This is a genomic window from Streptomyces sp. NPDC048751 (assembly GCF_043198595.1).
In the GTDB taxonomy this organism is placed as follows: Bacteria; Actinomycetota; Actinomycetes; order Streptomycetales; family Streptomycetaceae; genus Streptomyces.
The window spans coordinates 897,021-952,561 of sequence record NZ_JBICUX010000002.1 but is presented as its reverse complement, the minus strand read 5'-3'; the positions used below and the strand labels follow the sequence as shown (position 1 = coordinate 952,561).

Genomic DNA, 55,541 nt, shown 5'->3' with positions numbered 1-55,541 from the left:
CTACCAGATCCCGGCCCTGGTCAGACCCGGTACGGGCGTGGTCGTCTCCCCGCTCATCGCGCTGATGCAGGACCAGGTGGACGCGCTGCGGGCGCTCGGTGTGCGCGCCGGGTACATGAACTCCACGCAGGACTTCGACGAGCGGCGGGTGGTGGAGGCCGAGTTCCTGGCGGGCGAGCTGGACCTGCTCTACCTGGCCCCGGAGCGGCTGCGCCTGGAATCCACTCTGGACCTCCTGTCACGCGGCAAGATCTCGGTCTTCGCCATCGACGAGGCGCACTGCGTGTCCCAGTGGGGCCATGACTTCCGCCCCGACTATCTCGCCCTGTCCCTGCTCGGCGAGCGCTGGCCGGACGTGCCGAGGATCGCGCTCACGGCGACGGCCACGCGCGCGACGCACCAGGAGATCACCCAGCGGCTGAACATGCCGACGGCCCGCCACTTCGAGGCGAGCTTCGACCGGCCCAACATCCAGTACCGGATCGTGCCGAAGGCCGACCCGAAGAAGCAGCTGCTGAGCTTCCTGCGCGAGGAGCACCCGGGTGACGCGGGCATCGTGTACTGCCTCTCGCGCAACTCGGTGGACAAGACGGCCGAGTTCCTGTCCGGCAACGGCATCGAGGCGGTGCCGTACCACGCCGGTCTGGACGCGGGCACGCGCGCGGCGCACCAGTCCCGGTTCCTGCGCGAGGAGGGCCTGGTCGTCGTCGCGACCATCGCCTTCGGGATGGGCATCGACAAGCCGGACGTCCGTTTCGTGGCCCACCTCGACCTGCCCAAGTCCGTCGAGGGCTACTACCAGGAGACGGGCCGGGCGGGCCGTGACGGACTGCCGTCCACGGCCTGGATGGCGTACGGCCTCAACGACGTCATACAGCAGCGCAAGCTGATCCAGTCCGGGGAGGGCGACGAGGCGTTCCGTCGCCGGGCGGCATCCCACCTGGACGCGATGCTGGCGCTGTGCGAGACGGCCCAGTGCCGTCGCGGTCAGCTACTCGCCTACTTCGGCCAGAACCCCGACGCGCCGGCCTGCGGCAACTGCGACACCTGCCTCACCCCGCCGGAGACCTGGGACGGCACGGTCGCGGCCCAGAAGGTGCTGTCCACGGTGGTGCGGCTGCAGCGGGAGCGGGGGCAGAAGTTCGGTGCGGTGCAGATCGTCGACATCCTGCTGGGCAAGCGGACCGGCAAGGTCATCCAGTTCGACCACGACCAGCTGTCCGTCTTCGGCATCGGCCAGGACCTCGCCGAGGGCGAATGGCGCGGCGTCGTACGGCAGTTGCTCGCGCAGGGACTGCTGGCGGTCGAGGGGGACTACGGCACGCTGGTGCTGACCGAGGACAGCGGGGCGGTGCTGCGGCGGGAACGTGAGGTGCCGCTGCGCAAGGAGCCGAAGAAGCCGGTGACTTCGAAGGCGTCGGGCTCGTCGTCCGGCGGCTCCTCCGGCAAGGGCAAGGCCAAGGCGGCCGCCGCCGAACTGCCCGAGGAGTTGCTCCCCGCCTTCGAGGCCCTGCGCGCCTGGCGCGCCGAGCAGGCCCGCGAGCAAGGCGTCCCGGCGTACGTCATCTTCCACGACGCGACGCTGCGGGAGATCGTCACGGCCTGGCCGACATCGGTGCGAGGACTCGGCGGCATCAGCGGGGTCGGTGAGAAGAAGCTCGCCACGTACGGGGAGGGCGTCGTAGCGGTGCTGGCCGGCCTGGGCGCGGCACCCGGCTCGACTCCGGCCGGCGGAGGCGAACCGAGTGCCGCCGCTGACGACGACTGGCCCGAGCCGGAGGCGGAACCGGAGCCGGAGGACTGGATATAGACCCGAGGCCTCGGCGCGGGGGCACCGTCACAGGGCCCGTGCCGCGTACGCCCTGACGTCGGCGTCCGAGTCCGTCGTCGCCGTGGCGAGGGCCGCGCGGGCCTCCTCGGCGGAGGTGTGCCGGGTCAGGGCCAGGACCGCCGCCTTTCGGACGTCGGCGTTCGGGTCGGCGAGCGCCTTGGCGAGGGCCGGGACGGCGACCTCGGGTACGGCGGCCGACAGAGCGGTGGCCGCACCGGCACGGACCTGCCAGGCCGGGTCAGTCAGCGCGGCCACGGCCCGTTCGGCCAGCGGGGCCGGGCAGCCGGCGGAGGCCAACGCCTCGTAGGCGGCGCCGCGTACGAGGGCGTCGGAGTCGTGGGTGAGGGCGGTGAGGGCGGACCGGAGGGCGTCTGTGTCGGGTACCGCTGGGGGGTGGACCAAGGCTCCGGCCGTTGCGGAAGCCTGACCTGAGTCATCGTCCCCCGCCGGAGCCTCGTCCGACGCCCCGGCCGCCAGTGTCCCCAGCGCCTTGGCGAAGGTGACCCGGACTTCGCGGGACGGATCCTTGGTGGCCGCCTGGGCCAAGGGCACGACCGCGTCGACCGAGACGAGGGCGCGGACGGCCTCGATGCGGACGGATGGGTCGGAGTCGGCGAGGGCGGTGGTGAAGAGGGGGGCGTCGCCGAGGCGCAGGGCGCGCAGGACGTCCAGGGCCGTGGCGCGGACGACCGGGTCGGCGCCGCCGGACACCGCGGCGGCGAGACGGCCGCGCAGGGCGGGCTCGGGCGGCAGCGTCTCGACGAGTTCGCGCAGTGAGGCCGCCGCTGCGGCGCGGACGCCGGCGTCGGTGTCCGCGAGCGCCGCGGCGAGCGCCGGGCCGGTCCCGGGCGGCACCGTCTCGGTCAGAACCGTGACGGCCGTGCGGCGGACGGCGGGCTCCGCGTCGGTCAAGTAGCAGTCGAGAGCGGAGAGTTCGGGCTCCTCCTCGGCGAGGGCGAGGAGAGCGACAAGGCGGGGCGAGGTCGGCACCTCCCCGTCGGCCTCGGGGTGAGCGGCTCCCGCGGACGTGGCGGGCTCCTGACCGGGCGGTACCGGAGCCACCGGCGCCACCTCACGCGCACCGGCCGTGGCCACCTGCTCGGGGTGGACCTCGCCGAGATGACGGGAGGCACCGCCGACCGGGGTGAACTCGTCGATCGGAACCAGATACGGAGCCACGGGACGGGCCGTGAACTCCATCGCACCGGAGGGGGACTTGTGCAGGTCGAGGTGGTGGAACCAGGACGTGTCGTCGCGCTGGGGGTGGTCGAGCCGGTCGTGGTAGAGACCCCAGCGGGACTCCGTACGGGCCAGGGAGGCGCGCGCCGCCATCTCCGCGCAGTCACGGATGAAGGTGACCTCCGCGCACCGCATCAACTCGTGCGGGGTGCCCGCGCCCATCGCGGCGATGTCGTCCCGCATCCGTTCGAAGGCCTCCAGGGCCAGGGAGAGACGGGCGCCGGACTTCGGCGGGGCCACGTAGTCGTTCACGAAGCGGCGCAGCTTGTACTCGACCTGGGGCTGCGGCGGCCCGTCCGGGTTGCGCAGCGGGCGGTAGATCAGCTCGTGCGCCTCCCGAAGCTGGTCAGGAGGCAGCTCCCCGTCGTACGCCGCGTACTGGGAGGCGTCCGCGCCCGCCAGGTCCCCGAACACGAACGCGCCGATCATGTAGTTGTGCGGGACGCAGGCGAGGTCGCCGGCGGCGTACAGGCGGGGGACGGTCGTACGGGCGTGGTCGTCGACGCGTACGCCGGAGGCCGAGTGGCCGCCGCACAGGCCGATCTCGGAGATGTGCATCTCGACGTCGTGGGTGCGGTAGTCGTGGCCCCGTCCGGAGTGGAACGTGCCGCGGGTGGGGCGCTCGGTGGAGTGCAGGATCGACTCCAGGGCCGACACCGACTCCTCCGGCAGGTGGCTCAGCTTCAGGTAGACCGGGCCGCGGTCCGAGGCGACCTCCGCCGCGAATTCGGCCATCATCTGGCCCGACCAGTAGTCGGAGTCGACGAAGCGTTCGCCGTGCCGGTTGACCTGGTAGCCGCCGAAGGGGTTGGCGACGTAGGCGCAGGCGGGACCGTTGTAGTCCTTGATCAGCGGGTTGATCTGGAAGCACTCGATGCCGGTCAGCTCGGCGCCCGCGTGGTACGCCATCGCGTAACCGTCGCCCGCGTTGGTCGGGTTCTCGTAGGTGCCGTACAGGTAGCCGGAGGCGGGCAGGCCCAGGCGGCCGCAGGCACCGGTGGCCAGGATCACCGCGCCCGCGCGGACGGTCACGAACTGGCCGGTGCGGGTGTTGAAGCCCGCGGCCCCCACCGCACGCCGGTCCGCGCCCTCGCCCGCCGTCAGCACGCGCACCGGCATCACCCGGTTCTCGATCCGGATCCGCTCCCGCATCTCGCGCCGCCGCAGCTGCCGGTACAGGACCTTCTTGACGTCCTTGCCCTCCGGCATCGGCAGCACGTAGGAGCCGGAGCGGTGGACCTGGCGGACCGCGTACTCGCCGTGCTCGTCCTTCTCGAACTTCACGCCGTACGACTCCAGCCGCTGCACCATGGCGAAGCCACGGGTGGCGGTCTGGCGGACGGTGGACTGGTCGACGATGCCGTCGTTGGCGCGGGTGATCTCGGCGACGTAGTCGTCGGGCTCGGCGCGGCCGGGGATGACCGCGTTGTTGACGCCGTCCATGCCCATGGCGAGCGCGCCGGAGTGACGGACGTGGGCCTTCTCGAGGAGCAGCACGTTCGCGCCGTGCTCGGCGGCGGTGAGGGCCGCCATGGTGCCTGCGGTGCCGCCGCCGATGACGAGGACGTCGCAGGTCAGTTCCTCGGCGTCGGCGAGCGCGGGGATCTGCAGAGGGGTGTCCGGGGTAGCCACCAGGATGCCTTTCACGTGCTGTGTCACGTACTGAAGGAAGTCAGGACGTCGCGTCGCAACGCCACCCGCGCGGGGTCGTCGTGCGCCGTGCGCTCCCGCGGGCGCGGTACGTCCCGTACGGCGTGGAGGCCGCCCGCGCCGAGGAGGGCCACGCGGTCGCCCAGGAACAGCGCCTCGTCCACGTCGTGGGTGACGAAGACGACGGTCGCGCCGGTGCCGTGCAACACCTCCACCAGCAGGTCCTGCATGCCGGCGCGGGTCTGCGCGTCGAGCGCGCCGAACGGTTCGTCCATGAGGACGGCGCGCGGCTGTCCGGCCAGGGCGCGGGCCAGTTGGGCGCGCTGGCGCTGGCCGCCGGAGACGCGGTGCGGCAACTGGCGGGCGGACTCGGCGAGTCCGACCCGGGCCAGCCACGCCTCGGCCTGGGCGCGTCGCTCGGAGCGAGCCACCCCCCGGATGGCCAGCGGGAGTTCCACATTGGCGCGCAGGGTGCGCCAGGGGAGGAGGGCGTCCTCCTGGAAGATCAGGGCGCGGTCGCCGGAGGGGCCGGGCAGCGGGCGCCCGTCCTGGGTGATCTCCCCGGCCAGTGGGGACAGCAGGCCCGCCAGGGTGCGCAGCAGGGTGGACTTTCCGCAGCCCGAGGGGCCTACGACGGTGAGGATCTCGCCGGGGGCGACGTCCAGGTCGACGCCGGCCAGGGCGGGGGCGTCCGGGCGGCCCAGGGTGGCGGCGTGGAGCGTGAGGCGGGTGCCGCGCGCGGGGGCCTCCGAGGCACTCGCCGCCTTGGCGGGCGCCGTCCGCGTCTCAGACGAGGTGCTCATCGCGTGCCTCCTCGGCCTCGCGTGCGGGGGTGGGAGTGGGCTGCGGCCGAGTGGGCGCGACGGTTCGGGCTCGGGCGCCGGGCACGTACGAGGTGCGCGGCAGCCAGCGGGTGAGGCGGCGGCCCAGGAGTTCCACGGCCGTGGAGGTCAGCCAGCCGAGCACGCCGATGGTGACCATGCCGACGAACACGCCCGGGTAGTTGACGATCGTGTAGTCCTGCCAGGTGCGGTAGCCGACGCCGTACTGGCCGGAGATCATCTCGGCGGAGATCACACAGATCCACGAGACGCCGATGCCGACCGACAGACCGCCGAAGATGCCGGGCAGGGCGCCCGGCAGGATCACCGAGCCCAGAATCCGCCACCGGCCGCCGCCCATGGTGCGCACCGCCTCCTCCCACACGGGGATCAGCGCGCGGACCGCGTGCCGGGTGGAGACCAGTACCGGAAAGAAGGCGGCGGTGAAGGTGATGAAGACGATGCCCTGTTCGTTGGAGGGGAAGAGGAGGATCGCGACGGGGACCAGGGCGATCGCCGGGATGGGGCGGACTACCTCCAGGACCGGGCCGAGCAGGTCCTCGGCGAGCCGCGAGCGCGCCACGAGCACGCCCGTCGCCACGCCCAGCACGGCGGCGAGCAGGAAGCCGGTGACGATGCGGGTGAGGCTGTCGGTGAGGTCCGTCCAGTAGTCGGGCCCGGACAGGCGGTCGGCGAAGGCACGGGCGACGTCGGTGACCGTGGGGAACTGCGAGAAGCGCAGCCAGAGGTCGACGTCCAGGCTGGTCAGGAGCTGCCAGAGGCCGAGGGCCGCGGCGAGGGCGGTCACCCGCAGCGCGTACCGGCCGATCGGCCGCCGGTACAGGGGGGTGCCGGTCATGAGGCACGCCCCAGAGCGTCGTCGTACGTGATGACACGTGCCCCGCCGTGGCCGGCGACGTACGCCTGGGCGGTCGCCGGGGCGACGAAGGGCAGCAGTCGGTCGCCGTCGGCCACCCACACCGCCTTGTCGGCGAACCAGAGGGTGCCGGTGGTGGCGTCGGGGACGTAGGCCGCGCGGATGCCGTCACGGTGCTCGGCGACGTAGCCGAGCAGTTCGGCGGGGGTCTTGAAGGTCTGCGTCTGTGTGGCGCCCTTCGGCCAGACCTCGCTCGTGGCGGGCGGCGGCGAGGAGGCGAGCTGCTTGGTGTACGACGAGCCGAGGGCCTTCTTGACGTACTGGTCGTCGACGAAGGAGTCCACGTCCACGTCACCGGTCAGCTTGGCCGCCTTCAGGACGGACACGTCCTCCTTCAGGGCGGAGACGAGCTGCGGCTTGACGGCCGGGTCGAAGGTGGAGATGCCGTGGGCGCCGTTGTACAGGTAGACGACCTCGGCGGGCAGGCCGGTGGCCTTGGCGACCTTTCCGGCGGCGTCCACGGGATGGCCGTCGAGGTAGTCGGTCGCCTCCGCCTGGGCCTTCAGGAACGCCTCGAGGACGGCCGGGCGCTTCTTCGCGAAGTCCTCGCGGGCGGTGACGCCGTGGAAGGTCGGCAGGTCGAGCTGGGCACCGTCGTAGAGAGCCTTCGCCTTGCCTTGGAAGGCGAGCAGGCCGGGCCAGGCGACGAACTGGGAGAGCGCGTCCACGCTGCCTCCCACGAGGGCCGAGGCGCCCACCGCGGGCTGCTGGTTGAGCTTCTCGATGCCCTTCTCCGGGTCGATGCCGGCGCGCTGCAGGGCTCGCACGAGAGTGCCGTCGGCGGCTGAGCCGACGCTCGTCGAGACCTTCTTGCCCTTGAGGTCCTTGAGGGAGGTGAGCTGGGAGCCGGGCGCGGTGACGATGGTGTTGAGGCCGCCGCGGAGGTTGTAGCCGGTGACCGAGACCAGGTGGGTGGGGCGGCCGAGCTGCTTGCCCCGGGCCGCGTTGATGAGCAGCGGGAAGTCACCCATCGACCCGATGTCGATCTTCCCGGCGGTCATCTGGGCGGTGATGGGGGCGCCGGTGGCGTAGTCCTGCCAGTCGACCTTGTAGGTGTGGCCGTCGTGCAGGGCGTTGAGCTGCTTCTCGAAGTAGCCCAGCGAGCGCAGCAGGGTGCCCGCGGTGACGGTGTTGATGGTCTTGGACTGGTAGCCGACGGTCACCGTGACCGTGGAGCCGTCGTCCCCGGCCGCCGCGTTGCCGCCGCAGGCGGTGAGGGGCAGGACCAGGAGGGAGGCAGCGAGGAGTGCTTTGTGCTTCATGGGGTGGGGGCCTCTCACCGGAGCAGATAGGGCATGTTGACCGTGACGGCTCCGGTGGGACAGCGGGCCGCGCACGGGCCGCAGTACCAGCACTCGTCGACGTGCATGTACGCCTTGCCGTTGTTCTCGTCGATGGCGAGGGAGTCCAGCGGACACATGTCCACGCAGAGCGTGCAGCCGTCGATGCACTTCGACTCGTCGATGGTCACGGGCACGTCGGCCCGCTGGGGCACCAAGGGCATGGCTGTCTCCAGAGATTTCCTGAGATTTCCCGCGCGGCAGTGAACCGGTGAGGTCCTGCCGAACGATGAAGGGGTGAAGGCGGGACGAGAGGAAGGCGAAGGGGGTGTCAGCAGGAGCGGTGCAGCAGACCGCTCATCGTGATGCGGTCGCCGCGGAAGCGGATGAACTCCAGGTCGACGGGGCGGCCGTCGGCGAGGTGGGTGAGGCGTTCCAGCATCAGGACCGCCGCTCCGCGCGGGGCCTCCAGTACGGCGGCGGAGTTGGCGTCCGCGTTCACCGCCTCGAGGGTGATCTCGGCGTGGCCGAGGGGTCGGCCGGTGATGGATTCCAGGAGGCGGAAGACATCGGTGTTCTCGAGGTCGCAGTCGAGGAGGGCGGTGCCGATGTCAAGGGGGATGTAGGTGAGGTCGAGCGAGAGGGGGAGACCGTTCAGGCGGCGCAGACGTTCGATGTAGAGGACGTCGGCACCGGCCGGGACACGGAGGCGGTCGGCCACCGGTGCGGGTGCGGGGACGGGGCCCATGGTGCGGACCTCGTTGGTGACGTTGCCGTGCTCGCGCAGGGTTTCCGCGAGGCCCATGAGGCGGTCGAGGCCATGGGGGTACTTCTGGGCCACGACCACCGTGCCGACGCCGGGTTGGCGTTCCACGAGCCCCTCCGCGCGGAGGAGGTCGAGGGCCTGGCGGACGGTGTTGCGGGAGGCGCGGTAGTCGGTGGCGAGGATGGTCTCGTGCGGCAGGGTGCCGGCCGTGAAGCCGCCGGTGAGGATCTGGTGGCGGAGAAGGTCGGCGAGTTGCCGTGCCTGATCGGCGCGCAGCCGACGCCGCGCACGGTGGGCGGCGACGGTGGTCGCGCCCTGGCCGGCGTGGTCTCGGATGCGGTCGGTGGGCGGCATGGCGGAACCATATCTACCCGGTAGGGATAGTGGTGTTGCGGAAGTGTTGCGCCAGTCTTCGAGGCGTCAGATAACGAGCTGACCTGGTGTTTCTCTGGCTGGGCAGCAAGATCTGCCACTTGCCGTCCCACCGTGCCCGCCACCACCGTTCCCGTCACCGCCGTGCCCGCCACCACCATGCCGGTCACCGCCGTGCCCGCCAACGCGCGCCGCCGCCGACCGCGCTATCCCAGTGCTGTCAGCCCGGGGGCGAAGGTGATGAGCAGGGGCAGCAACGGCACCAGCGCCGCCACCGTGGTCGTCAGGGCCCTGTGCCTGCGGCCCAGGCGCGGGGGCGGTTCGAGGAGGCGGTCGACGCGTTCGCCGAGGAGGCGGTGGCTGGAGGCGCAGGACAGGACGCCGCGGTGCTGGTTCAGCTCGATCAGGGCCAGGGCCGTCGTCAGGTGGCCGCAGCGGCGGGAGGCTGTGTCGTCGGCGGCGAGTTCGACCAGGCGGTGGGTCTGGTCGCAGAAATGGGCGAAGAGAGGGATACGGGGGAAGCCGGTGGCAAGGGCCGTGGAGAGGTGCAGGAGCCAGTCGTGGTGGGCGCGGGCGTGGCCGCGCTCATGGGTGAGGACCGCGTCGAGCTGGTGGGCGGTGAGGCGGTGCAGGGCGCCGGTGGTGACGATCAGCTGGGGCGGGTGGCCGGGCAGCCACCATGCGTCGGGGTACTCGTCCTCCAGCACCAGCAGCGGACCACGGGCCGACCCCAGCCCTGCGGGCAGGTCGGGGGCGCGTTCACGCAGGTGGGCGCGGGCCCTGCCGCGGCGCCTGCGGGCCTCGACCAGTTCACGGGCGAGCATGGCGGTGGTCCACGCGGCACCGCAGGCCAGCAGCAGGGTCAGGGCGGCCGCCCAGGGCGGCGTGGTCGAGAGGTCGTACGCCTCGGTCACCGCCTCCGGCGCGGGCGCGAAGACATGGGCGCGGACGGTGTGGAAGACGGCGGCCGCGCCCAGCATCAGGGCGGTCAGGCAGCACAGCAGCACGGTGGCGACCAGGCACTGCCACACCCAGAGCGCCACCACGGGTTCCCGCTCCGGCCACACCGCCCGGGTCAGCGCACGCGGGACCGGCACGGCGGCCGTCAGAGCGACGACGCTCAGCAGGAGCAGGCAGACGGTCATGCCACGGGCTCCGGATCCTGGTCGGAAGGCGGGAGGAGTGGGGCACTGCGGGGTACGGGGGTGTGGCTCGGGTGCGCGGGGAGCGCGGTTCATCGCACGGTGGGCGGCCTCGTCCAGGGGCGCCCGCCGCCAGTATGACGGTGGGCGCCCCCGGAGTCAGCCCGATGCGTGCGGGGCCGGGTCACCCCGGCAGGATCCGTCCCGTCACCTCGCCCAGGCCCACCCGGACGCCGCCCGGGCCGGGGGCCCAGGCCGACAGGGTCACCACGTCGTCGTCCTCCAGGAAGGTGCGCTTGCCGTCGGGGAGTTCGAGGGGGTCACGGCCGTTCCACGTCAGTTCCAGCAAGGAGCCGCGCTCGCGTTCGGTGGGGCCGCTGACCGTGCCCGAGCCGTAGAGGTCGCCGGTGCGCAAGGAGGCGCCGTTCACGGTCATGTGGGCGAGTTGCTGGGCGGCCGTCCAGTACATGGTGGAGAAGGGGGGCTCGGAGACGACATGACCGTTGACGGCGACCGAGATCCGCAGGTCGTAACCACCGGGCTCCTCCTGCGCGTCGTCCAGATACGGCAGCAGAGAGTGGGTGCGCTCCGGGGGTGCCACCCGTGCCTCCTCCAGCGCGTCGAGCGGGGTGATCCACGCGGACACCGACGTGGCGAAGGACTTGCCGAGGAACGGGCCGAGGGGGACGTACTCCCAGGCCTGGACGTCCCGAGCGGACCAGTCGTTGAGGAGGCACAGCCCGAAGACGTGCTCGCGGAAGGCGGACAGCCCCACCGGCTTCCCCCGCTCCGAGGGCACCCCGACCACGAAACCGACCTCGGCCTCGATGTCCAGGCGGACCGACGGGCCGAAGACCGGCTCCGGGTCCGAGGGGGCCTTGCGCTGGCCCGACGGCCTGACGACGTCCGTGCCGGAGACGATCACCGTGCCGGAGCGGCCGTGGTAACCGATGGGCAGATGCTTCCAGTTCGGGGTCAGGGAGTCCGCAGCGTCCGGGCGGAAGATGTGGCCCACGTTCCGGGCGTGGTTCTCGGAGGCGTAGAAGTCGACGTAGTCGGCGACGTCGAAGGGCAGGTGCAGGGTCACCGAGGACAGGGGGTGGAAGAGGGGCTCGATGACGTCCCGGTGGGAGGGCACCGTGACCCAGGCCGTCAGCGCGCGCCGTACGTCCGACCAAGCGGTGCGGCCTGCGGCCAGGAGCGGGTTCAGCGAGGGCTGGGCGAGGAGGGAGGCGTACGGCGAGCCGAGCGCGCGTGCGGCAGCGCCCGCGTCGAGGACGTGGTCGCCGAGGCGGACGCCGACCCTGCGGTGGGCCGGGTCGGAGCCGGCGGGGGAGGAGGGAGAAGAGGGGGAGAAGACGCCGTAGGGAAGGTTGTGCGGGCCGAAGGGGTCGCCCTCGGGGACGTCGAAGGGGGGCATGGGGTGGCTGCCTCACTCTCATCCGGGCCATGCGTGCGATGGGTCCCACGAGGTCTCCGGAAGGGTTCCGGAGGGATTTCACGTGGTCGCGCCACACGTTACGGCCGAGGTGCCGACCTTGGGCAGGGCCTAAAGGGTTTGCAATGTCCGGATAGCTCTTGTCGGACGGTGCAATTCCGGCTTAGCCCCCTTTGGGGGTACACGGACGGTTTGGGTCCGGCCCGTGGGGAGACGTGGGGGCCCGTGGCCAGTCATGCCGTCAGCGTGCCGTTCGAACCCGACCGGGAAGTGCCGGGCTTGATCGTCAAGTTCGGCGACTACCCGCTCCACCATGGCGGCGTCGGTGCCATCCGCACCCTGGGCCGGCTGGGGAGCCCGATGTATGCGATCGCGGAGGACCGCTGCACACCGGCTGCTGTCTCCCGGTACCTGGAACGCGCGTTCGTGTGGCCGACGACGGGCACCGAGGAACCGGACCGTCTGGTGGACGGGCTGCCATGGTGAGCCGGCGCGACCACATGCCCGCGGGCATGCTCCTGGGCGAGCCGCGGCACACCCGAGCTGGGCGCGGGATACGTGTCGTCGGTGCCCGGGCTGTACTTCACGGGGCTGCCGGCCGCGGCGTCGTACGGCCCAGTGATGCGGTTCGTGTGCGGCACGGAGTTCGCCTCACCGAGGCTGGCGTGGCATCTTGCGGCGGCGCACGGCTGAGCCGGAGGGAGGCGGGCACCCCCTGGGGGTGAAAAGCCGATCGTCGCAGGGGAGTTGAAAGTGGTGGCTGGGCGGCGGTGGGGGCTGCCGCCGTCCGGTTCGCACTGAGTGAAGGGGGGTGTCCTGTCCGTATTCTCTGATCATGGCCGCACCCACCGCATCTGACGAGCGCACCGCGTACTCACTCATCGCCACCGACCTGGACGGAACGCTGCTGCGCGGCGACGACACCGTCTCCGACCGGTCCTTCGCCGCGCTCGCGCGGGTGGCACGGGCGGGTGCCCAGCACCTCGTCGTCACGGGGCGGCCGGCGCCCCGGGTGCGCCCGCTCCTCGACGACCTCGGCAGCGGGGGGCTCGCGGTGTGCGGGCAGGGCGCACAGGTCTACGACGCCGGCGCGGACCGGCTGTTGTGGTCGGTCACCCTGGACCGGGAGCTGGCGGAGACGGCGCTGGAGAAGGTGGAGGCCGAGGTGGGGCAGGTGTACGCCGCGGTCGATCAGGACGGCGTCGGAGGGCTCACGCTCATCGAGCCCGGGTATCTGATGCCCCACCCGACCCTGCCCGCCGTACGGGTCGGCCGACGCGCGGACCTGTGGTGCGCGCCGATCAGCAAGGTCCTGCTGCGCCATCCCGACCTGTCCGACGACGAGTTGGCGGCGACGGCGCGCGGAGTGGTCGGCTCCCTCGCGACGGTCACCATGTCGGGCCCGGGAACGGTCGAACTCCAGCCGTGCGGCATCACCAAGGCCACCGGCCTGGCGCTGGCCGCCGAACACCTGGGCCTGAGCCCGGCGGACACGATCGCCTTCGGTGACATGCCCAACGACATCCCCATGTTCGACTGGGCGGCCCGAGGCGTCGCGATGGCCAACGCCCACCCCGAACTCAAGGCCATGGCCGACGAGATCACCGAGTCGAACGAGGACGACGGCGTCGCCGTCGTCCTCGACAGACTGTTTCCCGAAGGCTGAGGGGCAGGCCCTAGTACGCGCCGAAGACGTTGTCGATCGAGCCGTAGCGCGCCGCCGCGTAGTTGCAGGCCGCGGTGATGTTCGCGATCGGGTCGTAGGGGTCGAACGACGTGCCGGGCACGTGGTAGGCCCGGAACGTCGGGTCGATGACCTGGAGCAGGCCCTTGGACGGGGTTCCGGCGGCCGCGTTGGAGTCCCACAGGTTGATGGCGTTGGGGTTGCCGGAGGACTCGCGCATGACGTTGCGGTAGATCCCGTCGTAGGAACCGGGGATGCCCCGCTCGGCCATGATGGCGAGCGACGCCCGGATCCAGCCGTCGAGGTTGTTGGGGTAGCCGGTGACGGCAGCGGTCGTCAGGGCCGCCGGGGTGGCGGCCGAGGCACTGGTCGCGCCGATGAGCGGCAGCGCGAGCACGGCGGCGCCGGTGCCGGCGACGGCGAGGGTGCGAACGAGTCGGGACGTGCGGGTGCGGCGGGGCAGGCCGGCAGTGGGCATGGCGAATTCCTCTCCGGCGCCTGCGAGGTGAGCTGTCGGGTTCGGGCTGGGAGGTGCCCGGCCGGGCCGCCGTTGGGCGACGCGGCTTCACCCCTAGCCGGTCCGGTGCGATGTCCGGCCCGGCGACTTACCTGGGTCCCCCGCTCCTGCCGTATGCGAGTGTTCGTCGATGGGTGGCTGCGGGCGGCGGCAGGATGAGGCGTCCGCCCGACAGGCCGGGAACGTATGCGAGAGCACATGTCGGGAACAAGTGGTGGATTGACGTCTCGCCCCATTGACCTTGGTCTGAGGCGTATGGGGTGCTTGATCCTTTGCGGTTGCCAAGGCTCAACTCGGGGATGGGCAAAGGGGAGAGTCGGTGCACTGCGCCGTGTCCGAACAGGCCCGAACGTGACCCAATTCACTGCTCGCATATCCTCAGCTCATTTGCCGCCAAGGGGAATTGGGAAATCAATTGCGGCAAATCGGGCAGCGTGCGTCTGTGGCCGGATGGTGACCGCCGGGTGGGGCATGAATCACTGCTCGCGGGTAAGGCGATGGATGTCCTGTCATATCGGATGATCAAAGACATAACGCCTGATTCCGTACCGTCCGGACGGTACGGAATGTGGGAGGGCGGGGGGCATCAGTGATCGAAAGGTGACCGGATACGCTGACTTGAGTGATGGCAGCGACCTATCGACAAACCATGTAAGCGCCGGTAGACACCAGCAGACAGGAGACCCCTCGTGACCGTCGTCGGGCCGTTCGGGCTGAGCGTGCGGGACCAGGCTCTGGAAGCCGATGTCCAGGCCGGAATGGCGGCCGTCGAGGAAGGTTTGCTCGAAGCCACCAAGAGCGAGGTCCCGTTCATCACGGAGGCCGCGCAGCACCTCGTACGAGCGGGCGGGAAGCGTTTTCGGCCACTTCTCGTGATGCTCGCGGCGCAATTCGGTGACCCTTACGCGCCGGGGATCGTGCCGTCGGCGGTGGTGGTGGAGCTGACCCACCTCGCCACGCTGTACCACGACGACGTGATGGACGAGGCCGAGGTGCGACGCGGGGTGGACAGCGCGAACACGCGCTGGGGCAACTCCGTCGCGGTCCTCACCGGCGACTTCCTGTTCGCGCGGGCCTCGCACATCCTGGCCGACCTGGGACCGGAGGCGGTCCGGGTCCAGGCGGAGGCGTTCGAGCGGCTGGTCACGGGCCAGATCCTGGAGACGGCGGGTCCCACGGACGGGCGCGACCCGGTCGAGCACTATCTGGACGTGCTGGGTGGCAAGACCGGCTCGCTGGTCGCGGTCTCGTGCCGCTTCGGGGCGATGATGTCCGGCGCCGACGAGACCGTGGTCGACGTCCTGACGCAGTACGGCGAGCGGCTGGGAGTCGCCTTCCAGCTCGCGGACGACGTGCTGGACATCGCCTCCGACTCGCACGAGTCGGGCAAGACGCCGGGGACGGACCTGCGCGAGGGCATCCCGACCCTGCCGGTGCTGCGGCTGCGCGAGCGGGCGGCCCGGCTCGGGCTGGCCGAGGACATCGCCCTGTGCGAACTGCTGGACTCCGACCTGACCGACGACGCCCGGCACGCCGAGGCGCTGGCGGCCCTGCGCGCGCATCCCGCACTGGAGCAGGCGCGGCAGGACACGATCCGGTACGCGAAGGAGGCCCGGGCCGCGCTGGCACCGCTGAAGGAGTGCGACGCGAAGATCGCACTGATGGAGCTGTGCGACGCGGTGGTGCACCGGGCCGGCTAGGCCCCCTGCGTTCCCTGCCCCCGCCCTCGCCCTGCCCCCGCCCTCGCCCCGCGCCCGGCGCATCCCCTACGTCCCCTGTGTCCCAGTGTGTCCTCCGGAGTCGCTCGCCCTCTCGGAGTATCTGACGCCTTGTGGCGTATGTCACAGCGCTGGGCAAGGTTCGGTGCGCGTGGCGGCGTCAGCCCGTCCGACCCCTAGGGGTCGGGAGGAGGCGCCTCCACCCCATGTCATACCGCAGGCGTACGCGGAGTTGAGTCCGAGGGTTGACGAATCCCCTTGGCGGATTTGGTCAGATGGACACCACGGAAAACACCACTCCTCACCGATTCGGGTGAGAATGGCTGCTCGGGGTGGAACACGGACACGCGGGACGAGCAGCCGCCGCCGACGACGGAGGTAAGGCAGACATGGCACCGTACGCATCCGACGACAGCACGACCGCCGGGGAGGGCGACGACCTGCGCGCCGGACGGCGCAAGGCCGCGCGGTACGTGGTCCCGGTCGCGGTCATGGGAGTGGCGGCGGCGACCATCGGGCTCGTCCCGGCGCTCGCCGACTCCGGTGACCCCGACCTGCCGAAGATCAGCGCACAGCAACTCATAGAGAAAATCGCCAAGTCGGACGTACAGCAGCTGTCCGGCACCGTGAAGATCAGCACGGACCTGGGGCTGCCCGACCTGGGCGGACTGGAGAACGGCCTCCTCTCCGGTGCCACACGCTCGGGCGGCGACGGCGGATCGTCCGCGGATCCGTCCGCCAAGCTCACCGAACTGGCCTCCGGCACGCACACCGTGCGCGTCGCCGCCGACGGCCCGGACAAGCAGAAGCTCTCGCTGCTCGAGAACGCCGCCGAATACAGCCTGATCCACAACGGCAACGACGTCTGGGGCTACGACAGCAAGTCCAACGAGGTCTACCACGGCACGTCCTCGGACGCTGCCGACAAGGGTGACAAGGGCGACAAGAGCGGCAAGAGCCGGGAAGACGTCCCCGCCACCCCCAAGGACCTCACCGAGGAAGCCCTGAAGTCGGTCGACGACACCACGTCCGTCACCGTCGACGGCACCGTCCAGGTCGCCGGCCGGGACGCCTACAAGCTGCTCGTCAAGCCGAAGCAGTCCGGTACCACGGTCGGCGCGATCAGCGTGGCCGTGGACGCGAAGACGGGGCTGCCACTGAAGTTCACGCTGACCCCGGCGCGCGGCGGCGCGGCCGTGGTCGACGCCGGCTTCACGCAGGTCAGCTTCGACAAGCCGGCCGCCTCCACCTTCGACTTCACCCCGCCGAAGGGCGCGAAGGTCACCGAGGACGAGAACGCGGGCCACGAGAGCGCCGACCGCGGGCAGCGCGGCCCGAAGTCCGAGGAGGACCTCGGCAAGGAGCTCGACGGGATGAAGACCATCGGCGAGGGCTGGAACTCCATCGCCACCTTCGACACCGGCGGCGAGGGCGTGCCCTCGGGCACCGAAGCCGGCGGTGACCTCGGCGGGTTCCTCGGCTCCCTCGGCGACCAGGTCAGCGGGAAGTTCGGCAAGGGCACCGTGTTCTCCACCCGTCTGGTCAACGCCCTGATCACCGACGACGGCAAGGTCTACGTCGGCGCGGTCACCAAGGACGCCCTGGTGAAGGCGGCGAACACCGCCAAGTAGGCACCGTGCGCCCGGAGTACGGGCGTACGACGAATCGAGGGAGCACATGGACGAACCGTCCGCCACGGAGCCGGAAGAGGCGGGTGCGCGGGACGGCGTGATCGCCACCCGCGCGCTCACCAAGCGCTACCGCGGCGGACAGCTCGCCGTCGACGGGCTGAACCTGTCCGTCCCGGAGGGCAGCGTCTTCGGCTTCCTCGGTCCGAACGGCTCGGGGAAGACGACCACCATCCGCATGCTGATGGGGCTCATCGCACCCACGTCCGGCTCGGCCCGCGTCCTGGGGCACCCCATGCCGCGGGCCACCCGGGCCGTCCTGCCGCACGTCGGCGCGCTCATCGAGGGGCCAGCGCTGTACGGCTTCCTCTCCGGCCGCGACAACCTGCTGCGCTACGACGCCGCCGACCCGGTCGCCGATCCGCGCACCCGGCGTACGCGCGTCGCCGCGGCGCTGGACCGGGTGGGCCTGACGGCGGCCGCGGGCAAGAAGGCGAAGGCGTACTCCCTCGGTATGAAGCAGCGGCTGGGGCTCGCCGCCGCCCTTCTCCAGCCCCGCCGGCTGCTCGTCCTGGACGAGCCGACCAACGGCCTCGATCCGCAGGGCATGCGGGAGATCCGTTCCCTGGTACGGGAGCTGGCCTCCGACGGCACGACCGTCTTCCTCTCCTCCCACCTCCTCGACGAGATCGAGCAGGTGTGCACCCATGCGGCGGTGATGGCCCAGGGCCGGCTCATCACCCAGGGGCCGGTGGCCGAGCTGGCGGCGGGTGCGCGGGGCAAGCTGGTCGTGACCACACCGGACACGGGAGAGGCGGCCCGGGTGCTGAAGGAACAGGGCGTCGGGGACGTCGTGATCGCCGAGGACCGGGTGACCGGCGAGCCTCCGGAGCGCGACCTCGCCGACGTGAACGCCGCGTTGGTGACGGCGGGCGTCCGCGTCCGCGGCTTCGGCGTCGAAAGGGCCTCCTTGGAGGACGCGTTCGTGGCGCTCACGGGGGAGGGGTTCGATGTCGCGGGCTGAGGTCATGTCGCGGGGCGACGCCGTGCGCAGGCCCAGTCCCCTGTGGACCCTCGGACTGCTGCGCAGCGAGCTGCTGACCACCCTGAGGCGCTGGCGCACGCTCGCGCTGCTGGGCGTGCTGGCGGCCGTGCCGGTCCTCGTCGGGATCGCGGTGAAGATCGAGACGGGTGACGGCTCGTCGGCCGGTTCCGGCGGAGGCGGCGGTGGGGGCGGAGGCCCGGCCTTCATCGCGCAGATCACCAACAACGGCCTGTTCCTCGTCTTCACGGCACTGGCCGCGACCCTGCCGTTCTTCCTGCCGATGGCGGTCGGCGTCATCGCGGGCGACGCGATCGCCGGTGAGGCCAACGCGGGCACCCTGCGCTACCTCCTGGTCGCACCCGCCGGCCGTACCCGCCTCCTGCTCACCAAGTACGCGACCACGATGGCGTTCTGCCTGCTGGCCACTCTCGTGGTCGCGCTCTCGGCGCTGGCGGTCGGTGCGGTGCTCTTCCCGCTGGGCGACCTGACGACGATCTCCGGCACCCGGATCTCCTTCGCCGACGGCCTGGGCCGGGCCCTGCTGATCGCCTTGGTCGTCGCCGCGTCCCTGATCGGGGTCGCGGCCCTCGGGCTGTTCGTCTCGACGCTCACCAACAGCGGTGTCGCGGCGATGGCGACGACCGTGGGCCTGCTGATCACGGTCCAGATCCTCGACCAGATCCCCCAGCTCCACGCGATCCAGCCGTACTTCTTCTCCCACTACTGGCTGTCCTTCGCCGACCTGATGCGCGACCCGGTCTACTACGACGACCTGCTGAAGAACCTCGGCCTCCAGGGCCTGTACGCGGCGGTGTTCGGTTCGGCGGCCTGGGCACGGTTCACGGCGAAGGACATCACCGCGTAGAAGTCAGGCCGTCTGGTGCGGGAACCTCGCGAGCGGTGTCTCGCCCGCGAAGAACGTCTTCGCCCGGGCCAGCGCGCCCTCGTCGTCCAGTACGTCACCGCGCCGGCTGCCGTTGCCCAGCAGGACCCCGCCGAAGTGCATGCCCATGTACGCGGCCGAGTTGTTCAGCGTGCCGATGAGCGGGTCGGCGACGGAGAACTCGGTGTCGGCGAGCGCGGCGACGCCCCAGAGGGTCCGCCCGGCCAGCGTCGCCTTGAAGTCCAGGCCCGGGGTGCGCAGCCAGCCCGACCAGTGGTCGAGGTAGCGCTTGGTCTGCGCGGACACTGAGTACCAGTACAGCGGGGACGCGATCACGATGTCCGTCGCCGCGAGCGTGGCGTCGAGCAGCAGCGCCGGGGCGCCTTCGGTGGGACGGACGTGGTCGCTGTCGCGCCGCAGGTCCACGAAGTCCGGCAGCGGGTCCTCGGTCAGGTCGATCCACTGCTGTTCGACGTCCGAGGGGAGTTGCTCGGCCGCCCGGCGTGCCAGCAGTTCGGTGTTGCCCTCGTCGCGGCTGCTGCCCAGTACGAACAGGAAGCGGCGGGTCGTCATGGAGCCCCCAAATGGTCGGCGTGCATCAATTGCACGCCTCTACATTAAATGCGCATGCATTCATTCGTCCAGGTGTACCCCACTCCCGTCTCCGCCGCCCGCGCCACGCCGAGCAACAACGCCTCCCGCCCGTGCCGCGCCACCACCTGCAACCCCACCGGGCAACCGTCAGCGCCCAGACCCGCAGGGATGCTCAACGCCGGATGCCCGCTCAGGTTGAACGCCCAGGTGAGCGCGGTGGAGTACCGCTCGCCCGGCCCGTCGTGGCCGTGCGGGTCGTTCGGCGTCGTAGGCGTCAGCAGCAACTCCGCGTCGGCGAAAAGGGCGTCGAGCCGCCGGTCGTTCCCGGCCCGGAGCCGGTGAACCGCGTCGAGGTCCGGGGCGCCGGGGGAGCGCAGGGCGAGCCAGGCGGACGCGGGATCCTCGAGGCGCGGGGGCGTGCGCGGCCGTAGAAGCCGTACGACACCGGCGTCCGCGAGCCGCAGAGCCGCGGCATGCGCGAGCGCCACGGGCTCCGGGTCGGGGTCGGCGAAGCCGAGGTCGGGCGACCAGACGGCGGTGGGGACGGTGGACGGACGACACAAGTCCCCCCGCACGTCCTCCCGCAAGTCCCCCCGCATGTCCTCCCCCGACATCACCCGCCAGTACGCCGCCACGTCCGACGCGTGCCGGGCGAGCACTCCGGGCGCGGCCAGCCCCGTGCGGTCCGGGGTCGGCAGGTGGCCGTTCGTCGTCTTCAGGCCAACGACCCCGCACCAGGCCGCCGGTATCCGCACCGACCCCGCCCCGTCGCTGCCGGTCGCCAGCGGCACCAGACCGGCGGCCACCGCGGCCGCCGAACCGGCCGATGAGCCGCCCGGTGTACGGTCGGCGCGCCAGGGGTTGACGGTACGGCCGTGGCGCCCGAGTCCCCAGGTCTGCCAGACGGTTCCGGGCCCGGGCACGGAGGTCGCGCCCACCGGCACGCACCCGGCCGCGAGGAGCGGTTCCGCCGTGCGCAGCCCGTGCCGCCCCTTGACGCCGATCGGCACCCCGGCCAGTGGCGGCCGCTCGCCCGCGGCGACCCGCGCGTCCACCTCGCGGGCCCGCCGCAGCGCCGTCTCCTCCCACACCTCGGCGAACGCGCACAGTTCGGGATCGGTGCGCCCGATCCGCTCCAGCGCCGCGGCCACCACGTCGACGGCCGACAGCCGCCGGGACCGTACGGCCGCGGCGATCTCCCCGGCCGACGCCCGTCCACCGGCCATGCTCAGCGCGCCCGGGCCCCTGTGAGACGGGCCAGGGCCGCCGTCTCCCGTGGTGGTTCCCCGCTCAGATCGCCGAGGCGCCAGGCGGGCACCCACGGCACGCGGTACACGTCGATGACCGACTCCACCAGCCGGACATGGCGGACGAGCGGGCGCGGCAGCCGGCCCGGCGCGTCCGCGACGAGCACGACCGAGTCGAGGTCGAGCCCGTACGGTGCCTGTCCGCGCCGGAACACCTCGACGGTACGCAGGGCGGCCTCGAGTCCGGAGAAGTGGGTACGGGCCACGAGCAGGACCGACGCGGGGGCGCCGGGGCCGGGCCAGTCACGTCCGCAGTCGTGGCCGCCGTAGACGGTCGCGAGGGTGGAGACACCGGCCCCGCCGTGCGTGGCGACCCAGGAGAAGCGCCGGTCGGTGAGTGACGGGTCGGGTGGTTGCTCCTCCGGTGCGGGCACGGGGCCGCGCAGCCAGATCTCGGGACCCTGCCGTGCGTCCGTCGCCGTCGTCGCCATCCCCGCGTTCCTCCTTCGTCACCCCGGCCACTCCGTCCGACCAGCCCGATCCTCAGGGCTCGGGGACGGTTCTGTGATGAAGGGTAGGTTCCTGGTGCGAGGCTGTGACGCCGTGGTGACGCGCGGACCGGGGGCGACCGGAGAGACTCGACAGTACGTGGACGACGGGGCCGTGGCGCCGAGAAGTACAGGTGAGTGAGGAAGCGATGTCTCGACTCAGTCGCGAGAAGAAGCGGGAAGAGCAGCGGGCCGTGCCGACGGCGGCGCCCGTGGTGGCACCGCTCGACGTCCGCGTCCCCGGCGACGGTCCGGGAGCGGGTGGCGCGTCGATCGGTGGCGTACCGGTCGCCCCCGCCCCCGGCCAGGAGATCCAGCACGCCGTCCTGGCCCACCTCCACCGCATCGCCCTCGCCTCCGGCCACCCCGTCCTCGCCCACGTCCACGACGAGCGCATCGGTTACGTCGTCCCCCTCCGCATGGACCCGGACGGCTCCACCCACTTCACGGCGGAACCCGCGCGGATGCGTCCGGCGGAGGAGCACGGAGTACCGGGTGAGCAGGGGGACGTGGGGCTGGGCGGGGGCGAGGCGCCGACCGAGCTGTTGCCGACCGTGGCCGGCGCGCAGCCGGATGCGGCGGAGGCTCAGCCGCCGGCGGGCTTCGGGAACACCGCGCCGCCCGCGCCTCCCATGCCGGCGCCTTCCACGCCGCCCGCGCCCGCCGAGCCGCGTGATCTGCCGACGCACCTGTTGCGGGCGACGCCGGAGCCGGTCAGGGATGCCACGCCGACCTTCCCCCTGCGGTCCTTGGCCGACACCGAGAAGGGCGTACGGCCCGATCCCACGACGTTCCCGTTGCGAGCGGTGCCCGAGTCGGCGGAGCGTACGGACGGTCCCGGCACACCCACCGCTCCCGGTACCGTCTCCGCCCCCACGGGCACCTTCGGGCCGCCGCCCGCCATGGACGTACAACCGGAGCCCGCGCCCGAACCCGAGCCCGCTCCCTCGGCCGACGTGCCCCCGCGGCCCGAGCCCGCCGCGTTCGTGGACGTGACCCCGCCGACCGGCCCCGCCGCGTTCGTCGACGTGACCCCGCAACCCGAGCCGGCTCAGTTCCTCGACGTGACCCCGCAACCCGCGCCCACACCCGCGCCCGAGCGCAAGCCCGCGCCCGCGCCCCTCATCGACGTGACCGCCGAACCCGAGCCCGACCCCAAGCCCACCCCCGCGCGCGGGTTCGACGCGGTCGCCGAGGCCGTACTCGGCGACGATCCTCGTACCGCACCCGGCGACGGCTCCACCCCGGCCCTCCTCGCCGAACCCGTCGCGCGGATCAACGAGGCGGTGAAGGCGGGCCGGACGGACACGGCGGCGCAACTCGCGGAGCACACCGTCGCCGAGGCGTCGGTGTCGCTGGGACCGGAGCACCCCGAAGTGCTGCGGCTGCGCGAACTCACCGCGTACATCGCCTACCTGGCGGGCGACGCGCTCCGCTCCTTCCACCTCTCCCTCGACCTGGCCCGCATCCACCGCCACGCGAGGGACACCGAGGCCGCGTACGGCAACATCCAGAGCGCGGCTTCCGCCTGGCGTGCCGTACGCAACCCGGTGCAGGGCCTGTCGCTGGGTTACGACCTCATCGGCCTGTGGACCGAGCTCGTCGCCGAGGGCGGACCCGCCGCCGACGACCTCGGCCAACTGGAGTCGGCCCGCACCCGCATGGGCCGCCTCGAGGTACGCGCCCGCGACGCGGGCGTCCGATGAGTCCCCACGTGACCTACGCGGCTCACCAGGCCCACCGGCCTACGACGCCAGGTTCCACACCGCGTACGCCACCGCGTCACTGTTGCGGTCCAGCGCGGTGTCGTTGATGTTGGACGCGCTGTCGCAGGACGAGTGGTAGCAGCGGTCGAAGGCCTGTCCCGCCGTACCGCCCCACTTGGCCGCCTGCGCGGACGTCTTGCGGTAGTCGGCGCCGCTGAACAGTCCGCCGACGGGTACGCCCGCGTTCTTGAACGGCGCGTGGTCGGAGCGGCCGTCGCCCTCGGTCTCGATCTCGGTCGGGATGCCGAGGCCCGCGTAGTAGTCCTTGAAGGTCTTCTCGATCGTGGGGTCGTCGTCGTAGACGAAGTAGCCCGGGTTGGGCGAGCCGATCATGTCGAAGTTCAGGTATCCGCTGATCTTCGCGCGGTTGGCGGAGGAGAGGTTGTTGACGTAGTAGCGCGAGCCGACCATGCCGAGCTCCTCCGCTCCCCACCAGGCGAACCGCAGGTGCTTGGTGGGGTGGTAGTCGGCCCGTGCGACCGCCAGCGCGGTCTCGAGGATCGCGGCGGAGCCGGATCCGTTGTCGTTGATGCCGGCTCCCGCGGTCACGCTGTCCAGGTGTGACCCGGCCATGACAACCTGATTGCTGTCGCCGCCGGGCCAGTCCGCGATCAGGTTGTAGCCGGTGCGGCCGGAGGAGGTGAACTGCTGGATCGCGGTGGTGAATCCGGCGGCGTCCAGCTTGGCCTTGACGTAGTCCAGCGAGGCCTTGTAGCCGGCCCGGCCGTGCGCGCGGTTGCCGCCGTTGGCGGTGGCGATGGACTGGAGCTGGGCGAGGTGTGCCTTGACGTTGGCCACGGGGATGTCGGGCGCGGCTGCCGCCGCGGCCGACTCGTGGACGGGCGCGGCGCCGGCGATGGATCCGCCGGCCAGCAGCGAGGCGGCCGCGACGACGGCGGTGGCCGTCGCCCGCCCGGAAACGGAGAGCTTCATGTGGGGGCTCCGAATTACCGAGGGACACCCATGGGATGGCACAGGTAATCCACACTGAATGGGGTGCATGGATCGTGAAGCTCTGGCCAACTCTCCGTCAAGAGCGGTATTCAGTCAGGGGGTTGGAGGTTCGGGGGTTCGGGGGTTCCCAGGTTCGGGAGTCCGGCGCCCTTACGCGTCCACGCGCGGCGAAGCCGGCACCGCTGCCGTGCCCGCCGCTCCGGACGCCGCGAGCGCCGCCGCCGCCCGTGTCCGCCGTGCGGTGCGCCACGCGTCCCCCGTCAGCAGGGTCAGCGCCAGCCAGACCAGGGCGAACCCGGCCCATCGCTCGGGCGGCATGGCCTCGTGGAAGTACAGGATGCCGAGCAGGAACTGGAAGACGGGCGCGAGGTACTGCATCAGCCCCAGCGTGGACAGCGGCACCCGGATGGCGGCGGCGCCGAAGCAGACCAGCGGCAGCGCGGTGACGAGGCCGGTCGAGGCGAGCAGCGCGGCATGGCCGACGCCTTCGGTCGCGAAGGTGAGGCCCCCGTGCCCGCCGAGCCACAGCAGGTAGCCGAGCGCGGGCAGGAACTGGACGGCGGTCTCGGCGGTCAGCGACTCGACGCCGCCGAGGTTGACCTTCTTCTTCACCAGACCGTAGGTGGCGAAGGAGAAGGCGAGGCAGAGCGAGATCCACGGCGGCCGGCCGTAGCCGATGGTGAGGACGAGGACGGCGGCGAACCCGACACCCACCGCGGCCCACTGCACGGGCCGCAGCCGTTCCTTCAGCAGCAGCACGCCCATCGCGATGGTGACCAGGGGGTTGATGAAGTACCCGAGTGAGGCTTCGACGACGTGCCCGCTGTTCACGGCCCAGATGTAGACGCCCCAGTTGACGGTGATGACGGCCGCCGCGACCACGACGAGCCCCAGCCTGCGCGGCTGCCGCAGCAGCTCGCCGGCCCAGGCCCAGCGCCGTACGACGAGGAGCGCGACGGCGACGAAGGCGAGGGACCACACCATCCGGTGGGCGAGGATCTCCACCGCCCCGGCGGGCTTGAGCAGCGGCCAGAAGAGGGGGACGAGCCCCCACATGCCGTAGGCCGCGAGACCGTTCAGCAGTCCTATCCGCCGCTCGCCCTTCGACGTCCCGCTCATGGGCCCCTCCCTCGTCACGACCTGCGCAGAGCATGACGGTAGCGCCGAGCGCCCCCGCCTGTCATGTCCGTATCGCCATACGGTCATGACAGGCGGGGCCGGTCGCCCCAGGGCCTTCGAGAGGGGAAGCTCAGCCCTTGAGCGCGACGGCGATGGATTCGGAGATCGGCGTGGTCGGGCGGCCGATCAGGCGGGTCAGGTCGCCGGTGGTGACGACCAGCTCGCCCTTCTCGATGGACGCGTCCACGCCCGCGAAGGTGGCGGCGAGCGGACCGGGCAGGCCCGCGCCGGTCAGGATGCCGGTGAACGCCTCGACGGAGACGGGGCTGTAGCCGATCTCCTTGCCGGTCTGCCGGCTCAGCTCGGCCGCGTACTCGGCGAAGCTCCACGCCTCGTCGCCGCCCAGCTCGTACGTCTTGTTCTCGTGGCCCTCGCCGGTCAGCACCGCGACCGCGGCGGCCGCGTAGTCGGCGCGGGAGGCGGAGGAGACCCGGCCGTCACCGGCGGCCTGCACGACCGCGTTGTGCTCCAGGACCGGGCCGAGGTTGCCGGTGTAGTTCTCGTTGTACCAGCCGTTGCGCAGCAGGACGAAGGGGACGCCGGAGGCGAGGAGGGTCTCCTCTGTGGCCCGGTGGTCGTCGGCGAGGGAGGCCGTCAGGGTGCCGGGCGCGCTGGTGTAGGCGAGCAGGGCCACTCCGGCCGCCTTGGCGGCGTCGATGACGACCTTGTGCTGCTGCGGGCGGCCCTTGTCGAACTCGTTGCCGGAGATCAGCAGCACCTTGTCGCCGGCCGCGAAGAGGCCGTCGAACGTCTCGGGCGCGTTGTAGTCGGCGACCGCGAGCTTCACGCCCCGGGCCGCGAAGTCGGCGCCCTTCGCCTCGTCGCGTACGACGGCGGTGATCTGCTCGGCCGGGACCTTCTCCAGCAGCTGCTCCACGACGAGGCGGCCGAGGCTTCCGGTGGAGCCGGTGACGACGATGCTCATGGTTCAGAACTCCTAGTGGGGTGCGGGACTGGCACTAACCATAGGAGGTGCGCTAACTCTGCGAAAGTACCCACTTTGAAGTAAGGTACTGGCATGGCCGTAAGTGACCGCTTTCCCCAAGCCGAGGGCATGTGCCCCCACCGTCTCGTCATGGAGCACGTGACCAGCCGCTGGGGCGTGCTGGTCCTCATCCAGCTCCTGGAGCGCCCCTACCGCTTCAGCGAGTTGCGGCGCGCCATCGGGCGGGTGAGCGAGAAGATGCTCACCCAAACCCTGCAGACCCTGGAGCGCGACGGACTGGTCCACCGCGACGCCAAGCCCGTGATCCCGCCGCGCGTCGACTACTCCCTGACCGACCTCGGCCGCGAGGCCGCGGAGCAGGTGCAGGCCCTCGCGCTCTGGACCGCCCGGCGCATGGGCGACGTGGAGAAGGCCCGCCAGGCGTACGACGAGGCCCGGGACCAGCAGTCCCGGGCCTCGTGAGCCTGCACGACCTGCGTCGGCTCAGCCGACCACCGTCCAGGTGTCGCCGCCGGCCAGCAGCGACGCCAGGTCGCCCTTGCCGTTCTGTTCGATCGCGGCGTCGAGCTGGTCGGCCATCTGCGTGTCGTACACCGGCCGCTCCACCGACCGGAACACGCCGATCGGGGTGTGGTGCAGGGTGTCGGGGTCGGCCAGCCGGGAGAGCGCGAAGGCGTTCGTCGGGGACGCGGAGCGGGCGTCGTGGACGAGGATCTGCGACTCGTTCTCCGGCGTCACGGTGACCACCTTCAGATCACCCGTGGCCTGGTCCCGGACGACCCCCCGCGCGCCGTCCGTCCCGAAGCGGACCGGCTGCCCGTGCTCCAGGCGGATCACCGCCTCCTCGGCCGACTGCTTGTCCTTCAGCACCTCGAAGGCGCCGTCGTTGAAGATGTTGCAGTTCTGGTAGATCTCGACCAGGGCGGTTCCGGGGTGGGCGGCGGCCTGCCGCAGCACCTCGGTGAGGTGCTTGCGGTCGGAGTCCACCGTCCGGGCGACGAAGGACGCCTCCGCGCCGATGGCCAGCGACACCGGATTGAAGGGCGCGTCCAGGGAGCCCATCGGCGTCGACTTGGTGATCTTGCCGACCTCGGAGGTCGGGGAGTACTGGCCCTTGGTCAGCCCGTAGATCCGGTTGTTGAACAGCAGGATCTTGAGGTTGACGTTGCGGCGCAGGGCGTGGATCAGGTGGTTGCCGCCGATCGAGAGCGCGTCGCCGTCGCCCGTGACCACCCACACGCTCAGGTCCCGCCGGCTGGAGGCGAGCCCCGTCGCGATGGCCGGGGCGCGGCCGTGGATGGAGTGCATCCCGTATGTGTTCATGTAGTACGGGAAGCGCGACGAGCAGCCGATGCCCGAGACGAAGACGATGTTCTCCTTGGCCAGGCCGAGCTCGGGCATGAAGCCCTGCACGGCTGCCAGAATCGCGTAGTCACCGCAGCCGGGGCACCAGCGCACTTCCTGATCGGACTTGAAGTCCTTCATGGACTGCCTGGCCTCGGCCTTGGGGACGAGCGAGAGCGCCTCGATCGTGTCCGTGCCTTCCGTGGTCGTCTCAGCCATCGATGGCCTCCTTGAGAGCCTTGGCGAGCTGTTCGGCCTTGAACGGCATGCCGTTGACCTGGTTGTACGAGTGCGCGTCGACCAGGTACCGCGCCCGGACCAGGGTGGCGAGCTGGCCGAGGTTCATCTCGGGGATCACGACCTTGTCGTAGCGCGCCAGGACCGTACCGAGGTTCTTCGGGAAGGGGTTGAGGTGGCGCAGATGGGCCTGCGCGATGGACTCGCCGGCCGTCCGCAGCCGTCGTACCGCCGCGGTGATGGGCCCGTAGGTCGAGCCCCAGCCCAGCACCAGGGTGCGCGCCTCGTGCGGGTCGTCGACCTCGAGGTCGGGGACGTCGATGCCGTCGATCTTGGCCTGGCGGGTGCGGACCATGAAGTCGTGGTTGGCCGGGTCGTAGGAGATGTTGCCCGTGCCGTCCTGCTTCTCGATCCCGCCGATCCGGTGCTCGAGACCCGGCGTGCCCGGGATCGCCCACGGCCGGGCCAGGGTGTGCGGGTCACGCTTGTAGGGCCAGAACACCTCGCTGCCGTCGTCGAGGGTGTGGTTGGGCCCCTGCGTGAACTGCACCCGCAGATCGGGCAGCTCGTCGATCTCGGGGATGCGCCAGGGCTCGGAGCCGTTGGCGAGGTAGCCGTCCGACAGCAGGAACACCGGCGTGCGGTACGTCAGCGCGACCCGGGCCGCCTCCAGGGCGGCGTCGAAGCAGTCCGCGGGCGTACGGGCGGCGATCACCGGCACCGGCGCCTCGCCGTTGCGCCCGTACATCGCCTGCAGCAGGTCCGCCTGCTCGGTCTTGGTCGGCAGACCCGTCGAGGGCCCGCCGCGCTGGATGTCGACGACCAGCAGCGGCAGCTCCATCGACACCGCGAGCCCGATGGTCTCGCTCTTGAGCGCCACACCGGGTCCGGAGGTCGTCGTCACCGCGAGGGACCCGCCGAACGCGGCCCCCAGTGCCGCGCCGATCCCGGCGATCTCGTCCTCCGCCTGGAAGGTCCGCACACCGAAGTTCTTGTGCTTGCTCAGCTCGTGCAGGATGTCCGAGGCCGGCGTGATCGGGTACGAGCCCAGGAACAGCGGCAGATCCGCCTGACGGGAGGCCGCGACCAGGCCGTAGGACAGCGCCAGGTTGCCGGAGATGTTGCGGTAGGTACCCACCGGGAAGGCCTTCGCCGCCGGGGCCACCTCGTAGCTGACCGCGAAGTCCTCCGTCGTCTCGCCGAAGTTCCAGCCCGCGCGGAACGCGGCGATGTTCGCCTCCGCGATGTCGGGCTTCTTGGCGAACTTGGTTCTGAGGAACTTCTCCGTGCCCTCGGTCGGCCGGTGGTACATCCACGACAGCAGACCCAGCGCGAACATGTTCTTGCTGCGCTCGGCCTCCTTGCGGGAGAGCTCGAACTCCTTCAGCGCCTCCACCGTCAGCGTGGTCAGCGGCACCGGATGGAGCTGGTAGCCGTCGAGCGAGCCGTCCTCCAGCGGCGAGGTGGCGTAGCCGACCTTCGTCATCGCCCGCTTGGTGAACTCGTCCGTGTTGACGATGATCTCCGCGCCGCGCGGCAGGTCACCGATGTTCGCCTTCAGGGCGGCCGGGTTCATCGCCACGAGCACGTTCGGCGCGTCGCCGGGCGTCAGGATGTCGTGATCGGCGAAGTGCAGCTGGAACGAGGACACCCCGGGCAGGGTTCCGGCCGGTGCCCGGATCTCGGCGGGGAAGTTCGGCAGGGTCGACAGATCGTTGCCGAAGGACGCCGTCTCCGACGTGAAACGGTCTCCGGTGAGCTGCATACCGTCACCCGAGTCACCCGCGAACCTGATGATCACACGATCGAGGCGACGGACATCCTTCACCCCGTTCGCTTTGCGCTGCTCTCCCACGACGGTTCCGTCGGCCTGCTCCGCTGCGCTGCTGACCTGGCTGGTCACTGAACTGGACCTCCTTCGAGGCGGCTGTCGGGGAGCGGCCTTCCCGGAGGCCCTCCCAGGATCAACCCTACGTCTGTGAGGGTTGCCTGACCTCGGACATCCACATGATGGTCGTCGCTTCGAGGCGCCTCGGCGCCCCGCCACGCCGTGCTCCCGATGACCTGACTTGCCACGATTCACTCGCCCCCGACGCTTCCCTTGAAGACGCACCTTGTCCGTTGCCCGGTTCTCGGGTTCTACGGCCCGCGAGTCGACCGACGCTGGATTACCGGCACAGCGAGCGCCTCTCCCATCAGGAGTTCAGGTACGTCAGCACCGCGAGCACCCGCCGATGGTCCCCGTCGCTCGGGGAGAGCCCGAGCTTCAGGAAGATGTTGCTGACGTGCTTCTCCACCGCCCCGTCGCTGACCACCAGCTGCCGGGCGACCGCGGAGTTCGTACGGCCCTCCGCCATCAGCCCCAGCACCTCCCGCTCCCTCGGCGTCAGCCCCGCGAGCACGTCCTGCTTGCGGCTGCGCCCCAGCAGCTGCGCGACCACCTCGGGGTCCAGCGCCGTACCGCCCTCGGCGACCCGCACCACCGCGTCCACGAACTCGCGCACCTCGGCCACCCGGTCCTTCAGCAGATAGCCGACCCCCCGGCTGGAACCGGCCAGCAGTTCGGTGGCGTAGCGCTCCTCCACGTACTGCGACAGCACCAGCACCCCGAGCCCGGGATGCGCCTTGCGCAGCTGTACGGCCGCCCGCACCCCTTCGTCGGTGTGCGTCGGCGGCATCCGTACGTCCGCCACGACCACGTCGGGCAGCAGGCCCTCGGCGTCCAGCTCCGTGATCGTCTTGACCAGCGCCTCCGCGTCCCCCACCCCGGCGACGACCTCGTGCCCGCGGTCGGTCAGCAACCGGGTCAGGCCCTCCCGCAGCAACACCGAATCCTCGGCGATGACCACCCGCACCCTGTCCTCCACGTCCTCCGGCCCCCCACAGCCCGACTCACCCACCCCGGCCCGCACGTCCGCGCGGCGCCCGTCCGATGGAACAAGTCCAGCATTCCAGCATCGGGAGCCCGGTGCGCCCGAGCAAGGGGAAGAGGGCGGCGACACGCCGGGTTTCGGCCTTCACGTGACGCGTTGTCGATCGTCGGGAGGGGTGGAAATTCAGCCCGTCCGGCGTTTGAGGACGAGGCCGTTCAGGCCGACGGGGGTCCAGGGGGCAGAGCCCCCTGGCGGGGTCGAAGGGGCGGAGCCCCTGGGGGAGGGAACGGGTAAGGGCGGCGGGGGCGAAACCCCACCGCCGCGCACCCCGGCTCACCCACCCCGGGCCCCTCGGCTCACCCACCCCGGGCCCCTCGGCTCACCCACCCCGGGCCCCTCGGCTCACCCACCCCGGGCCCCTCGGCTCACCCACCCGGGCCCCTCGGCGCCCCCCGGCAGGGAATCTCACCGCCGCCAGGGCAACTCCGCCGTCACCCGCGTGGGCCCACCCACCGGCGAGTCCACCACCAGAATCCCGTCCACCGCGTCCAACCGCCCCGCCAGCCCGGCCAACCCCGACCCGCCGGAGGCATCCGCACCGCCCACCCCGTTGTCCACCACCTGCAACATCAACCGGTTCTCCACCCGCCACACATCGACCGCCGCCCACGTGGCCCCCGAGTGCTTGCTGATGTTCTGCAGCAACTCCGACACCGTGAAGTACGCGATCCCCTCGATCGCCGGCGCCGGCCGCTCCGCCAGATCCACCTCCACCTTCACCGGCACCGCGCACCGCGACGACACCGCCGACAGCGCCGCGTCCAGTCCCCGGTCCGTCAGCACCGCCGGGTGGATCCCGCGGGCCAGGTCCCGCAGCTCCTGCAGCGCCGTCTTCACCTCACCGTGCGCCTCGTCCACCATCCGCGCCGCCGCACGCGGGTCCTCCGCCAGCTTCTCCTTCGCCAGCCCGAGATCCATCGCCAGCGCCACCAGCCGCGCCTGCGCCCCGTCGTGCAGATCCCGCTCGATGCGCCGCAGGTCGGCCGCCGCCGTGTCCACCACGACCCCCCGGTCGGACTCCAGCTCCACCACCCGCTTCGCCAGCAGCGACGGCCCGAGCAGCCCGTGCACCATCAGCCGGTCCACCATCGTCAGCGCCCGCACGATCCACGGCGTGGCCATCGTGAACAGCAGCCCCACCAGCGCGGTGACGGTGATCTCGAACGGGTTGTCGAGGTAGATCCGGTGCGTCTCGTCCCCGTACAGCTGGAGGCCGCCCTGGTCGCCGTACATCGGGAACAACCAGAACCACAGCGGATACGTCAGCAGCGTCCACCCGCACGAGAAGAAGGTCACCGAGACGGCGAAGGAGAACACCGACCACGGCAGCTGGAGCACGGAGTACAGCATGTGCCGCCACGACGTGCCGCTCTTGAGGACGGCGCCCATCCACCCCATGGGGCCGTGCTTGCGTACCCGCAGCGGCTCCGGGTCGGCGACCTCCAGGCCGAGCAGTGCCCGCGCCCGCGCCCGCTCCAGCGCGCCGATGCCCCGGCCGCCGGCCAGCGCCCCCGCCAGCACCGGAATGCCGAGGAACGTCACCAGCAGGCCCGCGCCCAGCGACACCATCGTCACGGCGTACGTGAAGAGCACGATGCTGATCGGCAGGCTCAGCAGGACGTAGGCGAGCTCGCCCCAGTGGCGTCCCTCGATCGGCGCCCGCAGCGCGGTGGGCAGCCGGTGCTGCCGACCGGTCTCCTGGAAGCCGTACCCCTGTCCGTACTCCCCGTACTGCGTGGCCATCGGTCCCGTCCGTTCTGTTCGTCGTGCGCCTCGGCTTGTCGTACCTCCACCCTCCCGGGCGGCGGCCCCGCGGACCATGGAGTCCGTCGGCGTCTCGGAAGGGGGGTTTTCCCTACCCCTTCCACACACGCTGTTCAGGACCGGTCCCGCCAGGGCAGTTCCGCCGTCACGGTCGTGGGCCCGCCGGGCGGTGAGTCGACGACGAACAGCCCGTCGACGGCGCCGAGGCGCTCCGCCAGCCCCCTGATCCCCGTACCGCCGTCGAGGCTCGCGCCCCCGCGGCCGTCGTCCCAGACCTGGATCAGCAGCCGGTCGTCCGTCCGCCACACGTCCACCGCCGCGGACCTCGCCCCGCTGTGCTTGCTGATGTTCTGCAGCAGTTCCGACACCGTGAAGTAGGCGATGCCCTCGATGGCCGGCGCCGGTCTCGACGGCAGGTCGGCCGTCACCTTCACCGGCACGGTGCAGCGGGAGGCGACCGACGACAGCGCCGCGTCCAGGCCGCGGTCGGTGAGGACGGCGGGATGGATGCCCCGGGCGAGGTCGCGCAGTTCCTGTAGCGCGAGCTTCACCTCGCCGTGCGCCTCCTCGACCATCGAGGCGGCCGTGTCCGGGTCCTCCAGCAGCTTCTCCTTCGCCAGACCCAGCCCCATCGCCAGATTGACCAGGCGCGCCTGCGCCCCGTCGTGCAGATCCCGCTCGATGCGCCGCAGATCGGCGGCGGCCGTGTCGACCACCACCCCCCGGTCGGACTCCAGTTCGGCGATACGGCGCTCCAGCTCGTCCGAGGGGGAGAGCAGCCCGCGCACCATGGCCCGGTCCACGTTGGTGAGCCCGCGCGCCAGGAACGGCAGCACCGGCCACAGCACGAACAGCGAGGTCAGGGTCAGGGCGAAGGTGAGGATGCCCCACGGCAGCCGGATCAGCTCGTACAGCCCGGCCCGCCAGCCCACCGGATCCTTCAGCGCCTCCCACATCCGCTGGAGGAAGCCCCGCCCACGCCGGGGCAGCGGGCTCGGCTCGTCGATCCGCACCCCGAGCAGCACCCGCGCCCGGGCCCGCTCGAACCGGCCCAGCTGCCGGGCACCCGCCAGCCCCACCGCGAGCACCGGCAGCCCGATCACGGTGATGCTCAGCCCGGCGCCGGTGAACATCACCGTCATCACATAGCTGAAGCCGAGCAGCGACATCGGCAGGTTCGCCAGGAGATGCGCGATCTCCTTCCATGTCTGAGAGTCGAGGGCGAACCGGGCGGGGGGCAGCACGGTCTCGCCCTGAGCGTCTCCCGGTCGGGAGGCGGAGTGGGATGCGGTCATACGGGTTAGCGTGCCGCGCCGTGCGCCCCCGCGCCATGAGGTCGGCCGCCCTCAGCCCACGGGGGAAAACCCCACCCCGGCCCCACCCCGGCCCCACCACGGCCCCGCTCCGCCCCCGCCCCCGCTGCTCAAGGCGTGACGGGCTGCTTACGCTCTCTTTAGCAGGCCCTAGACTCGCGTGCGTACAGATCGTCGAACACTGTCGAGCAACACTGTCGAGGCAGGGAGCGAGGGGCAGACGTTGTCGGAGACGCTGCGCGAAACGGTGAGCGACCCGACGGTCGTCGTCGCGGCGGACTACTTCCAGTCGTACTCGGTCGTCGGACTGCTCGCGCTCGTCGGTGTGCTGTTCGTCGCCGTCGCGTTCGGCGCCGGCCGCCTGCTGCGCCCGGTCGTGCCCACCCCCGAGAAGCTCCTGACGTACGAGTGCGGTGTGGACCCCGTGGGCGAGGGCTGGGCGCACACCCAGGTCCGCTACTACGTCTACGCGTTCCTGTACGTGATCTTCGCCGTCGACTCGATCTTCCTCTTCCCCTGGGCCACGGTCTTCGCCGCGCCCGGCTACGGCGCGACGACCCTCGTGGAGATGTTCATCTTCCTGGGCTTCCTGGCCGTGGGCCTGCTCTACGCGTACAAGAAGGGGGTCCTGACATGGACGTGACCCCGGACCTGACCCCGTCCACCCCTGAGCCCGTGCTGCTTCCCGAGCCGAAGCGGCTGGGCGCGCTCGCCCGGCTGGCCCCCGAGCCGATGAAGGTGGTCCTCAACTGGGGCCGCCGGTACTCCCTGTGGGTCTTCAACTTCGGCCTCGCCTGCTGCGCGATCGAGTTCATCGCCGCGTCGATGGCCCGCCACGACTTCATCCGCCTCGGCGTGATCCCCTTCGCCCCGGGCCCCCGCCAGGCCGACCTGATGGTCGTCTCCGGCACGGTCACGGACAAGATGGCCCCGGCGGTCAAGCGCCTGTACGAGCAGATGCCGGAGCCGAAGTACGTCATCTCGTTCGGCGCCTGCTCCAACTGCGGCGGCCCCTACTGGGACTCCTACTCCGTCACCAAGGGCGTCGACCAGATCATCCCCGTCGACGTCTACGTCCCCGGCTGCCCGCCCCGCCCCGAGGCCCTCCTCCAGGGCATCCTCAAGCTCCAGGAGAAGATCGCCCGCGAATCCCTCCACGAGCGGTACGGCACGCCGCCGCGCCCGTCCACGGCGGCACTCCAGAGCGGGTTGGTACGTCCACCGGCCGACGGAGCCGCTTCGGGGACCGGTGCCGGGGCCGAGACCGGGGCTGGGTCTGCCTCGGGAGCCGAGTCCGCTTCGGGAGACGCGCGATGACCGCCGTGGGCTGGCTGCCCGCCCCCGCCGAGGACCTCTTCGGTACGGAGGCCACGGCCGAGGAGTCCTACGACGTCCTGACCGTGGACGTGCCGCCGACCGCCTGGATCACGGCACTGGAGACGGCCCGGGACCGCCTCGGCTGCACCTACTTCGACTGGCTGAGCGCGGTCGACGAGCCGGGCACGGGCTTCCGCGTCGCCGCGCACGTGGCGGCGCTGTCCCCGGTGCGCCGCCTGCTGCTGCGTACCACCGTCCCCCACGAGGCACCGGTCCTGGCCTCCGCCGTCGACGTCTACGCCGGCGCGGCCTGGCACGAACGCGAGACGCACGAAATGTTCGGCGTCGCCTTCGAGGGCCACCCGGCCCTCGACCACCTCCTCCTCCCCGAGACCTTCGAGGGCCACCCCCTCCGCAAGGACTTCGTCCTCGCCGCCCGCGTCGCCAAGGCCTGGCCCGGCGCGAAGGAACCGGGCGAGTCCGACCACGGCGGCCCCAAGCGCCGCCAGATGCTTCCCCCCGGCGTCCCGGACCCGAACGAATGGGGCCCCCTGAAGGGCCAACTGCCCCCTGCCCCCACCCGTCCAGCCCGCGGAGCGGGCCGCACCGCGGGGGAGCGCCCGGCACGGGCCGCCGGCGAACGCCCCGCGCGGGCCGCCGGCGAGCGTCCGGTACGGCGGACCCGTACGGCAGCGGAGGGCTCGGCCAGCCAGTCCACCGAGGTTCCCCGGACCCAGACGCCGGCGGGCGAAGCTCCCACCCCTGAGCCGCCGACGAGCCAGGCTCCGACGGCCGGCCCCGCAGCATCGCAACAGGCCCAGGCCGGGGAAACGCCGTCCACCCCGCCCGCGAGCCCCCGTCGTTCGCGGAGCGTCTCCGAGGGGTCGGCTTCGCAGCGGCCGCAGGACACGGGAGCGTCCGGCGCCCGCCGCTCCCGCAGCGCGAGCGAGGGCTCGTCCTCCCAGCGAGCGGCCCCCACCGAGCCCGCCGAGGCCCCGGGCCCGAAGACCCCCACCGCCCCCCGTAGCGCCGACGCCCCCTGGCACCACGCCCGCCCGGCCTTCAACGAACCAGAACCCAAGCCGAAGCGACAGTCTGAGCCGGAGCAGACCGCGGAGCCGGAGCAGACCGCGGAGGCCAGCCAGGCACGTGGTCCGCGGCCCGACGCCGAGTTGGCGTCCGAGGCCGAGGCCGAGGCCGAGGCGAAGCCCGAAGCCGGGCCGCTGCCCGACGCCGAGGCGACGCCTGAAGCTGAGGCGACGCCTGACGTCGAGCCGATGCCGGAAGCCGAGCCGATGCCGGAAGCCGGGCCGAAGCCCGACGCCGAGCCGAAGCCCGCCCCCGAGCCGACCCCCGAATCCGCTTCACCCCCCGCGCCCGCCTCGCCACCCACCCCCGAAGCCGGCCCGCAGGCACCCCCCGCCCCCGAAGCCCCAGCACCCCCCGGAACCCCCGAAGAACCGGGCCCTGCCCAGGATTCCGCCCCCGGCGGCAACACCCGCACCCCCGAGAACCCCCCAGGAGGCCGGCAGTGAACGACGCTCTCGACGTCGCTCTGCGACTCCTGATCGTCTTCGGCGTGTTCCTCACCTTTCCGCTGATCGTCGGTCAGACCGAGCACAAGGTGATGGCGCACATGCAGGGCCGCCTCGGCCCGATGTACGCGGGCGGCTTCCACGGCTGGGCCCAGCTCATCGCGGACGGCGTGAAGTTCGCGCAGAAGGAGGACGTGGTCCCGACCGGCGCGGACCGCCGTATCTTCCAGCTCGCCCCGGCCGTTGCCCTGCTGCCGTACCTCCTGGTCCTCCTCGCCATCCCCATCGGCCCGGGCGAGGGCGCGGTCGGCCAGGTCGTGGACGCCGGCGTCTTCTTCGTGCTCGCCGTGATGGGCGTCGGCGTCCTCGGCTCGCTCATGGCCGGCTGGGCCTCCGCCAACAAGTTCTCCCTCCTCGGCGGCCTGCGCACCGCCGCCCAGCTCCTCGCCTACGAACTCCCGATGCTGCTGACCGCCGCCTCGGTGGCGATGGCGGCCGGCACCGTCTCCCTCCCCGGCATCCTCGACGCCTTCGAGTGGTGGTGGCTGCCCTGGCAGATCGTCGGCGCGATCGTCTTCTTCGTCGCCGGCCTCGCCGAACTCCAGCGCCCGCCCTTCGACATGCCCGTCGCCGACACGGAGATCATCTTCGGCGCGTACACCGAGTACACCGGCCTCCGCTTCGCTCTCTTCCTCCTCGCCGAGTACGCCGGAATCGTCGTCCTGTGCGGCCTGACCACCGTCCTCTTCCTGGGCGGATGGCACGGCCCCTGGGGCGCCGACGGCCTCGGCTGGGTCTGGACCCTGCTGAAGGCGGCGGTGCTGGCCTTCATCGTCATCTGGCTGCGGGTCACCTACCCGCGCCTGCGCGAGGACCAGCTCCAGAAGCTGTCCTGGACCCTCCTCGTCCCCCTCTCCCTCGCCCAGATCGCCCTCACCGGCATCGTCAAGGTGGTGATCCAGTAGCCATGGCTCCCTTCCCCGGCTCCGGCCTCGCCAAAGGCCTGGCCGTCACCCTCCGCACGATGACGAGGAAGACCGTCACCGAGCAGTACCCGGACACCCAGCCCGACCTCCCGCCCCGCACCCGAGGCGTGATCGGCCTGTTCGAGGAGAACTGCACGGTCTGCATGCTGTGCGCCCGTGAGTGCCCCGACTGGTGCATCTACATCGACTCCCACAAGGAGACGGTCCCGGCGGCGACCCCGGGCGGCCGCGAACGCAGCCGCAACGTCCTCGACCGCTTCGCCATCGACTTCTCCCTGTGCATGTACTGCGGTATCTGCATCGAGGTCTGTCCTTTCGACGCCCTGTTCTGGTCCCCGGAGTTCGAGTACGCCGAGACCGACATCCGCGACCTCACCCACGAACGCGACAAGCTCCGCGAGTGGATGTGGACCGTCCCGGCCCCGCCCGCCCTCGATCCCGCCGCGGAGGAACCGAAGGAGATCGCCGCGGCCCGCAAGACGGCCGAGAAGCTGGCGGCCGCGCAGGCGGAGCCGACCGACCCGGCCGGAGGTGAATCGTGACCCTCGCTCAGGCACCGCACCTGGCCGTCGCCCAGGCACAGCACGCTGCCCTCGCCCAGGCACAGCACGGCTTCCTCTCCCCGACCGGCGTCGAGATCGCCTTCCTCCTCGTCGGCCTCGTCACCTTCGGCGCCGCGCTCGTCACCGTCACCACCAAACAGCTGGTGCACGCCGCCCTGTGGCTGGTGGTGACCCTCGGCGGCCTCGCCGTCGAATACCTCCTGCTCACCGCGGAGTTCATCGCCTGGGTGCAGGTCCTCATCTACGTCGGTTCCGTCGTCGTCCTCCTCCTGTTCGGTCTGATGCTCACCCGGGCTCCCATCGGCCGCTCCCCGGACGCCGACTCCGGCAACCGCTGGGCCGCCCTCACCGTGGCCGTCGCCGCGGCGGCGGCCCTTGTCTGGGTGGTCGTCGACGCCTTCCGCACCACCTGGATCGACCTCGACGGCCCGGCAGCCGGCTCCACCGAGGCCACCGGCGCGAGCCTTTTCCAGAACTGGGTCCTCCCCTTCGAGGCCCTCTCCGTCCTCCTCCTCGCGGCCCTGGTCGGCGCGATCGTCCTGTCCCGCAAGGCGAAGGCCGAGTCGAGCTCTCCTCCTGTGAACGCCCGGGCAGTCACCAAGAGTTCCCGGTCGGTCACAGAGGGTTCCGAGCAGGAAGGTGCCCGCTGATGCACCTCGCCTATCCCGCCGTCCTCTCCGCCCTCCTCTTCTGCACGGGCCTGTACGGCGTCCTCGCCCGTCGCAACGCGATCCTGGTCCTGATGTCGGTCGAGCTGATGCTCAACGCCGTCAACCTCAACCTCGTCGCCTTCGACGTCTGGCTCAGCCGCGCCGCCGAGGAGACCCTGCACTCCGGCCAGGCCCTCACCCTGTTCACCATCGCCATCGCTGCCGCCGAGATCGGCATCGGCCTGGCGATCGTCCTCGCCGTCCACCGCAACCGCGGCACCGCCGACATCGACAAGCTGCGCGACACCGCCGAGGGCCACGAGACCGACACCCCCGAGACCGAGCCGGGCACCGAGAAGGCTGAGGCCACCGCGTGACCACGACCACTCTCGCCGCCCTTGTCCCCCTCCTCCCCTTCCTGGGCGCGGTCGCGGGTCTGCTCCTGGGCCGCACGGCGCCCGGCTTCGTCCGCCCGCTCGCCGTCCTGCCGACGCTCACCTCCCTCGTCCTGGCCGCGATCGTCGCCGTACGCCAGGGCGGCGACCAGGCGGTGAACGCCGCCACCGAGCTCACGCCCACCGGCTCCGTCCCCATCGAACTCGCCCTGTACATCGACGGCTTCGCCGCCCTCGTCGCCGTCCTGGTCGGTGTCGTAGCCACCTGCGTGCAGATCTACTCGACGGGCTATCTGCGCGACGACCCGCGCTACCCCTCGTACGCAGCCCTCGTCTCCCTGTTCACCTCCGCGATGTTCCTGGTCGTCTACTCCGGCGACCTGATCGTGCTGCTGGTCGGCTGGGAAGTCATGGGCATCTGCTCCTACTTCCTGGTCGGCCACTACTGGGAGACCCCGGAGGCCCGCGCCGCTTCCATCAAGGCCTTCCTGGTCACCAAGCTCGGCGACGTCCCCTTCCTCATCGGCCTGTTCGCCCTCGCCACCCAGGTCGGCTCCTTCCGCATCACGAGGGTCCTCGGCGCGGTCGCGCACGGCGGACTCGACCACCCGACCGTCATCGCCCTGCTGCTTCTCGCGGGCGTGGCGGGCAAGTCGGCGCAGTTCCCGCTGCACACCTGGCTCCCCGACGCGATGGCGGGCCCCACACCCGTCTCCGCGCTGATCCACGCCGCGACGATGGTCGCCGCCGGTGTCTACTTCGTCGCCCGGCTCCTCCCCGTCTTCCAGGCCTCCCAGGCCGCTCTGGTCGTCCTCGCCGTCATGGCCGCCGTGACGATGGCCGGTTCCGGCCTCGCCGCGCTCGCCCAGGACGACATCAAACGCGTCCTCGCCTACTCGACGATCGGCCAGCTCGGTTACATGACCGGCGCCCTCGCCGTCGGTGATCGCGGTGCCGCCGTCTTCCACCTCCTCTCGCACGGCGCATTCAAGGCGCTGCTGTTCCTCGCGGCCGGCGTGATCATCCACGCCGCCGGCACCAACTCGCTGGCCGCCATGTCCCGCATGAGTCATCTGCGCGACCGCATCCCCGACGCCTACTGGACGATGACCGTGGCGCTCCTCGCGCTCGCCGCGATCCCGCCCTTCAGCGGCTTCTTCTCCAAGGAGTCCGTCCTCGGCGCCGCCGAACACGTCGCCACCGGCCACACCGAGCACGCCCCCGCCGCCGTCGGCTGGATCGTCCTGGTCGCCGGCCTGGTCACGGCCCTGCTCACCGCCGCCTACGCGACCCGCCTGTGGCTGCTCGCCTTCCGCGGCCGGGGCGCCGAGGCCCCCGACCACGGCAGGCAGCCCCTGACCATGACCGTGGTGCTGTGGGTGCTCGCCGTACCGTCCCTCGCGCTCGGCGCGTTCGCCTACCGTGTGCTCCCCGACTGGTTCGACGGCCGTGACCTGACCCCGGCCCTGACCACCTCCGTGCTCGGCACGGGCATCGCCCTGGTCGGCGGCATCGTCACCTACGGCGCCTGGCGGCACACCACCGCCGTGGCGGCCCGTGTACCCCTGGGCGCGGTCGCGGCCCACCCCGAGGGTGACGCCGCCCTGGTCGAGGCCGAGGCCATCGCGAGCCACGCGCCCGCCTACGGAGACGTGGCCTCCGCCCCAGACCCGGCGGACCCGGGACGGCTGCTGCTCGGCCCGCTGCACCGCCACGCGGCCGTCGGCTTCCACCTCGACGCCGTGTACCGGGCGCTGTTCGTCCGCCCGGTCCAGGCCGGAGCGAGTCTCGTCCGGTTCCTCGACCGCGAGGTCGTCGACACCTACGTGAGCGGCGCGGGCGCCCTGCCCCGCCTCCTCGGCGCCGCCGTACGGCGCGCCCAGACCGGCAACGTCCAGACCTACGTGAGCGCGCTGCTCGCCGGCACCGTCGTCCTGGCGGTCGCCGCCCTTCTCGTCGCCACGGGAGCGTGAGCAGGCGTGATCGATATCAACGAGTCCGTGATGCAGTTCCTTCTGGCGTTGATCGTCGTCGGCCCGCTCCTCGGTGCCGCCGCCGCTCTCCTGCCCGCCCCTCCCGGGCTGAAGGGGAAGTCACCCGAGCAGGCCGTGCTGCGGCACGGCGTGACCGTGACCGGCGCGATCCTCATCGCCGCGATCGTCCTGGCGCTCGGCTTCGACCACGACCATCCGTCGAAGATGCAGGCCACGACCGACATCAGCTGGATCCCCGCACTGGACGTGCGGATCCACCTCGGCATCGACGGCATCTCCCTCCCCCTTCTGGTCCTGACCGCGCTGCTGACCTTCCTCTGCGCGCTCTACTCCTACTTCAAGCCGCCCGCGGGCCCGTCCCCGAAGGCCTTCGTCGCGCTCCTGCTCGTCCTGGAGACCGGCACCCTCGCCACCTTCGCCGTCCTCGACCTCGTGCTGTTCTTCCTCGCCTTCGAGACGGTCCTCATCCCGATGTACTTCCTCATCGCCCGCTGGGGCGGTGCGCAACGGACCCAGGCCGCCTGGAAGTTCATCCTCTTCACGCTGCTGGGCTCCGTCGTCATGCTGCTCGGCCTGCTCCTGATCGGAATCAAGGCGGGCACGTTCGACATGGTGGCACTCGCCACTGACAACGGCCGGTCGCTGACCACATCGGTGCAGGTCATCGCGGTTCTGGCGATCGGTGTCGGGCTCGCGGTCAAGACCCCGATGTGGCCGCTGCACAGCTGGCTGCCCGACGCCCACACCGCGGCGCCGACCGTCGGCTCGGTCCTGCTGGCCGGTGTCCTGCTGAAGATGGGTACGTACGGGTTCGTCCGTATCCTCCTGCCGGTCGCGCCCGACGGGTTCCACACCTTCGCGCCCTACCTCGCCGCCTTCGCCGTCGTCGGCATCATCTACGGGTCCCTGGCCTGCCTGGCCCTCGCCAAGCAGGGCGCGAAGGGCGACCTCAAGCGCCTCATCGCGTACTCCTCCGTCGGCCACATGGGCTTCGTGCTGCTCGGCATCGCCTCCACGACCCCGACCGGCGTGAACGGCGCCCTGTTCGCCAACATCGCCCACGGCCTGATCACTGGCCTGCTCTTCTTCCTGGTCGGCGCGCTGAAGGACCGCACGGGCACGTCCGACCTGGACACCCTCGCGGAGGAGACCGGCGCCGCGCTCTACGGCAAGGCACCCCGCCTCGGCGGCCTGCTCGCCTTCGCCGCGGTCGCCTCCCTCGGACTGCCCGGCCTCGCCGGGTTCTGGGGCGAGATGCTGGCCCTGTTCGGCGCGTTCGACCCGGCCGACGACCTCAGCCGGCCCGCGTTCCTCACCTTCACGGCGATCGCCGCCTTCGGCACCCTGCTCACGGCCGCCTACCTGCTCGTCGTGGTCCGCCGCGTCTGCATGGGCGCGGCCCCGCAGGACGCCCCGAAGCTCACCGACGTCCGTACGTACGAGCTCGCGGCCTGGACCCCCCTCGTCGTCCTCACCGTCGTCGCCGGTCTCTGGCCCAGGGCCCTCCTCGGCCTGACCGACCCGGCCGTGCAGCAGCTCCTGGCAGGAGGCACTCGATGAGTTCCCTCGTCCAGTCCGTCGACTGGCTCGCGATCGCGCCGCCCACCCTCGCGGCGGTCGTCGGACTCGTCGTCCTCGTCGCCGACCTCTTCGTCGGCGACGCCAGGAAGGCCGTACTGGGCTGGGTCTCCGTCGCCGGACTGGCCGCCTCCGCGCTCCTGCTGCTGCCCCTCCTGGACGGCGACCGCTCCACGTTCTGCCTGACCGGCGACGCCGACGTCTGCAGCTACACGGCCGACCGCTTCACGCTCGTCATCCAGTTCCTGGTCCTCGGCGGCGCCCTCCTCGCCGCCCTCCTGTCGGTCACCGCCCTGAAGGACGCCCGCAAGGAACTCCCCGAAGGGGAGTTCTGGTTCCTGCTGCTGTCCTCCGCCGCCGGGGCGGCCCTCCTGCCCGCCTCCCGCGACCTCGCCACGCTGGTCGTCGCCCTGGAGGTCGCCTCGCTGCCCGCCTTCGCCCTCGTCGGCATCCGGCACGGCGACAAGCGGTCCTCCGAGGCGGCCCTGAAGTTCTTCCTGTCGTCCGTCACGGCCACCGCCGTCAGCCTCCTCGGCATCAGCTTCGTGTACGCGTCGACCGGCACCCTCTACCTCACCCAGGTCGCCGACCGCATCCAGCACGTCGACGGACAGCTCCAGACCCTCGCCCAGACCGGCGTCGTCCTCACCCTCGTCGGCTTCGCCTTCAAGACGGCCGCCGTCCCCTTCCACTTCTGGGTGCCCGACACCTATGTGGGAGCCCCGCTCCCCATCGCCGCCTACCTCTCGGTCGTCGGCAAGGCGGTCGGCTTCTCCGGCCTCATCCTCGTCACCGTCGTCGCCTTCCCGTCGTACGCCGACGCCTGGGGCCCCGCCCTCGCCGCGCTCGCCGCCCTCACCATGACCGTCGGCAACGTCGGCGCCCTGCGCCAGCAGGCCACGCGCGCGTACAGCGCGGTACGGCTGCTCGCCTGGTCCTCGGTCGGCCAGGCCGGCTACCTCCTCGTACCGATCGCCGCGGCCGCCTACTCCGACGACCCCGAGCACTCGATCGGCTCCACGGTCGCCTACGCCCTCATGTACGCCGCCGTGAACCTCGGCGCCTTCGCGGTGGCCGCCGTCGTGGGCCGTACCAAGACCCTGAACCGCGTCACGGACTACCAGGGCCTGTACGCCAGGAACCCGGTCGCAGCCCTCCTGCTGGCCTTCTTCCTGCTGTGCCTGGCCGGACTGCCACCCGGCATCATCGGCCTCTTCGCCAAGGTCACCGTCTTCTCGGCGGCCGTCGACGCGGGCCTCGGCTGGCTGGCCGTGGTCATGGCCGTCAACGTGGTGATCGCGCTGTTCTACTACCTCCAGTGGACCGCCCTGCTGTTCCGCGCCCCCGAGGGCGAGCCCGAGAAGCACCGCCTCCCCGCCCCCCTCACGGCGGCCATCACCCTCACCGCGGCCCTCGGCATCGCCCTGTCGGGAGCCCCCCAACTGGTCCTGCGCTTCACCGACACCGGACTCTTCTGAGCCTCCGCGCATCCGTACGCGCGCGTGGGGCACCCGTCCGTCACGCGCGCGTACCCGGCACCACCAGCCGTCACCCGTACGGCTCAAGCGCGCCGCCGTACCGACCAGGGAACCCGTGACCCCTGCCTGGCGTTGACCAGTACGGGAGGATCCACTGGACGTGACCCCACGGCACCAGTGGCATCGGAGACACCACAGAAGACTTCACAGGCAAAGGGTTGCCCCTGCCACACGACTTGGAGGGCGTACCGTGCACCGCCGGCACAACGGGCTCAGGACGGCAGTCCTCCTCGGGGGACTGTCCGCACTCATCATCCTCATCGGCAGTTTCTTCGGCCGCACAGGACTGATCGTCGCGCTCATCGTCGCCCTCGGCACCAACGCGTACGCGTACTGGAACAGCGACAAGCTGGCGCTCCGCGCGATGCGCGCCCGCCCGGTGAGCGAGTTCGAGGCCCCGGCCCTCTACCGGCTGGTCCGCGACCTCTCCACCCAGGCCCGCCAGCCCATGCCCCGCCTGTACATCTCTCCGACGGAGGCACCCAACGCCTTCGCGACCGGCCGCAACCCGCGCAACGCCGCCGTGTGCTGCACGGAGGGCATCCTGCGCATCCTGGACGAGCGCGAACTGCGCGGCGTCATCGGCCACGAGTTGAGCCATGTCTACAACCGCGACATCCTGATCTCATCGGTCGCCGGCGCGCTCGCCTCGGTGATCATGTTCCTGGTCAACTTCGCCTGGCTCATCCCGATCGGCCGCTCGGACGACGACGAGGGCCCCGGCATCCTCGGTCTGCTCCTGATCATGATTCTGGGCCCGCTCGCCGCCAGCCTGATCCAACTCGCCATCAGCCGCTCCAGGGAGTACGAGGCGGACGCCTCCGGCGCCCAGCTCACCGGAGATCCCCTCGCCCTGGCCGGCGCCCTGCGCAAGTTGGAAGCGGGCACGAAGCAGCTTCCGCTGCCTCCCGAGCCACGCATCGAGACCGCGAGCCACATGATGATCGCGAACCCGTTCCGTCCGGGACAGGGCTTCTCCAAGATGTTCTCCACCCACCCGCCGATGGCAGACCGCATCGCCCGGCTCGAGAAGATGGCAGGTCGCTACCAGTGAAGACCATCCTCAACGTCATATGGCTCGTTCTGAGCGGCTTCTGGCTGTTCCTCGGCTACCTGGCCGCAGGCCTCCTGCTCTGCATCACGATCATCGGCATCCCGTTCGGCCTGGCCGCGTTCCGCATCGGCGTCTACGCCCTCTGGCCGTTCGGCTACACGACGATCGAGCGGCGCGACGCGGGCGCCCCCTCCTGCGTCGGCAACGTACTGTGGCTCGTCCTGGCGGGCTGGTGGCTGGCGCTCGCCCACATCGCCACCGGCATCGCCCTGTGCCTCACGATCATCGGCATCCCGTTCGGCATCGCCAACTTCAAGCTGATCCCCGTCTCCTTGCTCCCGCTGGGCCGCGAAATCGTGCCCACGGACCAGCCGTTCACGGCCGCCTGAGGCAAACCGGGGGCTTCCCCCTGCCGAGCCCGTCCCGCTACCGGGCGGCCACCCGCCGCCGTACGCCGTACGCGACCACGCCCACCGCCAGCACGACCGCGCCCACGACCACCGAGACCCCCGGCAGCGCGAACGCCACGACCACGCATCCGACGAGCCCCACCGCGGGCACCACCCGCGCCGCCGGAGACGAATCGAGCGTCCAGGCCGAGGCGTTGGCCACCGCGTAGTACGCCAGCACACCGAAGGAGGAGAACCCGATCGCGCCCCGCACGTCCACCGTGGCGGCGAGGACCGCGACGACAGCGCCCACGGCCAGCTCCGCCCGGTGCGGCACCTGGAAGCGCGGATGCACGGCCGCCAGCGCGCCGGGCAGATGCCGGTCCCGGGCCATGGCAAGCGTCGTACGCGAGACACCCAGGATCAGCGCGAGCAGCGAGCCCAGCGCGGCCACGGCGGCACCGACCCGCACCACCGGCACCAGCCCCGCCGCCCCGGCCGCCCGTACCGCGTCGGCCAGCGGCGCGTCCGCGTGCCCGAGCCCCTCCGCACCCAGCACGGAAAGGACGCCGACCGCGACAGCCGCGTACACGACGAGCGCGATGCCCAGGGCCAGCGGGATCGCGCGGGGAATGGTGCGTGCCGGATCCCGGACCTCCTCGCCGAGGGTCGCGATGCGTGCGTACCCGGCGAACGCGAAGAACAGCAGACCGGCGGCCTGCAACACCCCGCCCGCACCCTCCGAGGCCCCGATGTCCAAGCGCCCCGCGTCGGAGGCCCCCGACCCCAGGCACACGACCACCACACAGGCGAGGACGGCCAGCACCACGGCCACGATCACCCGCGTCAGCCACGCCGACTTCTGGATGCCGCCGTAGTTCACCGCGGTCAGCGCCACCACGGCCGCGACCGCCACCGCGTGCGCCTGCCCCGGCCAGACGTACGCCCCGACCGTCAACGCCATCGCTGCGCAGGAGGCCGTCTTCCCGACCACGAACGACCAGCCCGCCAGATACCCCCAGAACGGCCCGAGCCGCTCACGCCCGTACACGTACGTACCGCCCGAGGCGGGATACAGCGCGGCCAGCCGCGCCGACGACATGGCGTTGCAGTAGGCGACCACCGCGGCCACGGCGAGCCCGAGCAGCAGCCCCGACCCGGCCGCGTGCGCCGCGGGCCCCAGGCTCGCGAAGATCCCCGCGCCGACCATCGAACCGAGCCCGATGACCACGGCGTCCCCGACGCCCAGGGTGCGCCGCAGCTCGGCCGAGTCGGAGGCGGATCCTGGCTGAGTCATGCTGCGCACCCTACTGATCGCTGCAACCGCCAGGCGGAGCCGTGACGTCCTCTTCATCAACACGGCACGAACAGAAGCGCGACGAGGCCGACGAGGAACCATGAGGAACCTCACAGCACGACGCGACGCGGCACAGCGCGGCCCAGCAAGGCAAAGAACTGCCCGTCGGGATCTAAAAACACAGTGCCGGGACAGTGCGGGCACAGCGCGGAAGGGCAGGTTCAGGGCATGAGCATCATCAGCTGGATCATCCTGGGACTCTTGGCCGGAGCCATCGCCAAGTTCCTGCTGCCGGGCCGTGACCCGGGAGGCTTCATCGGTACGACCCTCATCGGCATCGCGGGCGCGTTCATCGGTGGCTGGATCTCGGCCCGCTGGCTGGACCACCCCATCAGCAAGGACTTCTACGACGGCGCCACCTGGGCCGCGGCGATCGGCGGCTCCTTCGTGCTGCTCGTCGTCTACCGCCTGCTGTTCGGCAACTCACGCGACTGACGCACGACCGAGGGAGGCCGAGGGAGGCCGAGGAAGGGGCGGACGCCGACGGGCGCCCGCCCCTTCCTCATGCATCACCGGTAGTTCACGAACTGGATCGCGAAGTCGAAGTCCTTGCCCTTCAGGAGGGCGATGACAGTCTGCAGGTCGTCGCGGCTCTTGGAGCTGACGCGCAGCTCCTCGCCCTGCACCTGGGCCTTCACGCCCTTGGGGCCCTCGTCGCGAATGATCTTCGCCACCTTCTTCGCGTTGTCCTGGGAGATGCCCTCCTGGATGTCCGCGAAGATCTTGTACTCCTTGCCCGAAAGCTGGGGCTCGCCCGCCTCCAGGGCCTTCAGGGAGATCCCGCGCTTGATCAGCTTGGACTGGAAGACGTCGAGGACGGCCTTCACCCGGTCCTCGGAGTTCGCCTCCATGAGGATCTTCTCCCCGGACCACGAGATCGAGGCGCCCACGCCCTTGAAGTCGTAGCGCTGCGAGATCTCCTTGGCGGCCTGGTTGAGGGCGTTGTCGACCTCCTGCCGCTCGACCTTCGAGACGATGTCGAAACTGGAGTCGGCCATGTCCTGTGGCTCCTTGTATCGGGGTGCGTATCGGGTGCGGTTCGGGTGCGCATCGGCGTACGTGGGACCTGCCGCCGAGCCGGCATGAGTCCCGGTCCGCATCCGGACAAGCCTAGCCACCCCGCCCCCTCGGAGCGCTGATCAATCGGGTGGCGAAGCACCCCTCCGTATCGGGTATTGTTTACGTCGTTGCCACGGAGCACCGCCGAAAAGCGGTTCGAACGGCAGCAAACCCTGGCGGTGTGCCCGAGCGGCCAAAGGGAGCAGACTGTAAATCTGCCGGCTTCGCCTTCCCAGGTTCGAATCCTGGCGCCGCCACGCTGAGGGAGACCCTCTCTGATCTGCGAGAACGCAGACCGGAGAGGGTCTCTTCATATCTGCGGGCGATCTTTCGAGCGGAATCGAAAGAGGGTGACTTGTCTCACCCTGTATCGCCCGGATCCCACCTCTGATCAGCGTGTGTCCCCCAGGCGTCCCCCGGGGGAGAGCACGGGGTCACTCGGGTTCGTTCCACTCGCGCAGGGCGGCCTCGATCCGGCGGTTGGCCCGTTCCTGCGTCTGAGCGAGAACCTTCGCGTACACCCGGAAGAGGACCGCGATCGTGTGGCCGGCCCGCCGCGCGCACTCCATCGGGTCCACCCCTGAGCTGAGCCAGAACGACACCCCTGCGTGGCGCAGGTCGTAGGGGCGCCGTGCGAGCAGCGAGGCTTCCTCGGCCTCGGTGAGCACCTTGTGCCGGGCTCGCGCCCAGACCTCCCCGTATCCGGTGTCTTGCAGCAGACCTCCGCGGCTGGTGCGGAACAGACGGCCATCGGGCGCCGTGCCATACCTCGCGATGTGCTGGCGCAGTTGCCGGACGAAGTGCGGCGGTATGGGGACAGGGCGGGAGTCCTTCTCGGCCCTGGCCTTGAGGTGCCGGTTCTGGTGGGCCTTCCCGTCGTCCGTCCAACTCCGTCCGGCCTGCACCACACCGTGCCGCAGCGTGAGAGTGCCCCAGCCTTCCTCAGGCAGGTGGCACTGCGCAGCTCGGAGCGCTGCGGCCTCGGCGGGGCGCATCGCGGCGTAGTAGAGGCACCCGAAGAACGCTTCGAGATGCTCGCCGCGGGCGCCCTGTGCCCGTACGCCGGCGAGGAGTGCCCGAACCTGGCGCGGGTTGGCGACGCTCTCGGGGTCCACCTCCTCCGCTGACTTCGGGGCGGCCCACTTCACGGTGGTGAGTGGATTGACCGGGGTGACGAAGTACTGCTCTTCCACAGCGAGCCCTAGGACGTCGCTCAGACAGGCTCGCTTGCGCTTGGCGGTGCGTGCAGCGGCCGGCTTACCGTCGAGCTTCAACGCCAGGGCGTCCAGGGCGAGCCGGACGCTTGCAGGGTCTTCCAGCGCGCTGATGGGGATCGAGTTCTTGGCCACCCAGCGAAGCGCACGCTCGACGTCCTCTGGCGGGGTCTCGTCCCACCGATTCCGGTTGTAGGCCCAGCCGTACAAGGCGCGCCGCAGCAGGCGCGCATCGGGCATCCCTGCTCGGGTCTTTAGCAGGGCAGGCGTGATGGTGGCGAGCGCATCCGCGTAGTTCCTGCGGGACTTCGCGGGGGCCGCTTTCCACTTCCGGTCGATGTAGGCGCGGGTGTGCTCGTACCAGGTGACGGAGCCTTGCTGGGCGCGGAGTTCGGAGACGGGGAGGCCCGTTTCCTCGTCGAATTGCTCACCTCGGCGGACGGCGGACATCAGTTCCGATCGCCGGCCGTCGGCCTGCGCCTTGAGGGCGTAACTCTTCGAGTGCTTACGGGCGCCCACCAGCCAACGCAGCCGATAGGGCTTGGGCCGGTCCTTCCGCACTTCGAGGGCGTAAAGGCGTACGTCGTAGGTCAGGGGCATTGCTCTCCCATGGAGAAGGGCCCGCCGAATGGCGGGCCCTTGGCTGCGGAACGATGGCTCAGACTGCGGCGCGTTGCTCGCAGGATTCCCACCAGGCGTCGAGGTCGGCGCGGCTGACTCGGAGCTGGCCGTTGGGAAGCTTCTGGATGCGGGGCGCCTGACCGCGGGCGCGCATGCGGTAGAAGGCGGCGCGGCTCATGTCGATCTCTTCGAGGACTTCGCGGAGCTTGAGCTTCTGCGTGCGGGCCACGATGAGGACTCCTTCTAAGATCCTTCGAGAACCGGGATCCTGCTGACAGAACTGACAGAACCTCGCCCACGGTCCGCTGACCTGCTGTTTCCAGGGGTTCGTGCTCTTTGACAGAACTGAATTAAAACCTGACAGAACCTCGGTCGGCAGGGTTCTGTCACAGAGGCTCTCGACGCGAGGTCGGGAGTTCTGTCGAGTTTTAACTGGGTTCTGTCACAAGCACCTTGGTGCTTGTTTGAGCAGGTCAGCGGCTTGCAGCGGGGGTTCTGTCAGTTGTGTCGGCGGGTGGGGGGTTGTGTCAGGCGCTGCGGGTGATGCGGGGGTGGGTTTCGTAGCGGGGCGAGGGCGGCCGGCCGCCGCGGCCGGTGCGCGGCGGCGGGGGAACCTGGCGGATCCAGCCGTGCTCTTCGAGCAGGACCAATGCGGGGTCCAGGTCGCCGATGGCGGGGAAGTCCGCCCGCCGCAGGGCCCGGAAGAGCTCCCGCTTGGTGAACTGCGGCGTGCCGCTCGTGACGAGCTGAGAGAGGACGGTCAGGGCGGCATCGTGGGCGGGATCGGCGCTCATGGCGTCGAACACGTCCAAGGCGTGCGCGGTGAAGTAGTCACCCAGTTCGGTGGCGGCGGCCATGGTGGCGGCCTCGATGGGCTTGTGCCACGCGTCCTCCGGGTGCGCGGCCAGGTGCAGGAGTCCGGCGATGCGGGCCACGGCCCCGTCGCGCTTGGAGGCCCATTTCACGATCGGTGCGTAGCTTCCGTCCGGGCCTAGACGGGACTCGGTGACCTTCTGGAAGGCGAGCAGGACCGCGTCGGCCTCGGGGGTGAGCTGGAGCAGGGCGGGATCTGTCCAGTCGGCCAGGGCGAGGGTGAGGCCGCTCAGGCGCCGGCCGTAGGTGGCGGCCACCTGCTCATCCAGCAGGTCGGGGGTGAGGTTGCGGCGTCCGACCAGGGAGAGGGGCTTGGAGTAGAGGAAGCGGGCGAGCAGGCCGCGCCCGTCGGCTCCGTCGATGCGGGAGAGAGCGTCGAGGACTTCCGGCTGGACGGCGAGGCCGATGGTGACGGCGGGGGCGTCGATGTGCTGGGCTTCGCGGCCCTGGCGGTTGACGCGGATCATGTCGCCGGCGTGGCCCTTGAGGAACATGCCCATGTTGGGCTTGCCGCTGTAGCGGCCGGCGATGATGTCGAACAGCTCGCCCTCGGCGCTCAGGCAGGAGATCCGCCCGCCCTGCTGGTCCAGCAGGGTTCCGATGTTCTCCGGGGTCACGTCGTCCGCGACGAGCTGCGGCACGGCCGGAACGCTCATCTCGTCGACGGCTTGGGCGAGTTCGACGGCTTCTGCGGTCAGCGCGGCGCGCTGGTCCGGCTCAGCGCCGGCAGCTTTGCCCGCGGCCTTGTCGGCGGCGGCCTTGGCCAGGCGGAGCGTCGTTTCTGCCTCTGCCCGCACCGGCCCGGACAGCTCGATCAGGGCCTTTTCCGCGGCGAGCAGGGGGCGGACCATCAGGTCGAATACGGCGCTCTTGCGGTTGCCGGGGTCCAGGGCGACGGCGGTGTAGATGTTGACCGGCTCGCGCCAGTGCCCGCGCACGCACACCTTCACCCGCCCGCCGGCGGCGGTGGCCAGGACGGCGAGGGCGAGGCAACCGGCGAGGTCTGCCGGGGTCTGCGTCTCCTCCGCCACCCCGCGCACCATGCCGGCAAGCCAGTCGGGCAGAGCGTCGACGGGGAACGGCGGGAGGGCAGGGCGGGCCCTGAGAGGGACCGGCTCGTCCCAGACGGGTCCGGCGATGTCCTCGGCGGTCAGGTCGAACCCCTCCCACAGGTCCGAACTCACCTCGTTCGCGGTCATGCGGCTGTCCCTCCTTCCATGGTGTGATCAATGCGGGGGCAGGCGGTGCGGTGCGCGATGTGGTCCTCCACGAGGCGTTGCACGGCGGCTCGGCCGATGGCGTGGCGGTCGTAGCCGCACAGGCACCAGGACCGCGCGGACGGGGTCACCGTCCAGTCCGGCGGTGCCACGATGCGCAGCCAGGTCACGGGACGGCGCCCGTCGTCCGGGCGCGGCCCAGAACGAACAGCAGATCGGACGCCCTTACGGGCGGCGCCCTCCGGCACGCCCACGGCCGGAGCGTCCACAGGTTGTGGAGCGGCGTGCGGCCGGTGGGTGGTGGCGGGGAGGCTCTTAGTAGGCGGGGGATTGGTCATGCCGTCCGCCTGCCGGTCGGGTTGTGGGCGATGGACCAGTCCAGTCCGCGCGTGATGACGTCGTCGTAGTAGCGCTGGGACTGGGTGGCGTTGCCCGCCGCCGCCCTACTAAGAGCCTCCTCGACCTCCCCGCGGTCGAGGTCGCCGGACGCGACCAGCCGACCGAGTGCCCGCGCGGCCCGCAGCACGGTGGCGTTGCGGGCGCCGTCCGCGGCATGGGCCACGTTGTCCACCTCGCCCCGCAGGGCCGCCGCGGCGTACCCCCTCGCCCGGGTCGTGAGCGGCACCGACGCGGCCTGTGCGGGGCGCTGAGGGGGTTTCAGGGCCTCGTGCAGCCAATCGGGCAGCACGATCGGCGGGCGGTCGTCGAGGACGGTGTACGCCCCGTCTGGAGTGGTGCTGCCAGCAGCAACGACGTACCCGCCCCACCCGCGAGTGTCGATCTTCTTCGCGAGTCGCCCGGCGGTGCTGTGCAGGCGGGCGCCGGGCGGCTGGGTGAAGTACAGGTGCTCACCGCCGCGCGCGGTCCGCACCCGATAGGTGCTGGGGGCGGCGTGTCCGGCGCGCTCGCAGAGCGCTTGCAAGGAAGTGGCGCCGTCAGGCGTTCCTTTCGGGTCGTTCGGCTTGAGCGTGTCCAGGTCGACCACGAGCAGCCCGGACGGGCCGGTCGCGATCCCGATGTTGTAGGGCCGGTGCGCCCACGCCGCGACCAACAGGTCATGGTCGGTGGTGGCGCGTTCTTCCGGGGTCTTGTGCCCGCCGGTGCAGCGGCCGGTGCCGGGGCAGTATTTCTGCGCGTGCCCGGCGGGCCGCTTGTCCTGCTGGCGCAGGGGGATGACGTGCCAGTCACGCCGCGCGGCCTCCAACGCCCATGCCAACAGGCCCAGCCGGGCCAGGTCCGTACTCGGGGTGCCGTTCATGCCGCGGCCCCCTCTTCCTGCGGCCTGGCCATGGAGGCGCCCAGGAGCAGGCCGTAGGCGTGGTGGGCCTGTCGGATGACGACGCCGTTGCCGAGGATCTTGAGTTGTTCCTTGCGGGGGATGCCGGGCACGGCGGTGACCCACCCTTCGGGCAGGCCCATCATCCACTCGGTGAACAGCGGGGACAGGCGGCGGTTGCCGCGGGTACCCGGTTCGGTCGGGCACGGCGCCGCCCGTCCGGTGATGTGCTCCCAACGGCGGATCGCAGGCCCGAAGTCGGTGCCGTCACTGGCCACCCACCGTTCGTCCAGCGTGACTGGCCCGGTGGGGGTGGTGTCCACTCCGGCGAGCAGGTTCACGGCGACCTCGTTCAGGGGCCGGGCGTTGCGGTCGAGCAGGTTCGAAGCCCCGGACTTCCAATCCCGGGCCGCCGGCGTTGGCAGCAGGCTCACGACTCCGGGGGCGCCGGCAGCTTCGTCACCGCCGTGCGCAGGTTCATCCCGCCCTTGCGCTTCGGTGAGGTTCCCGGGCCGCCAGTGCCGTCCGAGCTGGTGGGGGTCGGCATCAGCGGGATGGGCAACTGCGAACCAGCGGTCGCGCTCGTGCGGGGCCCCGGTTTCAGGGTCACCAGCGCGTAAGCATGTCCACCGCGCGTCATACCCGAGCGCGGCCAGGTCCGCGGCGACGACGTCCAGCCCCCGCGAGCGGAGCGCCGCCACGTTTTCCAGGAAGACGAGGCGCGGTCGAAGGTGGCCCACAGCCTCAGCGACGTTTTTCCAGACCCGCGACCACTGGCCACCGATTCCATCCCTTCGTCCAGCGTTGGAGGTGTTGCGGCAGGGGAAACCGGCGCCGATCACGTCCGGCCGGTACAGCTCCCGGACCTGGTCCCAGTCCACGGCCCGGATGTCCCCGAGGTTGGGCACACCCGGGTGACGGGCGGCGAACACCGCCGCGGCATAAGGGTCGTTCTCGGCGTAGGCAGCGACCTGGCCGCCGATCCGGGCGCGGACAGCGGCCTCTAAGCCGCCATAGCCCGCGCACAGAGCGACGATCATCGGCGGCGAGCCGGGGGCTCGCCGGATGTCAGTGGGTTGAGCCATGCTGGATGTCTCCAGTTCTGTTGTAGGTGCTGGGTGACAAGGGCGGCCCCGGTTTCTTTGGCGAGAGTGGGGGCCGCCCTTGGCGTAGCTAGTGCTTGCTGGGGCGGGCGAGTTTGAGGGTGATGCCGCCGACGCCGATGGGTCCGGCGGCGCCGGCGATGACGGTGGCGGTGTGGGCGGCGACGTCGAGCAGCCAGGCCAGGGCGGCGACCAGTCCCCAGCCGCCCACGACGACCGCGCCGGCGATGGCGAACGGGATCAGTAACCGCCGCCACGGGACGCCCGGCGGGGTCTCGGTGACGACGTAAACGACGGGCTGTCCGGTGGCCTGTGCGCGGTCGTAGACGTCGGCGGGGATGTGCGGGGCGAGGTGTCCGTGCGGTTCGCGGTGGTGCATGTTGGTGCTCCCTTCCGGCGAGCCGGGGTGTGGCAGGCGCCCGCGCGGAGGGTTCCGGGCGGGCGCCTGTCGGTGACGGTGTGTGGTTGCTTGTCGCTTGTAGTCGCTACAAGCGACAAGCTGAAACACGGGGGTCAGAGCCCCCCGTGGGCCTCTGGGAGGGGGTGTTGCTTGTTGTCGCTACAAGCGACAACAAGCGGCCCGTAGCTACTCTCGGTCACCCGGCTCGTGGTCGCGGGCGTAGCTGCGGTGGACGTAGTAGGCGGTGGTTCCGTGGCCCCTGCGGATGACTTCCGCGGAGGCCGTCCACTGCCGCAGCCAGGCGGAGATCGTGGCGCGGTGGGTGCCGAACCCCATCGCCTTCAGCTCCGTCTCCATACGGGAGGGGCCGGTGCCCTGGGGGCCGGCGTCGAGCAGGAGGCGCATGGCGGTGTCCTGTGCGCTGGCGCGCGGCGCCGCCTGCTGTCGGGCCTGCGGCTCCGGCTCGTACCAGTCGGATGTCTGCTGCGGTTCCTGCGCATTCGCCTCGTCCTCGACCGGCGCCGGGTGTTCGTGCTCGGGCTGGTCGGGGTCGTTGACGACCAAGCGCAGCCCGTTGGGCTCATCCTCGTCCTCGTCCGGTCCCTGCTCCGGCGCGGGCTCCGGCTGCTGGCCGCGGGCGGGGAAC

At 71.3% G+C, this 55,541-nt stretch carries 51 protein-coding genes, 1 tRNA gene, 2 pseudogenes and 1 riboswitch (2 of these 55 cut by a window edge); of the genes and pseudogenes, 24 read left to right on the top strand and 30 right to left on the bottom strand.

What is annotated here, in order from left to right; translation table 11 throughout:
- Positions 1–1,810 carry the 3' portion of a DNA helicase RecQ gene (gene recQ, locus ACGFNV_RS11415; RefSeq protein WP_393621505.1) on the top strand. It extends 182 nt beyond the left edge of the window, so 1,810 of the gene's 1,992 nt are visible here — the last part of the coding sequence; the start codon falls outside the window, past its left edge; its stop codon occupies positions 1,808–1,810.
- Positions 1,811–1,837: 27 nt separating this feature from the next.
- Here recQ and ACGFNV_RS11410 read toward each other — a convergent pair whose 3' ends face one another.
- The 8 genes from ACGFNV_RS11410 to fahA all read right to left on the bottom strand — a co-directional run bounded on the left by ACGFNV_RS11410 (position 1,838) and on the right by fahA (position 11,458).
- Positions 1,838–4,702: a fumarate reductase/succinate dehydrogenase flavoprotein subunit gene (locus ACGFNV_RS11410; RefSeq protein WP_393621504.1), complete on the bottom strand. Its 2,865-nt coding sequence runs from the start codon at positions 4,700–4,702 to the stop codon at positions 1,838–1,840.
- A 23-nt stretch (positions 4,703–4,725) separates the two neighbouring features.
- Positions 4,726–5,523 carry an ABC transporter ATP-binding protein gene (locus ACGFNV_RS11405; protein WP_393621376.1) on the bottom strand — a complete coding sequence of 266 codons (798 nt, stop codon included), beginning with the start codon at positions 5,521–5,523 and terminating at the stop codon, positions 4,726–4,728.
- Complete coding sequence (locus ACGFNV_RS11400; RefSeq protein WP_393621374.1) at positions 5,507–6,400, bottom strand: ABC transporter permease; 894 nt, start codon at positions 6,398–6,400, stop codon at positions 5,507–5,509. The genes ACGFNV_RS11405 and ACGFNV_RS11400 overlap by 17 nt, the downstream gene beginning before the upstream one ends.
- On the bottom strand, positions 6,397–7,740 hold the full coding sequence (locus ACGFNV_RS11395; protein ID WP_393621373.1) for an ABC transporter substrate-binding protein: 1,344 nt from the start codon (positions 7,738–7,740) through the stop codon (positions 6,397–6,399). The genes ACGFNV_RS11400 and ACGFNV_RS11395 overlap by 4 nt, the downstream gene beginning before the upstream one ends.
- A gap of 14 nt (positions 7,741–7,754) precedes the next feature.
- Entirely contained in the window at positions 7,755–7,982 is a 228-nt protein-coding gene (locus ACGFNV_RS11390) for a ferredoxin family protein (RefSeq protein ID WP_133927755.1), read from the bottom strand.
- Between the two features lie 107 nt (positions 7,983–8,089).
- On the bottom strand, positions 8,090–8,878 hold the full coding sequence (locus ACGFNV_RS11385; protein WP_393621371.1) for a GntR family transcriptional regulator: 789 nt from the start codon (positions 8,876–8,878) through the stop codon (positions 8,090–8,092).
- A gap of 224 nt (positions 8,879–9,102) precedes the next feature.
- Positions 9,103–10,041, bottom strand: coding sequence for a M56 family metallopeptidase (locus ACGFNV_RS11380; protein ID WP_393621369.1), 939 nt, complete (start codon positions 10,039–10,041; stop codon positions 9,103–9,105).
- 181 nt (positions 10,042–10,222) lie between these two features.
- The gene (fahA, locus tag ACGFNV_RS11375) at positions 10,223–11,458 is read right to left on the bottom strand and encodes a fumarylacetoacetase (protein WP_393621367.1); all 1,236 of its coding nucleotides are present in this window, start codon (positions 11,456–11,458) and stop codon (positions 10,223–10,225) included.
- A gap of 264 nt (positions 11,459–11,722) precedes the next feature.
- Here fahA and ACGFNV_RS11370 point away from each other — a divergent pair.
- The 3 genes and pseudogenes from ACGFNV_RS11370 to ACGFNV_RS11360 form a co-directional block, all read left to right on the top strand.
- Positions 11,723–11,953 (top strand): annotated as a pseudogene (locus ACGFNV_RS11370) (ATP-grasp domain-containing protein); the annotation flags it as partial.
- Between the two features lie 48 nt (positions 11,954–12,001).
- A pseudogene (locus tag ACGFNV_RS11365) lies at positions 12,002–12,169 on the top strand (NAD(P)/FAD-dependent oxidoreductase); the annotation flags it as partial.
- A gap of 142 nt (positions 12,170–12,311) precedes the next feature.
- On the top strand, positions 12,312–13,142 hold the full coding sequence (locus ACGFNV_RS11360) for an HAD family hydrolase (protein WP_393621365.1): 831 nt from the start codon (positions 12,312–12,314) through the stop codon (positions 13,140–13,142).
- Positions 13,143–13,152: 10 nt separating this feature from the next.
- On the opposite strand, the gene ACGFNV_RS11355 is transcribed toward ACGFNV_RS11360, so the two are convergent.
- Positions 13,153–13,638, bottom strand: coding sequence for a transglycosylase SLT domain-containing protein (locus ACGFNV_RS11355; RefSeq protein WP_393621364.1), 486 nt, complete (start codon positions 13,636–13,638; stop codon positions 13,153–13,155).
- Positions 13,639–13,642: 4 nt separating this feature from the next.
- A riboswitch (cyclic di-AMP (ydaO/yuaA leader) is annotated at positions 13,643–13,817 on the bottom strand.
- Between the two features lie 549 nt (positions 13,818–14,366).
- Between ACGFNV_RS11355 and ACGFNV_RS11350 the strand changes: the two genes are divergently transcribed.
- From ACGFNV_RS11350 to ACGFNV_RS11335, 4 genes are all read left to right on the top strand, one after another.
- Complete coding sequence (locus ACGFNV_RS11350) at positions 14,367–15,377, top strand: polyprenyl synthetase family protein (RefSeq protein ID WP_393621362.1); 1,011 nt, start codon at positions 14,367–14,369, stop codon at positions 15,375–15,377.
- Between the two features lie 407 nt (positions 15,378–15,784).
- On the top strand, positions 15,785–17,026 hold the full coding sequence (locus ACGFNV_RS11345; RefSeq protein WP_393621361.1) for an outer membrane lipoprotein carrier protein LolA: 1,242 nt from the start codon (positions 15,785–15,787) through the stop codon (positions 17,024–17,026).
- Positions 17,027–17,072: 46 nt separating this feature from the next.
- Positions 17,073–18,047 (top strand): ABC transporter ATP-binding protein, encoded by a 975-nt coding sequence (locus ACGFNV_RS11340; RefSeq protein WP_393621359.1) that lies wholly within the window; start codon positions 17,073–17,075, stop codon positions 18,045–18,047.
- Positions 18,034–18,933, top strand: a complete 900-nt coding sequence (locus tag ACGFNV_RS11335) for an ABC transporter permease (protein WP_393621358.1) — start codon at positions 18,034–18,036, stop codon at positions 18,931–18,933. Before ACGFNV_RS11340 ends, ACGFNV_RS11335 begins: the two co-directional genes overlap by 14 nt.
- A 3-nt stretch (positions 18,934–18,936) precedes the next feature.
- Here the strand turns inward: ACGFNV_RS11335 and ACGFNV_RS11330 are convergent, their stop codons facing one another.
- From ACGFNV_RS11330 to ACGFNV_RS11320, 3 genes are read right to left on the bottom strand one after another with little or no spacing between them, the layout of a single operon-like run.
- Positions 18,937–19,524: a flavodoxin family protein gene (locus ACGFNV_RS11330; protein ID WP_393621357.1), complete on the bottom strand. Its 588-nt coding sequence runs from the start codon at positions 19,522–19,524 to the stop codon at positions 18,937–18,939.
- 44 nt (positions 19,525–19,568) lie between these two features.
- Positions 19,569–20,771: an amidase gene (locus ACGFNV_RS11325; RefSeq protein ID WP_393621356.1), complete on the bottom strand. Its 1,203-nt coding sequence runs from the start codon at positions 20,769–20,771 to the stop codon at positions 19,569–19,571.
- A gap of 2 nt (positions 20,772–20,773) precedes the next feature.
- Complete coding sequence (locus ACGFNV_RS11320; protein WP_393621355.1) at positions 20,774–21,283, bottom strand: DUF6668 family protein; 510 nt, start codon at positions 21,281–21,283, stop codon at positions 20,774–20,776.
- 206 nt (positions 21,284–21,489) lie between these two features.
- On the opposite strand from ACGFNV_RS11320, the gene ACGFNV_RS11315 reads away from it, so the two are divergent.
- Positions 21,490–23,046, top strand: coding sequence for a tetratricopeptide repeat protein (locus ACGFNV_RS11315; RefSeq protein ID WP_393621353.1), 1,557 nt, complete (start codon positions 21,490–21,492; stop codon positions 23,044–23,046).
- A gap of 39 nt (positions 23,047–23,085) precedes the next feature.
- Here the strand turns inward: ACGFNV_RS11315 and ACGFNV_RS11310 are convergent, their stop codons facing one another.
- The 3 genes from ACGFNV_RS11310 to ACGFNV_RS11300 all read right to left on the bottom strand — a co-directional run bounded on the left by ACGFNV_RS11310 (position 23,086) and on the right by ACGFNV_RS11300 (position 26,164).
- Positions 23,086–24,039, bottom strand: coding sequence for a M28 family metallopeptidase (locus tag ACGFNV_RS11310; RefSeq protein ID WP_393621351.1), 954 nt, complete (start codon positions 24,037–24,039; stop codon positions 23,086–23,088).
- 171 nt (positions 24,040–24,210) lie between these two features.
- Positions 24,211–25,179, bottom strand: a complete 969-nt coding sequence (gene rarD, locus ACGFNV_RS11305; protein ID WP_393621349.1) for an EamA family transporter RarD — start codon at positions 25,177–25,179, stop codon at positions 24,211–24,213.
- A gap of 130 nt (positions 25,180–25,309) precedes the next feature.
- Positions 25,310–26,164 carry an SDR family oxidoreductase gene (locus ACGFNV_RS11300; protein ID WP_393621348.1) on the bottom strand — a complete coding sequence of 285 codons (855 nt, stop codon included), beginning with the start codon at positions 26,162–26,164 and terminating at the stop codon, positions 25,310–25,312.
- A gap of 93 nt (positions 26,165–26,257) precedes the next feature.
- Here ACGFNV_RS11300 and ACGFNV_RS11295 point away from each other — a divergent pair, with 93 nt between their 5' ends.
- Complete coding sequence (locus ACGFNV_RS11295) at positions 26,258–26,647, top strand: winged helix-turn-helix transcriptional regulator (RefSeq protein ID WP_393621346.1); 390 nt, start codon at positions 26,258–26,260, stop codon at positions 26,645–26,647.
- 21 nt (positions 26,648–26,668) lie between these two features.
- Here ACGFNV_RS11295 and ACGFNV_RS11290 read toward each other — a convergent pair whose 3' ends face one another.
- The 5 genes from ACGFNV_RS11290 to ACGFNV_RS11270 form a co-directional block, all read right to left on the bottom strand.
- The gene (locus ACGFNV_RS11290) at positions 26,669–27,748 is read right to left on the bottom strand and encodes a 2-oxoacid:ferredoxin oxidoreductase subunit beta (protein WP_133927737.1); all 1,080 of its coding nucleotides are present in this window, start codon (positions 27,746–27,748) and stop codon (positions 26,669–26,671) included.
- Positions 27,741–29,669, bottom strand: a complete 1,929-nt coding sequence (locus tag ACGFNV_RS11285) for a 2-oxoacid:acceptor oxidoreductase subunit alpha (protein ID WP_393621344.1) — start codon at positions 29,667–29,669, stop codon at positions 27,741–27,743. Before ACGFNV_RS11285 ends, ACGFNV_RS11290 begins: the two co-directional genes overlap by 8 nt.
- A 292-nt stretch (positions 29,670–29,961) precedes the next feature.
- On the bottom strand, positions 29,962–30,621 hold the full coding sequence (locus tag ACGFNV_RS11280) for a LuxR C-terminal-related transcriptional regulator (RefSeq protein WP_393621502.1): 660 nt from the start codon (positions 30,619–30,621) through the stop codon (positions 29,962–29,964).
- A gap of 483 nt (positions 30,622–31,104) precedes the next feature.
- Complete coding sequence (locus tag ACGFNV_RS11275; RefSeq protein ID WP_393621343.1) at positions 31,105–32,442, bottom strand: sensor histidine kinase; 1,338 nt, start codon at positions 32,440–32,442, stop codon at positions 31,105–31,107.
- 134 nt (positions 32,443–32,576) lie between these two features.
- Entirely contained in the window at positions 32,577–33,758 is a 1,182-nt protein-coding gene (locus tag ACGFNV_RS11270; protein WP_393621341.1) for a sensor histidine kinase, read from the bottom strand.
- Positions 33,759–33,999: 241 nt separating this feature from the next.
- On the opposite strand from ACGFNV_RS11270, the gene ACGFNV_RS11265 reads away from it, so the two are divergent.
- The 12 genes from ACGFNV_RS11265 to ACGFNV_RS11210 all read left to right on the top strand — a co-directional run bounded on the left by ACGFNV_RS11265 (position 34,000) and on the right by ACGFNV_RS11210 (position 45,775).
- Positions 34,000–34,419, top strand: a complete 420-nt coding sequence (locus ACGFNV_RS11265) for an NADH-quinone oxidoreductase subunit A (RefSeq protein ID WP_393621339.1) — start codon at positions 34,000–34,002, stop codon at positions 34,417–34,419.
- Positions 34,410–35,093, top strand: coding sequence for an NADH-quinone oxidoreductase subunit B (locus tag ACGFNV_RS11260; RefSeq protein WP_393621337.1), 684 nt, complete (start codon positions 34,410–34,412; stop codon positions 35,091–35,093). The genes ACGFNV_RS11265 and ACGFNV_RS11260 overlap by 10 nt, the downstream gene beginning before the upstream one ends.
- The gene (locus ACGFNV_RS11255; RefSeq protein ID WP_393621335.1) at positions 35,090–36,628 is read left to right on the top strand and encodes an NADH-quinone oxidoreductase subunit C; all 1,539 of its coding nucleotides are present in this window, start codon (positions 35,090–35,092) and stop codon (positions 36,626–36,628) included. Before ACGFNV_RS11260 ends, ACGFNV_RS11255 begins: the two co-directional genes overlap by 4 nt.
- Complete coding sequence (locus tag ACGFNV_RS11250; protein WP_393621333.1) at positions 36,625–37,593, top strand: NADH-quinone oxidoreductase subunit H; 969 nt, start codon at positions 36,625–36,627, stop codon at positions 37,591–37,593. The genes ACGFNV_RS11255 and ACGFNV_RS11250 overlap by 4 nt, the downstream gene beginning before the upstream one ends.
- A 2-nt stretch (positions 37,594–37,595) precedes the next feature.
- On the top strand, positions 37,596–38,156 hold the full coding sequence (locus ACGFNV_RS11245; protein WP_133927729.1) for an NADH-quinone oxidoreductase subunit I: 561 nt from the start codon (positions 37,596–37,598) through the stop codon (positions 38,154–38,156).
- The gene (locus tag ACGFNV_RS11240) at positions 38,153–38,827 is read left to right on the top strand and encodes an NADH-quinone oxidoreductase subunit J (protein WP_393621331.1); all 675 of its coding nucleotides are present in this window, start codon (positions 38,153–38,155) and stop codon (positions 38,825–38,827) included. The genes ACGFNV_RS11245 and ACGFNV_RS11240 overlap by 4 nt, the downstream gene beginning before the upstream one ends.
- On the top strand, positions 38,827–39,204 hold the full coding sequence (gene nuoK, locus ACGFNV_RS11235) for an NADH-quinone oxidoreductase subunit NuoK (protein ID WP_133927728.1): 378 nt from the start codon (positions 38,827–38,829) through the stop codon (positions 39,202–39,204). The genes ACGFNV_RS11240 and nuoK overlap by 1 nt, the downstream gene beginning before the upstream one ends.
- Positions 39,201–41,195: an NADH-quinone oxidoreductase subunit L gene (locus ACGFNV_RS11230; RefSeq protein WP_393621330.1), complete on the top strand. Its 1,995-nt coding sequence runs from the start codon at positions 39,201–39,203 to the stop codon at positions 41,193–41,195. The genes nuoK and ACGFNV_RS11230 overlap by 4 nt, the downstream gene beginning before the upstream one ends.
- A 6-nt stretch (positions 41,196–41,201) precedes the next feature.
- Complete coding sequence (locus ACGFNV_RS11225) at positions 41,202–42,776, top strand: NuoM family protein (RefSeq protein WP_393621328.1); 1,575 nt, start codon at positions 41,202–41,204, stop codon at positions 42,774–42,776.
- Positions 42,773–44,272, top strand: coding sequence for an NADH-quinone oxidoreductase subunit N (locus ACGFNV_RS11220; protein ID WP_393621326.1), 1,500 nt, complete (start codon positions 42,773–42,775; stop codon positions 44,270–44,272). Before ACGFNV_RS11225 ends, ACGFNV_RS11220 begins: the two co-directional genes overlap by 4 nt.
- A gap of 250 nt (positions 44,273–44,522) precedes the next feature.
- The gene (htpX, locus tag ACGFNV_RS11215) at positions 44,523–45,386 is read left to right on the top strand and encodes a zinc metalloprotease HtpX (protein WP_133927724.1); all 864 of its coding nucleotides are present in this window, start codon (positions 44,523–44,525) and stop codon (positions 45,384–45,386) included.
- Positions 45,383–45,775 carry a YccF domain-containing protein gene (locus tag ACGFNV_RS11210; protein ID WP_393621324.1) on the top strand — a complete coding sequence of 131 codons (393 nt, stop codon included), beginning with the start codon at positions 45,383–45,385 and terminating at the stop codon, positions 45,773–45,775. Before htpX ends, ACGFNV_RS11210 begins: the two co-directional genes overlap by 4 nt.
- A 37-nt stretch (positions 45,776–45,812) precedes the next feature.
- On the opposite strand, the gene ACGFNV_RS11205 is transcribed toward ACGFNV_RS11210, so the two are convergent.
- On the bottom strand, positions 45,813–47,072 hold the full coding sequence (locus ACGFNV_RS11205; protein ID WP_393621323.1) for an APC family permease: 1,260 nt from the start codon (positions 47,070–47,072) through the stop codon (positions 45,813–45,815).
- A gap of 228 nt (positions 47,073–47,300) precedes the next feature.
- On the opposite strand from ACGFNV_RS11205, the gene ACGFNV_RS11200 reads away from it, so the two are divergent.
- Complete coding sequence (locus ACGFNV_RS11200; protein ID WP_133927722.1) at positions 47,301–47,567, top strand: GlsB/YeaQ/YmgE family stress response membrane protein; 267 nt, start codon at positions 47,301–47,303, stop codon at positions 47,565–47,567.
- A 74-nt stretch (positions 47,568–47,641) separates the two neighbouring features.
- Here the strand turns inward: ACGFNV_RS11200 and ACGFNV_RS11195 are convergent, their stop codons facing one another.
- Positions 47,642–48,130, bottom strand: coding sequence for a YajQ family cyclic di-GMP-binding protein (locus ACGFNV_RS11195; protein WP_393621321.1), 489 nt, complete (start codon positions 48,128–48,130; stop codon positions 47,642–47,644).
- A gap of 236 nt (positions 48,131–48,366) precedes the next feature.
- Here ACGFNV_RS11195 and ACGFNV_RS11190 point away from each other — a divergent pair.
- A tRNA-Tyr gene (locus tag ACGFNV_RS11190) sits at positions 48,367–48,448 on the top strand.
- A gap of 177 nt (positions 48,449–48,625) precedes the next feature.
- Here ACGFNV_RS11190 and ACGFNV_RS11185 read toward each other — a convergent pair.
- The 8 genes from ACGFNV_RS11185 to ACGFNV_RS11150 all read right to left on the bottom strand — a co-directional run.
- Positions 48,626–50,005 (bottom strand): site-specific integrase, encoded by a 1,380-nt coding sequence (locus ACGFNV_RS11185; protein WP_393621319.1) that lies wholly within the window; start codon positions 50,003–50,005, stop codon positions 48,626–48,628.
- 58 nt (positions 50,006–50,063) lie between these two features.
- The gene (locus ACGFNV_RS11180) at positions 50,064–50,255 is read right to left on the bottom strand and encodes a helix-turn-helix transcriptional regulator (protein ID WP_393621318.1); all 192 of its coding nucleotides are present in this window, start codon (positions 50,253–50,255) and stop codon (positions 50,064–50,066) included.
- A gap of 298 nt (positions 50,256–50,553) precedes the next feature.
- Positions 50,554–52,098 carry a YfjI family protein gene (locus ACGFNV_RS11175; protein WP_393621317.1) on the bottom strand — a complete coding sequence of 515 codons (1,545 nt, stop codon included), beginning with the start codon at positions 52,096–52,098 and terminating at the stop codon, positions 50,554–50,556.
- Entirely contained in the window at positions 52,095–52,286 is a 192-nt protein-coding gene (locus ACGFNV_RS11170) for a hypothetical protein (RefSeq protein ID WP_393621316.1), read from the bottom strand. Before ACGFNV_RS11170 ends, ACGFNV_RS11175 begins: the two co-directional genes overlap by 4 nt.
- A 164-nt stretch (positions 52,287–52,450) precedes the next feature.
- A complete protein-coding gene (locus ACGFNV_RS11165) occupies positions 52,451–53,374 on the bottom strand; it encodes a bifunctional DNA primase/polymerase (protein WP_393621314.1) in 924 nt (307 codons plus the stop codon).
- A complete protein-coding gene (locus ACGFNV_RS11160; protein ID WP_393621313.1) occupies positions 53,371–54,432 on the bottom strand; it encodes a DNA cytosine methyltransferase in 1,062 nt (353 codons plus the stop codon). The genes ACGFNV_RS11165 and ACGFNV_RS11160 overlap by 4 nt, the downstream gene beginning before the upstream one ends.
- A gap of 133 nt (positions 54,433–54,565) precedes the next feature.
- Positions 54,566–54,874, bottom strand: coding sequence for a hypothetical protein (locus ACGFNV_RS11155; protein WP_393621312.1), 309 nt, complete (start codon positions 54,872–54,874; stop codon positions 54,566–54,568).
- A 207-nt stretch (positions 54,875–55,081) separates the two neighbouring features.
- On the bottom strand, positions 55,082–55,541 hold the end of the coding sequence (locus ACGFNV_RS11150; RefSeq protein ID WP_393621310.1) for a hypothetical protein. Its footprint extends 1,715 nt past the window's final position; 460 of the gene's 2,175 nt are visible here — the last part of the coding sequence; its start codon lies beyond the right edge, outside the window; it ends in the stop codon at positions 55,082–55,084.

Coding starts and splice junctions, on each gene's coding strand:
- ACGFNV_RS11360 (WP_393621365.1), top strand. CDS start 12,312: ATGGCCGCACCCACCGCATCTGACGAGCGCACCGCGTACTCACTCATC.
- ACGFNV_RS11330 (WP_393621357.1), bottom strand. CDS start 19,524: ATGACGACCCGCCGCTTCCTGTTCGTACTGGGCAGCAGCCGCGACGAG.
- ACGFNV_RS11300 (WP_393621348.1), bottom strand. CDS start 26,164: ATGAGCATCGTCGTCACCGGCTCCACCGGAAGCCTCGGCCGCCTCGTC.
- ACGFNV_RS11205 (WP_393621323.1), bottom strand. CDS start 47,072: ATGACTCAGCCAGGATCCGCCTCCGACTCGGCCGAGCTGCGGCGCACC.
- ACGFNV_RS11245 (WP_133927729.1), top strand. CDS start 37,596: ATGGCTCCCTTCCCCGGCTCCGGCCTCGCCAAAGGCCTGGCCGTCACC.
- ACGFNV_RS11385 (WP_393621371.1), bottom strand. CDS start 8,878: ATGCCGCCCACCGACCGCATCCGAGACCACGCCGGCCAGGGCGCGACC.
- ACGFNV_RS11355 (WP_393621364.1), bottom strand. CDS start 13,638: ATGCCCACTGCCGGCCTGCCCCGCCGCACCCGCACGTCCCGACTCGTT.
- ACGFNV_RS11195 (WP_393621321.1), bottom strand. CDS start 48,130: ATGGCCGACTCCAGTTTCGACATCGTCTCGAAGGTCGAGCGGCAGGAG.
- ACGFNV_RS11405 (WP_393621376.1), bottom strand. CDS start 5,523: ATGAGCACCTCGTCTGAGACGCGGACGGCGCCCGCCAAGGCGGCGAGT.
- rarD (WP_393621349.1), bottom strand. CDS start 25,179: ATGAGCGGGACGTCGAAGGGCGAGCGGCGGATAGGACTGCTGAACGGT.
- ACGFNV_RS11390 (WP_133927755.1), bottom strand. CDS start 7,982: ATGCCCTTGGTGCCCCAGCGGGCCGACGTGCCCGTGACCATCGACGAG.
- ACGFNV_RS11340 (WP_393621359.1), top strand. CDS start 17,073: ATGGACGAACCGTCCGCCACGGAGCCGGAAGAGGCGGGTGCGCGGGAC.
- ACGFNV_RS11255 (WP_393621335.1), top strand. CDS start 35,090: ATGACCGCCGTGGGCTGGCTGCCCGCCCCCGCCGAGGACCTCTTCGGT.
- ACGFNV_RS11400 (WP_393621374.1), bottom strand. CDS start 6,400: ATGACCGGCACCCCCCTGTACCGGCGGCCGATCGGCCGGTACGCGCTG.
- ACGFNV_RS11320 (WP_393621355.1), bottom strand. CDS start 21,283: ATGGCGACGACGGCGACGGACGCACGGCAGGGTCCCGAGATCTGGCTG.
- ACGFNV_RS11260 (WP_393621337.1), top strand. CDS start 34,410: ATGGACGTGACCCCGGACCTGACCCCGTCCACCCCTGAGCCCGTGCTG.
- ACGFNV_RS11335 (WP_393621358.1), top strand. CDS start 18,034: ATGTCGCGGGCTGAGGTCATGTCGCGGGGCGACGCCGTGCGCAGGCCC.
- fahA (WP_393621367.1), bottom strand. CDS start 11,458: ATGCCCCCCTTCGACGTCCCCGAGGGCGACCCCTTCGGCCCGCACAAC.
- ACGFNV_RS11275 (WP_393621343.1), bottom strand. CDS start 32,442: ATGGCCACGCAGTACGGGGAGTACGGACAGGGGTACGGCTTCCAGGAG.
- ACGFNV_RS11155 (WP_393621312.1), bottom strand. CDS start 54,874: ATGCACCACCGCGAACCGCACGGACACCTCGCCCCGCACATCCCCGCC.
- ACGFNV_RS11200 (WP_133927722.1), top strand. CDS start 47,301: ATGAGCATCATCAGCTGGATCATCCTGGGACTCTTGGCCGGAGCCATC.
- ACGFNV_RS11165 (WP_393621314.1), bottom strand. CDS start 53,374: ATGAACGGCACCCCGAGTACGGACCTGGCCCGGCTGGGCCTGTTGGCA.
- ACGFNV_RS11220 (WP_393621326.1), top strand. CDS start 42,773: ATGAGTTCCCTCGTCCAGTCCGTCGACTGGCTCGCGATCGCGCCGCCC.
- ACGFNV_RS11315 (WP_393621353.1), top strand. CDS start 21,490: ATGTCTCGACTCAGTCGCGAGAAGAAGCGGGAAGAGCAGCGGGCCGTG.
- nuoK (WP_133927728.1), top strand. CDS start 38,827: ATGCACCTCGCCTATCCCGCCGTCCTCTCCGCCCTCCTCTTCTGCACG.
- ACGFNV_RS11380 (WP_393621369.1), bottom strand. CDS start 10,041: ATGACCGTCTGCCTGCTCCTGCTGAGCGTCGTCGCTCTGACGGCCGCC.
- ACGFNV_RS11310 (WP_393621351.1), bottom strand. CDS start 24,039: ATGAAGCTCTCCGTTTCCGGGCGGGCGACGGCCACCGCCGTCGTCGCG.
- ACGFNV_RS11295 (WP_393621346.1), top strand. CDS start 26,258: ATGGCCGTAAGTGACCGCTTTCCCCAAGCCGAGGGCATGTGCCCCCAC.
- ACGFNV_RS11345 (WP_393621361.1), top strand. CDS start 15,785: ATGGCACCGTACGCATCCGACGACAGCACGACCGCCGGGGAGGGCGAC.
- ACGFNV_RS11160 (WP_393621313.1), bottom strand. CDS start 54,432: ATGATCGTCGCTCTGTGCGCGGGCTATGGCGGCTTAGAGGCCGCTGTC.
- ACGFNV_RS11175 (WP_393621317.1), bottom strand. CDS start 52,098: ATGACCGCGAACGAGGTGAGTTCGGACCTGTGGGAGGGGTTCGACCTG.
- ACGFNV_RS11290 (WP_133927737.1), bottom strand. CDS start 27,748: ATGGCTGAGACGACCACGGAAGGCACGGACACGATCGAGGCGCTCTCG.
- ACGFNV_RS11185 (WP_393621319.1), bottom strand. CDS start 50,005: ATGCCCCTGACCTACGACGTACGCCTTTACGCCCTCGAAGTGCGGAAG.
- ACGFNV_RS11325 (WP_393621356.1), bottom strand. CDS start 20,771: ATGGCCGGTGGACGGGCGTCGGCCGGGGAGATCGCCGCGGCCGTACGG.
- ACGFNV_RS11395 (WP_393621373.1), bottom strand. CDS start 7,740: ATGAAGCACAAAGCACTCCTCGCTGCCTCCCTCCTGGTCCTGCCCCTC.
- ACGFNV_RS11270 (WP_393621341.1), bottom strand. CDS start 33,758: ATGACCGCATCCCACTCCGCCTCCCGACCGGGAGACGCTCAGGGCGAG.